Here is a 42,475-nt window from a genome sequence, read left to right as displayed (position 1 = left end):
TCCCTGCCCGGCGCGACCGGCGTCCGCGTGACGGCCCGTGACCCCGGCCGCCCCCATCCGCTGCCCCGCAGGGAGAGAGTCCGTGACCGATCGAGCCCGTTCGGCTGCCCGCTCCTGGGTGGTGCTCGCGGTCGCTCTGGCGGTGGTGGCGGTGGTGGCGCTGGGCGTCGCGCTCACCGGGCAGCAGAGCGCCCCGCAGCCACCCCTGCGCGCGGCGGCCGGGGAGCCCTCCACGTCGTCGACCAACACAACACCCCCCGCCGCGCCCGCCGCCCCGGCGGAGCCGACCACCGCGCCGGTCGAGGTGGCCGAGCCCGTCGCGCTGCGGATCCCCGCGCTGGAGGTCAGCAGCGAGGTGATGCAGCTGGGGCTGCAGCCCGACGGGACGGTGGAGGTCCCGCCCCTGGACCAGGTGGGCACGGCCGGCTGGTACCGCCAGTCCCCGGCGCCCGGCGCGGTCGGCCCGGCCGTGCTGCTGGGGCACGTCGACTCCGCCGAGCACGGCCCCGGCGTCTTCTTCGAACTCGGCGCGCTGACACCGGGTGCGGAGGTGGAGGTCGAGCGCCGGGACGGCACCGTCGCCGTCTTCACCGTCGACCGGGTGGAGCGCTACACCAAGACCGGGTTCCCCACCCTGCAGGTGTACGGCAACACCCCCGACCCCCAGCTGCGGCTGATCACCTGCGGCGGCGAGTTCGACCCCGTCGCCCGCAGCTACGAGGACAACGTCGTCGCCTACGCCACCCTGGCCGGCACCCGACCCGCCTGAGTTCGCCGGCGGTGGCCTCACGCCCGGCTGTCGGTGGGCCTGGGCAGCGACGCCACGAGTTCGAGGTTGATGTCGTCGGGATCCTGGACGGACAGGATCGCGATACCGAGGTGACGCAGCTCGACGACCTCGCCGTGCTCGACCCCGGCCGCGCCCAGCCGATCGGCGGCCTGCCGGAGGGCAGCCGGTGAACCGACCGACAGGCTCACGTGGTCCAGTCCGACCCGCGTCGGGTCGAAACGGTCGCCGGGCAATGCAGTCGGTCGCAGGCCCAGGAGCTGGTCGCCGAGCGCGAAGGTGCAGCCGCCGAAGAACCGCTGTGGGTCCTGACGTGCCGACGGGTCGTCGGACTGGTCGCTGAAGTCGATCGCCGGCTCGACGCCGAGCAGGCTGGTGTAGAAGGCCTTCGAGCGGGCGATGTCCGTCACCGTCAGCCGGACGTGGTGCAGCCCGGTCGGGTGCCCTGGAGCCATGGAGGTCTCTGACATGCGCTCACCCTCGCGCACGGCACGGACGCTCGCGCGGTGCCTTCCTCGCCGACTCGTCCTGAACGATCCCCCGATGCCGCGTCGGTGACTCGCGGGGCAGGGTCTGAGAGCCGCCGGTCACCCCTCCATGGCGGCGTCGTCCCGGCCGCGCCGACATCAGAGTGACTGCTGTGATCGGGCTCACTGACGGTGCGTAGCCGACGTGCCGCCGGAGAACATTTGATGGGCCACCACCGGATGCCGTAGGACCCGATCTCCTTCTACGTTCGCCCTGCTCGCAGCGGGCAAGCCGGAATCTGACGAACCACGGCGCAGCAGGACCGTGCCAGCTCCGGCCGGTGACCTTTCCTCACCCGTTTGCTGCCGCGTCCTGTCCGAGGACCCGCCGTGCGGCGGGGAGGGAGCTCCACATGCCAGGTTCAGTACGAGGTCGATCCGGACCCAGAGTCGCCACCGCGTGCTTCGCGGCCGGTGGCGTGTTCGCCACCTCCGCGGTGATCGGCCTGCTGCCCAACGTCGCGGGGGCGTCCAGCCACCGCGAAGCACCGCTGATCCTCAACGACCCGGCGGTGGACAACACCGACGTGTACGCGTTCTCCAGTCCGGAGAACGAGGACAACGTCACCCTCATCGCGAATTTCCGGCCGTTCCAGGAGCCCCTGCAGGGCCCCAACTTCCACCCGTGGGCCGAGGACGCCGAGTACCTGATCAACATCGACAACAACGGTGACGCGGTCGCCGACCTGATCTACCGGTGGCGGTTCACCACGGAGGACCTCCGGGGTCTCGACACGTTCCTCTACAACAACGGCCCGGTCACCTCGCTCGACGACGAGAACCTGCTCTACCGGCAGTTCTTCACCCTCGACGTGAGCACCGACGGCGGCGCCACCTACGGCGAGCCGATCTCCGAGGGCCAGGCCGCTCCCTCCTACGTCGGCCCGGCGAGCATGGGGTCGGCACGGGACTACGTCGACAACCTCCGGCAGCCGGCGATCGCCGACGTCGGTGGCGGCGGCATGACGCTGGTCACCCAGACCGAGGACCCCTTCTTCCTGGACATCCGGGTCTTCGACCTGATCTACGGCGCTGACCTCTCGGAACGGGGCAACGACACGCTGGCCGGGCACAACGTCAACAGCATCGCGCTCGAGGTGCCCAAGTCCGCGGTGGCCATCAACAACGACGCAGCGGCCAACCCGGTGATCGGTGTCTGGAGCACCGCTACGCGGCCCACGCTGCGCGACGCCGACGGCACCGCAGCGGAGGGGTCGGAGGGCTTCACCCAGGTGTCCAGGCTCGGCCAGCCGCTGGTCAACGAGGTCATCGTCCCCGCTGGGTTGAAGGACGCCTTCAACTCCATCCCGCCGTCCGCGGACGCCGAGGCGGCCGACGGTGCCGTCGTCGCGCGGGTGCTCGACCCCGAGGTGCCTCGGCTGATCGAGCAGATCTACGGGATCCCGGCGCCGCCGACGCCGCGGTGGGACATCTTCGAGGTCTTCCTCACCGGCATCGTCAGCACCGAGGTGCTCGACGTGGACGGGGACCCGGCGACGCAGAACCCGATCGACATCGACCTCAACTCGCAGGCGCTCAACGCCGACGCGGCCGAGTTCCAGCCGTCGGAGATGCTGCGGCTCAACATGTCGATCACCGGCCCGACCAGCCCGGACGGCAAGCCGCTCAAGAAGGCCAGCCCGCTCGGCGTGATCGGTGGGGACATCCAGGGTTTCCCGAACGGCCGCCGGCTCGCCGACGACGTGGTGGACATCGAACTGCTCGCGCTCGAGGGCATCTACGACGTCAGGGACGTGCCGGCTGACCGGCTGCAGGCGTTCCGGGCGTTGAAGCAGGGCGACAAGGTGCCGCGCAACGACGCCGAGTTCGGGCGGAACTTCCCCTACCTCGCGCCGCCGGAGACCGATGCGTCCAACGTGCCGGACAGCAACAAGCAGTACACCACCTGGCCCGGCCGGGACGACGACAAGGACCACGGCGCAGCCGTGGCGTCGTCCGGGGGGACCGGGGCCGGATGGGACGCGCTGCCGGTGGCCACCGGAACGTTGGCGGCGTTGCTGATGGGCGCCGGCGGAGTCTCGCTGCTCCGCAGCCGGTCGGTGACGGCTCGCGCCGCGGTGGGCGCGAAGAGCTGACCGATCCGTCGCCGCGGGGTGGCCGGCGGGCCCCCCCGGCGCCGGGCCCCCCGGCCGGCGGGACCGTCGGGGCCCCCCCCCGGCCCGCGTCAGCTCCTCGCGCGGCGGCGCGGGGGGGGCGCGCCCCCCCCCCCCCCCCCCCCCCCCCCCCACGACCGAGGAGAGTTCACGCCCCATGACAGCGCACCGCATCGGCCACGCGCCTCGTTCGTCGACCGCGCCGGGCCGGTGACGTCGATGACGACCCGTCGCACCGCTCGCAACCTGCTCGCGGCCGGCGTGCTGCTGTTGATCGTCTCCGCCGCGGTCGCCGGTCGGGCGGCCTCGCCCGAGCCCGACCCATCGATCGGCGCCGTGTCCACGGCGGCGCCCGATCCGCTCGCAGTGGCCGTGTCGAACGCTGAGCAACGCTTGGACGACGTCCCCGGCGACTGGCGCACCTGGGCGGAGCTCGGCGCCGTGTACGTCGAGCAGGCGCGAGTCACGGCCGATCCCTCCTACTACGCCAGGGCCGAGGATGCGCTCGACCGCTCGCTCGAGCTGCGTCCGGAGGGCAACGACGGCGCGCTGACCGGCCTCGGTGCGCTCGCCAACGCGCGTCACGACTTCGCCGCGGCGGCCGACCTCGCCGACCGAGCCCTGGCCGTGAATCCGTACAGCGCCACCGCGTGGGGCGTCCTTACCGATGCCCGCACCCAGCTGGGCGACTACGACGGCGCCGGCGCCGCGCTGTCCCGCATGCTCGAGCTGCGGCCGGGCGTCGCCTCGTTCACGCGCGCGTCCTACGACGCGGAGCTCCGCGGGGACACCGGCACCGCGGTCGCGGCGCTGGAGCAGGCGCTCGAGCTGGCGGCCACTCCCGCCGACGAGGCGTTCTGCAGGACGTACCTGGGTGGGCTCGCGTGGGCCGACGGCGACGTGGACGAGGCGTCGCGCCACTACGCGGCCGGCGCCGAGGCCGCGCCGGGGAACCCGCCGCTGCTCCTGGGGCAGGCACGCGTCGCCGCGGCCCGGGGCGAGGTGGAGGAGGCCACCCGGAAGTACCGGCAGGTGGTGCAGGCGCAGCCGTTGCCGGCGCACCTGGTGGAGTTCGGCGAGTTCCTGCTCGCCGTCGGCGAGGAGGACGAAGCCGCCGAGCAGTTCGCCGTGCTGGCGACCGTGTGGAAGCTCTTCGAGGTCAACGGCGTCGCCGACGACCTCGAGGTCGCGCTCTTCGAGGCCGACCACGGTGATCCGGCGGCCGCAGTCGCGGCGGCGGAGGCGGAGTTCGCGCGCCGGCAGAGCATCGACGCCCATGACGCGCTCGGCTGGGCGTTGCACCGGGCGGGGCGGGACGTCGAGGCGCTGGAGCACGCCCGCGCGGCCACCGCGCTGGGTGGTGAGGATGCCCGTTTCCTGTACCACCGTGGGGCGATCGAGGCCGCGCTCGGCCGGGTCGACGAGGCCCGCGCCACGCTGACCGCAGCCCTGGACCGCAACCCGTACTTCTCGCCGCTGCACGCCCCACGGGCCGAGCAATTGCTGACTGCGCTCGGCGGGCGCCCGTGAGGCGTCTGGTCGTCCTCGTCCTCGCGACGACTGCCCTCGCGCTGGCCCCGGTCGGCATCGCGGCGGCGCACCCGCTCGGCAACTTCACCGTCAACCACGCGAACGCGTTGCTGTTCACCCCGGACGGCGTGGAACTCGCCGCGGTGGTGGACCGGGCCGAGATCCCGGCCGCCCAGGCCCTGCTGGACCTGGCGCCCGACGGCACTCCGGGCGCCGGCGTCCTCGCGGCGGCCGCGGACGCACAGTGCGCCGCCCTCGGCGACGACGCCGTGCTGACGGTGGACGGCCGGACGGTGCCCTGGACCGTCGAGCGCACGTCCCTGGAGGTCCTACCGGGCACGGCCGGGCTCCCCACGTTGCGGCTGGAGTGCGACCTCCGGGCGGCGGCCGACCTGACCGCACCCCGTCAGGTCTCCTTCCGGGACGACCACCTCGACGGGGTTCTGGGATGGAGGGAGATCACCGCGGACGGCGACGGCGTCCGGCTGCTCGACCCGTCGGTGCCTGCCGAGAGCCCGACCGACGCCTTGCGCGACTACCCGGAGGAACTGCTCGAGACACCGCTGGACGTGCGCAGCCTCGAGGTGGCGGTCGAACCGGGCCAGAACCGCGGGGCAGGGGCGCCCGCCGCCATGGGGTCGTCCGGTGATCCGTTCGGCTCCGCACTGGCTGCGCTCGACCGCCGGCTCTCGCAGCTGATCGGCGACGACGCGCTCTCGCCGCTGGTCGGTGCCCTCGCCCTCGGGCTGGCGGCCCTGCTCGGGTGCGGGCACGCGCTGCTCCCCGGCCACGGGAAGACCGTCATGGCCGCCTACCTCGCCGGCCGCCGGGGCCGCCCCCGGGACGCCGTCCTCGTCGGGGTGACCGTCACGGCAACCCACACGGTCGGCGTGCTCGCGCTCGGACTGGCGGTCTCCCTCTCGAGCGCGTTCGCCGGCGACCAGGTGCTCCGCTGGCTGGGGGTGATCAGCGGCATCCTCGTCGCCGGCATCGGCGCCTTCATGCTGCGCGGAGCGTTGCGCGACCGCCGGGCCGCGCTCGAGGTCGACGTGGTCCGTCGCCTGCCCGAGCCGGCGCTGGCGGCCGGCGTGCCTGCACTCGCCTCCGTGAGCAGCGTCGGTCCGGTGACCGAGGTGGTCCCGCACCGTCACGGCCACGGTCATGACCACCACCACGATCACGATCACGATCACGATCACGATCACGATCACGACCACCACGATCACGATCACGATCACGATCACGATCACGATCACGATCACGATCACGATCACGACCACGACCACGATCACGACCACCACGGCCACGGCCACGGCCACGACGACCACCACGGTCACGGTCACGACCACGGTCACGGCCACGGTGCACCCGGCGGCTGGTGGGCCGGTGCGCACACGCACGGGCCGGGCACGCACACGCACGGGCCGGGCCGCGGCGGGCTGGTCGGTATGGGCATCGCGGGGGGCCTGGTCCCCAGCCCGTCGGCGCTGCTGGTGCTGCTCGCCTCGGTGGGCCTGGGGAGGACGGTGTTCGGCGTCCTGCTCGTGGTGGCCTACGGGTTCGGCATGGCCGCCACGCTGACGGCCGTCGGCCTGGCACTCGTGCGGCTGCGCAACCGGCTGGCCCGGCGGCTGGCGTCGATCGGGCCGTCCTCGGTGCTCCGAAGGCTGGCGGGCGCGGCTCCGCTGGTGACGGCGCTCCTCGTGGTCACGGTCGGGGTGGCGCTCGTCGTTCGCGGCGCATTGCTCGGTGCCGCCTGACACCGATCGAGCACGCGGTCCCTGCGTTCAGGAGGAACGGCCACCGCCGTCGAACTCGGCGAGCAGGCGCCGGGGCGCACGTGCGCGCCACGCGTCCTCCACCAGTTCGGCGAGCTCCTCGACCGGGATCCGCCCGAGCCGCACCAGGACGACGGCGTACCCGTCGAAGTGCGGGGTGGTGAGGAAGACGTCGGGCGCCGCAGCGATGAGCGAGGCCTTCACACCCTCGTCGGCCACGCGCACCCCCAGCAGCGGCCCGGCCTCGTCCGGCGCCGCGCCGCACAGTGCCGCGCGTTCGGACTCCCGCAGCGGCCGCGCCCACGCGAACGCCTTGCCGCGCACCCGCCACGAGGGGTGCCCGCCGTACGAGGGGTGCTCGTCGGTGTCCGGCAGCCCGGCGACGAGCCGCCGGACGTCCTCCCAGGTGGCCACCCCCGCAGTGTGGTCCCGACGGGGCTCGGGTGGGAGGGTGCTTCGCGGTGGGGCGGCAGCCGCACCGCCGCAGGACACCCGTGGAGAGAGGGACGACCGTGCCGACCGACCCGTACGCCGCCTTCCGGGCGGCCGTCGAGAGCCGCGACGTCGACGCCGCGGTGCGGCTCTTCGCCGACGACTGCGTCTTCCTGTCGCCGATCGTGCACGAGCCCTACCGCGGCACCGGGCCGCTGCGCGCGATCCTCACCGGCGTGATGTCGCTGTTCGAGGACTTCCGCTACACCGCGTCCTACGCGGGCGACGGCGGGCACGTCCTCGCCTTCGACACCCGGGTCGGCGACCGCGCCCTCCAGGGCGTGGACATCCTGCGCAGCCGCGACGGTGTGCTCACCGAGCTGACCGTGATGGTCCGCCCGTACTCGGCCGCGACCGCGCTCCGTGAGCGGATGGCGGCGCTGCTCGCGTGAGCCTGCGAGGCGGAGGACCGGTTCGCCGTAGGGTGCGACACCGCGGTGCGGCCGGCCGGCGGCAGCCAGGAGGGAAGAGGCGATGACGATCGGTCCCGATCGGGAGACGGCTCACGAGGAGGACCGGCCGCCGGTCACGATCTTCGGCCCGGACTTCCCGTTCGCGTTCGACGACTGGATCACCCACCCCGCGGGCCTGGGCGCGATCCCGCCGGAGCGGCACGGCGAGGAGGTGGCCATCGTCGGCGCCGGGATATCCGGCCTGGTCGCGGCCTACGAGCTGATGAAGCTGGGGCTCAAGCCGGTCCTCTACGAGGCCTCGCAGATGGGCGGCCGGCTGCGGTCGGCCCGGTTCGAGGGGGCGCCGGAGGAGATCGTCGCCGAGCTGGGCGGCATGCGGTTCCCCGTGTCGTCGACCGCCTTCTACCGCTACGTCGGCCTGCTCGGCCTGGAGACGAGGCCCTTCCCGAACCCGCTCACGCCGGCGTCGGGGAGCACGGTGATCGACATCGAGGGGGAGACCCACTACGCGGAGACCTCCGAGGCGCTGCCGCCGCTGTTCCGGGAGGTGGCGGCGGCGTGGGCGGACGCCCTGGGGACCGTGCGCTTCGCCGAGATCCAGGACGCGATCCGGGCGCGCGACGTGAAGGCGCTCAAGTCGCTGTGGGACGAGCTGGTGCCGCTGTGGGACGACCGCACCTTCTACGACTTCATCGCGAGCTCCGACGCGTTCTCGCGGCTGTCGTTCCACCACCGCGAGGTCTTCGGGCAGGTGGGGTTCGGCACCGGCGGGTGGGACTCCGACTTCCCGAACTCGATGCTCGAGATCTTCCGCGTCGTGATGACCAACTGCGACGAGGACCAGCGCTTCGTCGTGGGCGGCGTCGAGCAGGTGCCGTGGGGGCTGTGGAACCACGCCCCGGATGCGCCGGCGCACTGGCCGGCCGGGACGACGCTGGCCAAGCTGCACTCCGGCGGGCCGCGGGCCGGGGTCGCCGCCATCGCCCGTGACGCCGACGGGAGCTTCGCCGTCACGGACGCCTGGGGCCACACCGCCCGCTACCCCGCGGTGCTGGTCACCTGCCAGAGCTGGCTGCTGACGACGACGATCGACTGCGACGAGGACCTCTTCGCGCAGAAGATGTGGACGGCGCTGGACCGCACCCGGTACATGCAGTCGTCCAAGACCTTCGTGATGGTCGACCGGCCCTTCTGGAAGGACAAGGACCCGGAGACCGGCCGCGACGTCATGAGCATGACCCTCACCGACCGGCTCACCCGCGGCACCTACCTGTTCGACCACGGGGAGGACAAGCCCGGCGTCATCTGCCTGACGTACTCGTGGATGAGCGACGCGCTGAAGATGCTCCCGTACCCGGTCGACCAGCGGGTGCGCCTCGCGCTCGGCGCACTGGGGAAGATCTACCCCGACCTCGACATCGCGCAGCACATCATCGGCGACCCGATCACCGTCTCCTGGGAGGCCGACGCGCACTTCCTCGGCGCCTTCAAGGGTGCTCTGCCCGGGCACTACCGCTACAACCACCGGATGTACTCGCACTTCGTGCAGGACGACTTCCCGCCCGAGCAGCGGGGGATCTTCCTGGCGGGCGACGACGTCTCGTGGACCCCGGCCTGGGTGGAGGGCGCCGTGCAGACCTCCCTCAACGCGGTGTGGGGCATCATGCGGCACTTCGGCGGCGGCACCCACCCCGAGAACCCCGGCCCCGGTGACGTGTTCGCCGAGCTCGGCCCCGTCGCGCTGCCGGACTAACCCGAGCGGCTCCACTCCGGGCGGCGCAGCGGCAGGCGGTCCTCGCCGCCCGGCCGCACCGCGAGGACCTGGTTCACGCCCACCCGGTGCCGCTCGAAGGCCAGGGCCGAGCCCGCGAGGTAGAGCCGCCACACCCGTGCCCGCCCCGGGGACGACGCCCGCACCGCCTCCTCCCAGTGCTCCTCGAGGTTGCGCACCCACGCCCGGCAGGTGAGCGCGTAGTGGCGGCGCAGCGACTCGACGTCGACGACCTCGAGCCCGGCTTCCTCCAGCACCCCCACGTGGGTGGCCAGGGGCTGCAGCTCGCCGTCGGGGAAGACGTACCGGCTGAGGAACGACCCCGGGTCGGGGCGGTCGGGCCCGGCCGCCGGACCTCGCGCGATCGCGTGGTTGAGCAGCCGGCCACCGGGGGCCAGCAGCGCGTGCAGCCGGGACGCGTAGGCCGGCAGCTGGGCGTGGCCGACGTGCTCGGCCATCCCGACCGACGCGATCGCGTCGAAGGGCCCGTCGGCGACCTCGCGGTAGTCCTGCAGCCGGATCTCGACGCGGTCGGCGAGCCCGGCGTCGGCGATGCGCCGGCGGGCCAGCTCGGCCTGCGCCGCGGAGATGGTCACGCCCACCACCGAGACGTCGTAGCGCGCGGCCGCGTGGAGGGCGAGCGACCCCCAGCCGCAGCCGACGTCGAGCAGCCGCATGCCCGGCTCCAGCCCCAGCTTGCGGCAGACCAGGTCGAGCTTGGCCTCCTGCGCCTCCTCCAGCGTGGCACCGGGCCCGGGGAAGTAGGCGCAGCTGTAGACCAGCGAGGGGCCCAGCAGCAGCCGGTAGAAGTCGTTCCCGACGTCGTAGTGGTGGCTGATCGCGCTGCGGTCGCGGCGCAGCGAGTGGTGCAGCCCGCGCAGGCGGGCCTCCTCCGGGGGCGGCGCCGGCGGTGGTCCGAGGACCCCCAGCCGCAGCAGCGGCCCGGCCAGGTGCACCAGCGTCCGCCGGTCCAGCCGCAGGGCGGGGCGGGACGGCAGGTCGTCGGGGAAGCTCAGCGCCGCGTACAGGTCGCCCTCCACGTCGAGGTCCCCGCTGACGTAGGCGCGGGCGAGCCCGAGCTCCCCGGGGGCGTGCACCAGGCGGCGCAGGGCCCGCCGGTTCCGCACGACCAGGGTGGGGGCGCCGTCGACGACGGATTCCGAGCCGTCCCAGCAGCGCACCGAGAGGGGGAGCGGGGCACCCAGCAGGGTCGTGGCCAGCTCGTCCACCAACCGGCTCGCTCCCTGGTGCGCCATGCACCCGACCCTGGCAGACCGACCGCCGTCCCCGGGAGGGGTTTCGCCGCCGGGATGCGGTCAGAAGGCGTCGAGGAGGAACCGCCCGGCCGTCCAGACGCCCAGTCCGGTCAGCGCAGCCACGAGCAGGAGGAGCAGGACGACCCATGCCACGGCGAGGTGGTCGCGCCACGTCGTCGCGTACGGCGCCGGCGGTGCCGGGTCGGGCAGGGGCCGGGCGAGCCACTGGGCGGCGTGCCCCTGGGAGCAGAAGTCGGCGTCCACGAAGTGGAGCCCGTCGGCCTCGTCCGAGCGGGTGACCTCGAGGTGGACCCAGCCCCGGCCGCCGTCCACGTCGGCCCAGGGCCGGCCGCAGGTCGCGCAGGCGGACACGTCCGCGGGGTCGGGCGGGGGCACGCCCGGCACGCTAGCGGCGGGCCGGTGCCCATCCGGCCAGGCGCACCGACCGGTGCCGAGACCGCTCCCGCGCACCGGCTTGCCCCCGGTGCGCCGCGGGACCACGCTGGGGTGCGGAACACCCCGGCCGAGCGGAGGAGGGAGCATGCGCGCCCAGCGGCGGACGCGTGCGGGCAGCGGCGTGGTCACCACCGGCGCCCGCGCGAGCGGGGTCGCGGTCGCCGCCGCTCTCGCCGTCGGGGGTCTGGCCGCCTGCGGGGACGGCGCGACCGGTGCGACGGCGCAGGAGGTGCAGGGGCTCGCCGACGAGCTCGATGCGCTGCGGGACCGGGTCGCGGAGCTGGAGGAGCGCCCGGTCCCGTCGGCCGCCCCCGCCACGCCCACGGAGGGCCCCTCCGGGACGGGGGACGGGGCGTCACCGCCGGACGACGGTCCGCAGCAGCCGTTCGACGACCCCGCCGGGCTGTTCGAGGACCCCGGGCCCCTCATCGGTCAGGACGTCACGGTGACCGCCGAGGTCGTCGGCCTGGTCTCGGTCTCGGACGTCGGCGCCGCCTTCCGGCTCGGCGACGGGAACGGGACCACCGTCGGCGTGATCACGGTGACGCCGCCCGGTGAGCTGGAGGTCGGCGACGTCCTGCGGGTGACCGGCTCGGTCGAACGGGTCGAGCGGGAGTCCTTCGAGGCGGACTTCGGCATCTCCGCCGGCGTGCTGGCGGAAGACCCCGAGGCGCTGTTCGCCGCCCTCGCCGGGGACGTCGCGGTCGCGGCCCGCGAGATCGAGGTCGTGCAGCAGTCCTCCGACTGAGCCCGGGCTACCGGACGCGCGCGTCCGGCGCCGGTTCCAGCGAGACGGGCTCCGGGACCGCGGGTGCCGGGTCGGGGCGCGCCGGCGGGTTCTCGCGCAGGTGGTCCAGCACCCGGTAGGCGACCGCCACGAGCGGCACGGCCAGCAGCGCGCCGGCCAGGCCCCAGAGCATCGAGCCGGCGGTCACCGCGACGAGGATGACCACCGGGTGCAGCCGCAGCGCCCGGCCGACGATGATCGGCTGCAGGATGTTCCCCTCGACCTGCTGCACCACCAGGACGGCGACCAGCACGATGATCGCGTCGGTCAGCCCGTTGGTCACCAGGGTGACCAGGACGGCCACCGCCCCGCTCACGGTCGCGCCGAACAGGGGGACGAAGGCGCCGAGGAAGATCAGCAGGGTGAGCGAGGGCCACAGCGGCACCCCGAGGACCAGCATCGCCGCGCCGATGCCCACCGCATCGATGAGCGCGACGATGATGACGCCGCGCACGTACAGCGACAGCGTCGTCCACGCCGTCCGGCCGGCGCCGTCGACCTGGTCACGTCGCCGGTCGGGGACCAGCCGCAGGACCCAGGCCCACATCGACGCCCCGTCCTTGAGCAGGAAGAACGTCAGGAAGGCCACCAGGACGATGGCGGCCAGCACGTAGAGCGCCATGCTCGCGGCGGCCGTCGGTTCGGGTGCGAGCCGGAAGATGCGGTCCACGAGGGCGTTGCGGGCCTCGGTCACCTGCTGCGGGTCCAGGCCCAGCGGCCCCTCGATCAGCCACACGCGGATGCGGTCGATGCCTGCGGCCAGCGGGCGGGTGAGGTTGCGCAGCTGGTCCGCGGCGCGGAATCCGACGAGGAAGCCGACGCCGACCAGGGCGCCGAACAGCAGGAGCACCGACAGCAGCGCCGCGAGCGCCCGGGGGAGCCCCTTGGACAGCCACCGGGTGAGCGGCTGGACGATCGCGGTGAGCAGCAGGGCGACGGCGATGGTCACCGTCACGAGCGGCAGCCGCAGCAGGAGGAAGAACAGCAGCCAGCCGATCCCGGCCAGCGCCAGGAGGGCGGTGCTGACCACGAGGGTCCGCACCGCCCAGGCCGGTGCGGCAGGCACCACCGGCACCGGGCGACCGTCGCGCGATGCCGGGACGGTCCTCGGCGCGGGGGCGCCGGCACCGTCCTCCGGTGCGCCCGCTCCCCGCCTCGACCACCAGCTCACCGCCGTCGTCCCGTCCGCACAGTCGCTCCTCCGGTCGTGGTGGTCCCCGTCCGTCCCCGGGCCGCGCCGCGGCCAGGTGTACGTCCGCATCCTCGGCCACTGCGGCGCGACCGGCCGGGCGAGCTGCGCACGGCGGCGGTGGAGCACCGGGAGAACCGGTGCTCCACCACGCATCGCCCGCTGGTGGGTCAGTCGTTCTGACCCTGCTCCTGCAGCACCTCGATGCTGTCGGCGGAGATGGCCACCGAGCCGTCCTCCTCCTGGAACCACGCGTCGGCGTCCTCGAACAGCTCGTCCTCGGCGATGCCGAAGTCCTGCTCGAAGCTGTCCCGCTGCACCTGGACCACGGTGCCCGTGACCTGGACGACGTCGTTGGCGTCGATCTCCGCCGGCGGGGAGGCCGAGACGACGGCGATCGGGTCGCCCGACTCGCCGGCGATCCGGAAGGCGCTGCCGACGTCGGTCGTCGTCACCATCTCCGAGATCTCCGCGCTGACGGTGACTTCCTGGCCGACGTAGGACTGGCTGTCCTCGAAGACCGCGGCGGTGTCGTCGTCGGCACCCAGCGCGTCGCCGGCGCCGGCGTCGGCGTCCGTGCCCAGCCCGTCCTCCAGGACACCGACGCGCTCGTCCAGGCCGGCCAGATCGTCCTCCACCTGCTGCAGGTCCTCGGCGGTGACGCCGCCGGCCTCAGGGCCCGCCGAGTCGTCGCTGCAGGCGGCCAGGCCGCCCATGCCGAGCACGGCGGCGGCCAGGGCGGTCGCGGTGCGACCCGCCCGCTGCCTACCGGTGGACGTGGTGCGTGCGGCGTTCGTGCTCATGCTTCTCCCCCTCTGCGTCGCGGCCGGTCGTGTCGCGGCCGTCGTCGATGTGGACGACGCATCAGGTGCCCGCCGGCGGCGGGGGGAGGCGGCCTGTGCCCGCACCGACATACAGCCGACACCGTTCCGCCACATGGTCACGGAACGGTCTCGGCCGACTGCCTGCCCGCTCTGTTGCGGTCGTCTTGCAGATCCGTGTCAGCACGGCGGGCGCCGCGCCGACCGCCGTGCGGGCGGGCACATCCGGTGGAGCGGCCGGCGTCGCCGTGGCCGCCCACGTCCAGCCCCACCCGGAGGTCGTCATGTCCCAGCCCGTCCTGTCCCGTCCGGCCGGGGCCGAGCCGCTGCCCCGGAACCTCGCCGCCGTCGACGACGACCTCCGGTCCTGCCGCCGCATCCGCCGGGACGCGGAACGAGAGCTCGCCGAGGTCCGGCGGCGCCAGGAGGAGCTCGCCGACCTGGAGGCCGCCCTGCTGGTGACCATCGACTGCCGGTCGCGCATGGTCGACCACCTCCTCGACGAGCGCTTGCGGGTCCGTGCGGCGCCGGTGCGCCGCGACGGGTGGACGCCTGCGCCGTGACGGCGCCGCGCGTTTCGCGGCGGCCTGGCTGGACACCGGACCCTGGACGGACGTGGGAGGAGAACCCGTGGCAACCGGATCCGTGGTGCAGCAGGGCCAGGGGACGTCGTCGTCCCAGGAGCGGCCGTCCCCCCGGCGGGCGCTGGAGGCGCTCGTCGGGGTGCCGTTCACCGAGGGCAACCGGCTCCAGCTGCTGCGGAACGGGGAGGAGACGTTCCCGGCGCTGCTCGACGCCATCGCGGTCGCCGAGCGGAGCGTCGACCTGGTGTGGTTCTCCTGGCGGGGCGGGGAGATCTCCCACCGGCTGGCCCGGGCCCTCGCCGACCGGGCACGGGACGGCGCCCGGGTGCGCATCCTGCTCGACGGCTACGGGGCCAGGCAGATCGACCGCGACGACCTGCGGACCATGCGGCAGGCCGGGTGCACGGTGTTCTTCTACCGGCCGCTGCACACCCTGCGCGTCGGGGTCTGGAACCTGCGCACCCACCGGCGGGTCCTGCTCTGCGACGAGGCGGTGGGCTTCACCGGCGGCACCGGGGTGGACACCACGTGGACCGGCGACGGCCGGCACCTCGGCAGCTGGCGGGACACGGCCGTCCGCGTCGAGGGGCCCGCGGTCGCCGGCCTGCGGTCGGCGTTCGAGCAGGCCTGGATGCAGGCCCAGGTCCGCCTCACCGGAGAGGTGGTGGCCGACCAGGACCGGTTCCCCGAGCTCACCCCGGTCGGGCGGACGGCGGTCCAGGTCCTGCGGCCGCCGTCCCAGCCGGGCTGGAGCGAGGCGGCGATCGCGCTGGCCGCCCTCCTGCACTCCGCACGGGAGGAGGTGCGGATCACCACGCCCTACGTGCGGCTGCCGCGCTGGCTGCGCCGGGCGGTCGCGACGACGGCGCAGCGGGGGGTGCGCGTCCGGCTGCTGGTGGCCGGCCCGCACGTGGAACGGCCGGCGGTCCACCTGCAGGGGGAACTGGACTTCCAGGAGCTGCTCGACGCCGGGGTGGAGATCTGGCGCTACCAGCCATCGCTCCTGCATGCAAAGGTCGTCACCGTCGACGGCGCTCTGGCGATGATCGGCACCGCGAACCTGGACACCCGGTCGCTGGCGCTCAACGAGCAGGTGTGCCTGCTGGCCGACGACCGCACCGTCGCCGGGGCGCTGGACGCGGACTTCGACGAGGACCTGGTCCGGAGCGTGCGGGTGGACCCGGAGCAGTGGCGTGCGCGGGGCCTCTGCCGCCGCACCCTCGAGGTCGCCTCCGACGTCGTCGGCCGGCCGCTGCGCGGCTGGGGGGCCGTCGGGCTGGCCGGCCGTCGTCCCTGACTCCCGCATGACGATCCGGGGACGAACCCGGGACGGCGGTGTGCCGTCCGCGCGCGCGGGTCATGGGTCCGACGTGGCGGAGACAAAGCATGGAGCAGGTGGACGGACGGGGCGGGCCCACCCGCTGGGCCGGGGGAGCGCGGCGCTGGCCGGGGTCGCCGCGGTGGTCGCCGCGCTCGGGCTGGCCGAGCTCGTCGCCGGCCTGATCCCCGCGGCGCCCTCCCTCGTCGTGGCCGTGGGGGACACGGTCATCGACAGCGTGCCCGGCTGGCTGGAGCAGTGGGCGATCGCGACGCTGGGCACCGCGGACAAGCCGGTCCTGATCGGGGGCGTCCTGGTCGTCTCCGTGCTGATCGGCGCCGGGCTGGGGGTGCTCGCCCGGCGCTACGTCATCCTGGCCGCCGGCGGCATCGCCCTCTTCGCGACGCTCGGTGTCGTCGCCGCGCTGGCCGACGACCGCAACCCCGTCTTCCTGACCGTGCTGGTGGGCCTGCTCGGAGCCGTCACCGGCATCGCCGTGCTGGGTCTCCTCGTCGTGGGCCTGCCACGCCGGGCGGTGCCGGCGGACGCGGGCCGCCCGGCCCCCGCCGACCCCGCCGATCCCGGGACGGTGCCCGCGCTGAGCCCGCTGGACCGGCGGCGGTTCCTGGCCGTGACCGGCGGGGCCACCGTGCTCGGCGTGCTCGCCGGGATCGGTGGGTCGCTGCTCTCCGGGCGGGAGCGCCTCGACCAGCTGCGGGCCGCCATCCGGCTGCCGGTGCCCGCGCGGCAGGCGGCGCCCGTGCCGGCCGGCGCGGACCTCGAGATCCCGGGGCTGACGCCGCTGTTCACGCCGAATGCGGAGTTCTACCGGATCGACACGGCGCTGCGCGTGCCCACCGTCGACCCCGATGGCTGGCAGCTCGAGGTGCGGGGGATGGTCGACGAGCCGTTCACCCTCACCTACGCCGAGCTGATGGAGCTGCCGCACATCGAGGCCGACGTGACGCTCGCCTGCGTGTCCAACGAGGTGGGCGGCGACCTGGTCGGCAACGCCCGGTGGCAGGGCGTCCCGCTGCGCGCGCTGCTGGACCGCGCCGGCCTGCAGGAGGGCGCCACCCAGCTCATCGGCCGCTCCGTCGACGGGTTCACCGCCGGCTTCCCGGTGCTCACCGCGCTGGACGTCGAGGAGGCGATGGTCGCCGTCGCCATGAACGGCGAGCCGCTGCCGGCCGAGCACGGCTTCCCGGCCCGCCTCGTGGTGCCGGGCCTCTACGGCTACGTTTCGGCGACCAAGTGGCTCTCGGCCATCGAGCTCACCGGCTGGGACGTCGACGGCTACTGGATCCCCCGCGGCTGGGCCAAGGAGGGGCCGATCAAGACGCAGGCACGCATCGACGTGCCCGGCGGGGCGGTGGCCGCGGGACGGCGGCCCATCGCCGGGGTCGCCTGGGCGCCGACCCGGGGCATCGAGCGGGTCGAGGTGCGCATCGACGACGGCCCGTGGCAGGAGGCCGAGCTCGCCGAGCCGCTCGACGTCGACTGCTGGCGGCAGTGGTACCTGCCCTGGGAGGCGACGCCCGGCCGGCACCGCATCGCCGCCCGGGCGACCGACGGCCGCGGCGAGGTGCAGACCGACGAGCGGACCCCGGTGGCGCCCGACGGGGCGTCGGGCTACCCCGTCATCGAGGTCGTCGTCTCCTGAGCGACGTGGCCGCCGCCGGTCAGGCGGCGGCCTCCTCCTCGCGGGCGACCCGGGCGACCCAGCGGGCGACCTGCTCCACCACCACGTCGGGGGCGGTCAGCGGCAGCATGTGACCGGCTCCGGGCACCTGCACCAGCTCCCCGTCGGGCAGCGCGGCCATGAGCCGGTGGATCTCCGCGTTCGGCACCTCCGGGTCGCGGTCGCCGTGCACGAGCAGCGTGGGGACGGCGAGGGCGTGCGCGCGCGCGACGCCGTCATCGGACAGGCCGGCCAGGGCGGTACCGGCCATGGCCAGCGGCCGGGTGGTGAGGAAGTCGTCCCGCATCCGCGCCACGGCCTCCTGCGGCTCGCCGGGGGCGAAGGCGAAGTACCGGATGCCGCGGTCGGAGACCGCGCGCAGCGGCCGGAGCCGCCGCCCCCACCGGGCGCCGGTGCGCAGCAGGGCGAACCAGACCGAGCTCAGCCGGACCCGTGCCCAGGGCGGCAGGTGGCGCCCCGGGAACCCCGGCGCCGTCACCCCGGCGCCACCGGAGCCGACGAAGACCGCGCCCGTGATGCGGTCGTCGGCGCCGCCGTCGACGTGCCGGAGCAGGACCGCCCCACCGAGGCTGTGGCCCACCACGACCGCGGACCCGCGCCGGGGGACGACGGCGCCCAGCACGGCCGCCAGGTCGGCGGCGTGCGCGGCCAGCCCGTAGCCGCCGGAGCGGGCGTCCCCGGACTGGGCGTGCCCGCGCAGGTCGTAGGCGACCACCCGGTGCCCCTCGGCGAGCCGCCGCGGGACCTCGCCCCAGGAATCTGCGGACATCCCCAGCCCGTGCACGAGGACGACGAGCGGGGCGTCGTCGGCCCCCCACGAGTAGAGGGCCAGGCGGGTGCCGTCGAAGGAGGTCACGTCGGTCATGCCAGGCCCCTACCCAGCCGCCCGGCCGCTGCTGCGTCGATGTGGTGACGGTCGCACCGCTCCGCGCGCGGGCACCGCCTGCCGGGGGCGTGCCGTTGCCGGGTGGCGGAGCGCGGCGACCCCCGGCAGCAGGTACCGGGCGCAGACCAGGACCCACACGGTGCCCAGGACCGCTCCGGCGAGGACGTCGGTCGGGTAGTGCGCCGCGGTGTAGATGCGGGACAGGGCCGCCGCCGGGACGACCAGGACGGGTACGGCGAGGACCGCCCACCGCCACCGGCTCCGGGCCAGGGTGAGGACGAGCGCGGCCAGGGCGCCGTAGAGGGCGGCGGCCGCCGCGACGTGACCCGACGGCCAGCTCGCGGCCGTGGGCAGGCCCGAGGTGAGGTCCGCGATCGTCGGCCGGGCGCGGTCGACGGTGCGCGAGACGACGAAGTAGATGCCGAGCTCACCGGCGACGGTGACCAGCACGAAGACCACCGGCCGCCAGCTCCCGGTGATCGCCAGGGCCAGCACCGCGAGGGTCAGCGGCAGCGCGATGACCATCGCGGTGCCCGAGAGCCGCTCCACGGCGGCGGTGACGTCGGTGAGCGCCGGGGTGCGCGCCTCGACGAACGCGTCGACGACGGCCCGGTCGAAGCGGCCGAGCGCGGTGCCGCCCAGCACGCCGGTGACCAGCAGCCCCAGCGCGATCAGCACGACCGACAGCGCGGCGGCGGCGACCAGCAGCCGGGCCGCGGTGCGGCGCCCGTCGGGCAGCGCGGGCTGCTCCCTCGGCGCGGCGTGGGTCATGAGGTCCGGCTCGACCTCGAGCGGGTCCAGCGGCTCGTCGGGCCGGTGGTGGTGGGCGTGCTGCCAGGCCCGGAACGCCGCCGTCGTCACGGCGAGGATCCCGGCGCCGAGGGCGTAGCCGGCGAGCACATCGGTGACGAAGTGGACGCCGAGCGCCAGCCGGGTGAACCCGACGGCCAGGGCGAGGAGCAGGGCCGCGGCGACCACCCAGGGCCGCAGCCCGCGGCGCACCGCCGGGAGCACCAGCAGCGCCAGCGTCCCGAAGGTGACCAGGGAGACGGTGGCGTGCCCGCTGGGGAAGCTCGCGTTCGACGGGAGCTCGGAGACCGGATCGGCCACCACCGGGCGGGCGCGGTCGACGAGCGCCTTGGTGAGCGGGACCAGCACGGGCAGCGAGAGGCCGGTGACGGCGGCGAACGCGGCCAGCCGGCGCTGCCCCCGGATCAGCAGGAACACCGTGGTCAGCGTGAAGACCAGGATCGAGGCGGGCGCGCCGCCCAGGTCGGTGACGGCGCGCAGGACGCGGACCGTCGTGGGGGAGCCGGCCACCGCCGTGTTGAGCCCCGCCGCCACCTCGCCGTCCAGCGCGGCCAGCGGTGACCACTCCACCTGGACCAGCAGGAGGAGCAGCAGGAAGGGAACCGCCCCGGCGAGCAGGGCGACCAGGCCCAGGACGGCCCGCAGCCCGAAGCGGCCCAGCCCGGTGGTGCTGCGGCCGCCCTGGACGTGGGTGTGCTCCTCGACCCGGCTCATGCCCGTTCCGGGTACCCGCGCGGCGGCGGGCACACCGGGCGGCAGCTGACGATCCGGTGACGGCTGCCCCGGGCTCAGCGGCCGGCCGCGTCGTCCGGCGTCACCGTGGCGATCCGGCGGACGTCGGCGAGCAGGTGCTGCACCCGGGTGTCGCGCAGGCAGCCCCGGAGCTCGCGCCGGTCGAACTCGTCGAGCCCGGGCCGCACCCGGAAGGCGAACACCCCCGCCTCGACCTGCCGGAAGGAGTCCTCCACCACGCCGGCGTTCACCAGCAGCCGGCAGGTGCTCACCAGCCCCCGCGTCATCTCCTCCCGCACGGACGGGTCCTCCCGCACCTGCACCGCGATGACCACGTCGGTGTAGGAGCCCTCCGGCTGCGGGATGTCGACGGTCATGAGCTCCGAGCGCAGCAGCAGGAGCCCGGCGACGACGACCGCGGCGCCGGCGACCCAGGCCAGCACCCGCCTCACGGCGACGTCCCGGTGGCGGCCGGCCCGAGCAGCACCCGCAGCGCGGGATCGTCCCCGAACTCCTCGTCGCCGGCGAGGAGCTCGGCCTCGGTGGGCACCAGCGAGGTCGCCGGGAAGGCGATCTCCTCCAGCTCGGTGGCCACCTCCTGCTCCACCCCCTCCCGGGCAGAGCTGCCCGCGACCCGCTCGATCAGCCAGGCGATCCCGGAGACGACGAAGCCACCGCCGAGCAGCACCGGGATGAAGATGTGCGTCCGGTCGGGATCCACTGGCCTGAGCCAGGGAAACGGCTTGCTCTCCACGGGTGCCGCGCGCAGCCGGTCCAGCGCTCCGGGCGGCCGCGGCGCCGCGGCGGTCGCCCGCACGGTGTCGCCCACCGCGTTGAGCCGGCGCACGACCAGGCCGGTGCACAGCCCCACCAGCGTGGCGAGGAAGAGGACGCCGACCAGCAGGGCGCGGTGCCACTCCCACCGGTAGATGTAGACGAACAGGTAGGCGCCGGATCCGAGGAGCGCGACGACCCCCACCAGCCAGCTCAGCTTCTTCACGAGCCCTCCTCCTCCACGGTGCCGCTGTCCCCGTCGACCCGGACGGTGGTGCCGGGGGCGAACTCCTCCAGCGCTCCGGCGAGGCCCACGACCGTGGGCACCCCCGACTCGCGGGCGAGGATCGCCAGGTGCGCGAGCACGCTCCCGGTCTCGGCGACCAGGCCGGCCAGCCGCGGCAGCACCGGCGCCAGCGAGGGATCGAGGGTGCGCACCACCAGCACCGCCCCCTCGGGCGGGTCGTCCCCGTGGTGGACGGGCCCGGCGCCCGAACCCCCGCCGGCGCCGGTGCCGCCGGCCGCACCGGCGACCGGCACGGGGCGGCCGGTGTCGCTCATCCGGAACCGCGCGGGGAGCGGCTCACCGGGCTCCTCCTCTTCCGGCCGCAGCACCACGGCGGGGTCGTGGACGGCGGCGGCCAGGTCGGCCAGCCGCAACCCGCGGACCTCCTCCGGGCCGCCGAGCCGGCCGGCCGCGGTGAGCCGTTCGCCGAGGGCCCAGGCGGCCCGGGCGGTCACCTCCTGGAGCCACCGCACCCGCAGCCGCAGCGCCTCACGCAGCAGCCCGGCGTCGGTCTCCTCGACCGGCGGGGCGCTGTCGGGCGGCTCGACGTCGGGCGGCAGCTGCGGGGTCCGGCAGATCTGCGGAGCGGCGAGTGCGAGCACGACCGGGTTGGCGGCGACGATCTCGGCGTCGGCCAGCCCGGCCTGCCGTGACCGCCCCAGCACGCGCAGCGCCGCGCTGACCCCGGTGAGCCGGGGGGCGTCGGGGTCGACGAGCATCCCCATGAGGACCTCGTGCGCGTGCACCGAGCGCAGCGCCGGGCCGACGCGGTGCAGCAGGGCGACCAGCTGCCGGTCGGTCAGCTCGCCCAGCGGCGGTACGCCCCCGAGGGCGTGGTCGGTCGCCCCGATCACGTCCTGGGCGAGGGCCGGCAGGGCCGAGCGCAGCCGCCCCACCCGCCAGGAGACCCGCAGCCGCCGCAGCCGGGGTCGCGGGTCGAGCCGGTCGCGCAGCCGGGGGGCCTCCGGCCGGGGCTCGAGCAGGTCGAGGTCGAGGGCGACCCAGCCGCCCAGGACGCTGACCAGGGGGGAGTCGTCCACGGCGGTCCGGTCGGCGGTGCCGGCCAGCAGCAGGGCGTGCCGCAGCGCGTCGCGCAGCGGAGGGATCCACAGGTCGGCCTCCAGCGGCTGCAGGGGCTCGGGGAAGGTCTCTGCGACCGGGCCCGGCCCGAGCACCGGTCCGTGCGGACGGCCGCGTGCCTCCGCCGTGACCGGCCGGCTCTGCAGCAGCCGCAGGTGGTTGCCCTCGTCGAAGGCCCACTCCACGTCCTGGGGACCGCCGAACACCTGCGCGGTCCGGCGCGCCAGCTCGGCCAGCGCCCGCAGCTGGGCCTTGCGCAGCCGCACCCCGCCGTCGCCGCGGGTGACGTCCGTGCGGCGACCGGAGCGGTCGAGCTCGTAGCGGTCGCCGTCCACCTCCCCGCTCACCAGGCGGTCCGGCCCCCCGGTCACCGCGGCGACGACGAGGCGGTCCTCGCGTCCGGACACCGGGTCGATGCCGAAGAGCACGCCGCCGCTGCGGGCGTCGAGCAGGGGCTGGACCAGGACGGCCAGCGGTTCGCGGCCGGTGAGCGTGTCCGACCCGGTCGCGGCGGTCTCGCGGCTGGCCACGACCGTGGCGACGGCGCGCTCGAACGCCTCGGGGCCGCGCACCCCGACCACCGACTCGAACCGGCCGGCCATCGACGAGTCGCCGAGGTCCTCCACCGTCGAGCTGCTGCGCACCACCAGGGCGTGCCGTCCCTCCGCGGAGAGCTCCCGCCAGGCAGCGCGCACGTCGTCAGGCAGGGGCGAGCCGCCGGCGAGCTGCTCCACGGCCCCGGTCGTCACGACGAAGCCGGGCACGATCGGCAGGCCGCCCCGGTGCGCCCGCGCGAGCGCGGCCGCCTTGGCCCCCGTGATCCGGTCATCGGCGGCCGCCTCGTCGTCGAGGCGCACCACGGCGGGGCCGTCGGCGACGGGCGGGCGGCCCGAGCTGTCGTCGGTCGAGGTGGCTGGCATGCCGGGAGAGTTGCCGCCCGGGGCGCCGCCAACCGCGACCGGCTCCCGACCGGCGGTTTCGTCGGGAAAACGTAACGGGCTCGATCGTGCGCGGCGGGGTAGGGGAGGCCCGTGGACCTCCTCCTCGCGTTCGCGGTGCTGCTCTTCGCCGGCGTGCTCTTCTCCGGACTGGCCCACCGCACGGTGCTGTCCACCGCAGTGCTCTTCCTGCTGGCCGGCTTCGTGCTCGGCGACGGCGTCACCGGCGTCCTCACCCTGCGGCCGGGCGACGAGATCGTCGTCGGGCTCGCCGAGCTCGCCCTCTTCTCGGTGCTCTACACCGACGGCATGCGGGTGGGCTTCGCCGACCTCCGCCGCGCCTGGCGGCTGCCGGGCCGCGCCCTGGTCCTCGGCATGCCCCTCACGTTCGGCGTCACCGCGGTGCTGGCGCACTACGTGGCCGGCCTGTCCTGGACCCAGGCGATGCTCGTCGGGGCGGTGCTCGCCCCCACCGATCCGGTCTTCGCCTCCGCCATCGTCGGCCGCCCGGAGGTGCCCGGCCGGCTGCGGTCGCTTCTCAACGTGGAGAGCGGGCTCAACGACGGCCTCGCCCTGCCGGTCGTCCTGGTGCTGCTGTCGGTGCTGTCGCAGGACGCGGTGGACTACGGCTCGCTGGCCGGCGAGCTCGCCCTGGGGATCGCGCTCGGCTTCGCCGTCCCGGCCGTGGCGGTGCTGCTCCTCCGCAGCCGGTTCACCTCCGCCACCCCGCTCTACGCATCGCTGGGCGGGCTGTCCATCGGCCTGATGGTGCTGGGGCTGGCCGAGCTCACGCACGCCAACCTGTTCCTGGCCGCCTTCACCGCCGGCATCACGATCGCGAGCTTCGCGCCCGAGGTGGAGGAATCCTTCGCCGACTTCGGGGAGCTGGTCACCGAGCTGCTCAAGCTCGCCGCGATCCTGGTGTTCGGGGCGCTCATCTCCCCGGCGTTCCTGGGCGAGATCCCGCTCAGCGGTTACCTGTTCGCCGTGCTGGCGCTGGTGCTCGCCCGCCCGGTGGCGATCGGGGTGGCGCTGGTGCGCAGCGGGCTGCCCGGCCCGCAGAAGGCGGCCGCGGCGTGGTTCGGGCCCAAGGGCTTCGCCTCGGTGGTCTACGGCCTGCTGATCCTCGACGCCGGGGTGCCCGGAGCGGACGCCATGTTCCACCTGGTGGCGCTGGTCATCGCCGCTTCGATCCTGGCGCACTCGTCGACCGACGTGCCGATCGCGCACGCCTTCGCCCGCGCCGAGGGCCGGCCGGAGCCGGACGTCCCCGGCCCGGGTGAGGACGAGCCGCCCGGCAGGACGACTGCGGCCCGGACCGGCCGCACCGAGGGGGGCGCGGGGGGATCCGGACCCGCACCGTGGAGCTGACCAAGGGCCTGGGCCGGGCCTTCGCGGGCTCGCTGCTGTTCGCGCTGCCCCTGCTCATGACGATGGAGTTCTGGCAGCTGGCGCACAGCGTGGAGCGGTACCGGCTCGCCCTGCTGGTCGTGGCGGCGGTGCTGCTGGTGATCGGGCTGTCCCGGGCCTTCGGCGCGGGGCCCGGTGGGGTCGGGGTGGGCGGGTACCTGGCCGATGCGGGGGTCGCCGTCCTGGCCGCCGTCGTCGCCGCGACGGTCGTCCTGGGGGCGCTCGGGGTGGTGGATCCGCTCATGGACTGGCGCGCCGCGGTCTCGGTGGTGGCGATCGAGACGCTGCCGGCCGCCGTCGGGGCCTCCTACGCGCGGAGCCAGCTCGGGCAGGGCAGCCGACGGCCCCGGATGTCGGGGTACGGCCACGAGGTGTTCCTGATGGCCGCCGGGGCGGTCGTCTTCGCGGCGAACATCGCGCCCACCCAGGAGATCGTGCTGCTCGCCGCCGAGGCGGGCGCGGTCAACATCGTGCTGCTCGCCGTGCTCAGCCTCCTGCTCATGCACGGCTTCGTGTACTCGCTGGGCTTCGGCGGGCAGGAGAGGTCCACCGACGGGTTCGTGCGGTCGTTCCTCACCCTGACCGTCGTGGGGTACGTCGCCGCACTCGCCATCTCGGCCTACCTGCTCTGGACCTTCGGCCGGTTCGACGGGACCGGCTTCGCCATGGTGGTCAACGAGACCGTCGTGCTCGCGCTCCCCGCGAGCATCGGCGCGGCGGCAGCCCGGCTCATCCTGTGACGGAGGACCACGTGGACGACGACCAGCACACCGACGAGCCGCAGGGTGCGCAGGAGCAGGACGGTGCCCAGGAGAGGACCACACCCGGTGAGTACGCGCTGGGCGCACTCGGGGGTCTCCTCGTCCTCCTGCTCCTCGGCTTCCTGACCTACCAGGCCGTGGCCGTCCGGGAGTCCGACCCGGCGCTCTCGGTCAGCATCGGCTCGGTCGAAGCGGCCGGGGACGGCTACGCGGTCCACTTCGAGGTCAGGAACAGCGGTGGCCGGACGGCCGAGCAGGTGCAGATCTCCGGCACGCTCACCCGCGGCGGCAGCGAGGTCGAGCAGGCCTCGACGTCCGTTCCCTACCTGCCCCCGAACAGCCGGCACAGCGGTGCCCTCCTGTTCTCCGAGGACCCGCGCGACGGCCGGCTGCAGGTCCGGCCGTCGGGCTACATCGCGCCGTGAGCCGCCGGTCCACGCCGCGGCTCGCCGACGTCGCCGACGAGCTCTACGGCGTGCCGCCCGAGGACTTCGTCGAGGTGCGGCAGACCCGGCGCAAGGAAGCCCGTGCGGCCGGCGACCGCGAGCTGGCCGGCGCGATCGGCAAGCTCCGCAAGCCCACGACCGCGGCCTGGGTGGTGAACACCCTGGTCCGCCAGGAGTCCGCGGAGCTCGCCCAGCTGGTGGAGCTCGGGGCGGGGTTGCGCGAGGCCCAGGGCGACCTGGACGGGGACGAGCTCCGGGAGCTCTCCCAGCAGCGCCGCCGCGTGGTGGTGGCGTTGACCCGGCAGGCGCGAGCGCTGGCCCAGGACCTCGGCCACCCGGTGAGCGACGCCGTCGCCGGTCAGGTGCAGGACACCCTGCGGGCGGCGATCGCCGACGAGGCCGCCGGGCAGGCGGTGCTCTCCGGCCGCCTCCTGACAGCCCTGTCGCACCGCGGCCTGGCCCGGGTCGGGGTCGAGGGCGCGGTCGCCGACGTCGGCGACGGCGGGGGCCCGCGGCCGGCGGCGTCGGGGGCCCGGACGGAGCGGCCGGCACGTCGGCGGGCGCGGCCGGACGCGCTGGAGAAGGCGCGCCGCGACCTCGAGGAGGCCGAGACGGCGGCGGCCGAGGCGGAGGAGGAGGCGCGCGCCGACCGGGAACGGGTCGAGCAGGCAGGCGCCCGCCGCGAGCGCGCCCGCGCCCGGGTCGACGAGCTGGCCGAGCTGCTCCGCGAGGCGGAGCGGGAGGCCGCGTCCTCGGGCGACGAGCTCCGCGGGGCGCAGCGGCGCCGGGACGCCGGCGAGCGACGGGCGCGACGGGCCGGCGAGGTGCGGGACCGTGCCCGCGCGCGGGTGGACCGGCTGGCCGCGGAGCTCGGCGACGACGCCCAGGCCGGCGGGAGCGCCGGACGGGGGTGACGGACGCGGGTCCGGGGGTACGCCTGCCGGAGCAGTCGGGAGGAGGAGCCGTGGCACGAGCCATCTGGACCGGCGCCCTGGCGTTCGGGCTGGTCAACGTCCCCGTGGGCCTGTACTCGGCGACCGAGGACAAGTCGGTGCACTTCAACCAGTTCGAGCGGGGCACCTCGTCGCGCATCCGCTACAAGCGGATCAACGAGGACACCGGCGAGGAGGTCGACTACGAGGACATCGTCAAGGGGGAGGACATCGGCGACGGCCGGTACGTCATCGTCACCCCGGAGGAGCTCGAGGAGATCGAACCCGGGCGGTCGCGGGTCATCGACATCTCGGACTTCGTCGACGTCTCCGAGATCGACCCGATCTACTACGACCGGACCTACTACCTCGCCCCGCAGGACGAGCAGGCGCAGCGGGCGTACGCGCTGCTGCTCCAGGCGATGGAACGGGCCGGGCGGGTCGCCGTCGCCACCTTCGTGATGCGCTCCAAGCAGTACCTGGCGGCCGTCCGCCCGCAGGGCGACGTGCTGACGCTGGAGACCATGTACTTCGCCGACGAGGTGCGGGACCCGCTGGAGGAGATCGAGCAGCTCCCCGTGCGGCACTCCTTCCCGTCGCGCGACCTGGACATGGCGGTCTCGCTGATCGACTCGATGACCACCGAGTGGGACCCGACCAACTACCGCGACACCTACCGCGACCGGGTCGAGGAGCTGGTCGAGGCCAAGCGCCGCGGTGAGGAGGTGGTCACCCAGGGGGTGCCCGAGACCGCCTCGAACGTCGTCGACCTGATGTCGGCGCTGCGCGCCAGCGTGGAAGCCGCGGGGAAGCACCGGCCCGGCAACTCCGGGGACGACGCCGGGCTGCGGACGCGGAAGGCGCACCGCCGGGGCGGGCGCGCGTCGGGGGAGGACCTGGAGGGCAGGTCGAAGAAGGAGCTGGACGACATGGCACAGGACCTCGACGTCTCCGGCCGGTCGAAGATGACCCGCGACGAGCTCGCGCGCGCCGTGGCCGACGCCCGCCAGGGGGCGAGCAAGGCCTCCTGAGCCGGGCCGCCGCCGGGTCGTGGCCCCAGGATCACGACCCGGCGGGTGCGGTCAGGCGTCCTCGCGGTCCGGGCTCTCCAGCCGGAAGAAGGTGCTCTGGTTCCCGTCCTTGCGCTCCTCCTGGTAGAGGAAGTTCAGCTTGCGGAGGTCGAAGGTGGCGAACCACTCGTCCCAGCTGACGTGGCGCAGGTTCTCGTTCTCGCCCCCGAAGTCGAAGCGCAGCACGCCGAGGTGGTCACCGTGCTCGGTGCCCTCCACGGTGGCCGGCACGCCGCCGCGCTCCTCGGCCCAGCGGCGGATCACCTCGTGGCTGGAGGTGGCGAGGCTGCGCCCCGGTCGCTGCGGGTCCTCCTCCAGTGAGGTGACCTCCTGGGAGTACTGCAGGGAGCGCGACGTCTGGTCGCCGGTGCGCAGGTGGCCGTCGTCGGGCCCGCGGTCGCCGGGGGCACCGGCCTCCCCGCCGCCCTCGTCCCCGTCGGTGGCCTCGCGGCCCTGCTTGTAGGCGTCGGAGATCGCGTCGACGAGCTCCTCCTTCTTCATCGACGACGTGCCGTCGATGCCGTCCTCCCTGGCGCGCTCGCGGAGCTCGTCGACCTTCATGTCGCGGAGCTCGGTCTCGCTCAGGCCAGGGGTGTTCGGCGTCTCGTTCGTCATCCGTCCGTCCTCCTCCGGGTCGGTGCAGGCTTCGGCACCGGCCCTACCCGCGAGTGCCCGCGGCACGCGCGGCAACCGGCCGCAGCGTGGATGCAGCAGACAGTGTGCGCAAAGGGCCAGTTCCGCGGTCTCGAACTGGCCCTTTGCGCACATCGTCGCGACCTCTGCGAGCCGGATCCTCATCCGCCGACCTCAGCGCTGGGCGAGGTAGGCCGCGGCGGTCTGCCGCAGCCGGTCGTGGACGCCGTCGGCGGCGACGACGCCCTCGCGGCCCAGGTAGGCCTTCGCCAGCTTGGCCACCATCGTGTAGTTCGTGTCCACGACGTTGCCGGCCGGGGCGAGGCCGGCCTGGCTGACCAGCTGGTAGGCGTCGAGGGTGTCCCAGCCGGTGAGCTCGGCGGCCCAGGTGACCAGGTCGTGCTGGCTCACCCGGTAGGCGTCCTCCAGCGGCCGGGCCGAGCCGGTCGACATGAGGAAGTCGTCGGTCTCCAGCCGCGGCCACGGGGTGCCGGCCCCCTTGACCAGGTCGACGACGACGACGGTGCGCATGGCTGCCTCCACGGCGGTGCCGCACACCTCGCCCTCGCCCTGGCGGCAGTGCCCGTCACCGATCGCCAGCTGGGCGCCGGGCACGTTGACGCCGAAGTACGCCGTCGTTCCGGCGCGCAGCTCCGGGGTGTCCATGTTCCCGCCGTGCGCGCCCGGCGTGATGGTCGCGAACGCCTCCCCACCGGCAGGCGCCACCCCCACGGTGCCGTGCATCGGGTCGAGCGGGAGCTCCACCTCCGGCCCGCCGCGGCGCGGGCGGAACAGGCAGGTGCCCCGCTCGCGGTCGACCTCGTACACCCACACCACCTCCTCGAGGGGGTCGTGCAGCATCGCCGTGCTGTGCGTCGCCGTCAGCGCCCCGAAGTGCGGAAACGTCGTGGAGACGGCCCAGTCGCGGGCCGGGGCGATCTCCACGAGGTGGACGGCGAGGGTGTCGCCGGGCTCGGCGCCCTCCACGTGGATCGGCCCGGTCACCGGGTTGAGCTTCGAGAAGTCGCAGACCCGGCTGGGCAGGTCGTCGGTGCTGGTCACCCGGCCGCCGAAGCAGTCCTCGGTGGTGAGCTCGACGACGGTGCCCGGCCGCACCCGCACCAGCGGCTCGGGTGCGCCGCCGAAGACGTACCGGTACTGGTCGGGCGTGGGCGTGAGCGGGACGACGTCGAAGGTCACAGGGTCTCCTCTGCGGCGGGTACCGGCCGTGGGCCGGCGGCGGCGTGCACCAGGATGGTCGAGGTTGGCCGCCGGGCGCTCCGCGAGCCGGCGCCCCGAGCGCTGACCGGGCACCCCTGCGGGGGAACCGGGGTCCGCGCGCACGTGCGGGCGTGCGAGGGTTCCCGGGAGACCCGATGGAGGAGTTGGCATGACCTGGCCCCGGCCGGTCCCGGTGATCGGTGACCAGACCCACGCCGCCGAGCGGGCCGCCGACCCCGCGGGCTGGGCCTTCGACGCCGCCACGGTCGAGGCGCTGCACGCGGTCGTCGGGGCGCGCCGCGACATCCGCCGCTACCGCCCCGACCCGGTGCCGTCGGAGCTGCTGCGGTCGGTGCTGGAGGCCGGCCACCGGGCGCCGTCGGTGGGCCACTCGCAGCCGTGGCGCTTCGTCGTCGTCACCGAGCAGGCCACCCGCGACCGCGCCGCCGTGCTGGCCGACCGCGAGCGGCTGCGCCAGGCCGAGCTGCTCACCCCCGACCGCCGCGCCCGGCTGCTGGACCTGCAGCTCGAGGGCATCCGAGAGGCGCCGCTGGGCGTCGTCGTCGCCTGCGACCGCCGCACCCACGCCACCGGGGTGCTGGGCCGGGCGACCTTCCCCGACGCCGACCTCTGGAGCTGCGCCTGCGCGATCCAAAACATGTGGCTGGCCGCCCGCGCGGCCGGTCTGGGCATGGGCTGGGTGACCCTCTTCCAGCCGGCCGACCTCGCCGCGCTGCTGCACCTGCCCGAGGGGGTGCAGACCCTCGGCTGGCTCTGCCTGGGCTGGCCCGACGAGCGCCCGCCGGAGCCCGGGCTGGTGCGCCAGGGCTGGTCGAACCGGGCCGCCCTGGACGAGGTCGTGCTGCGCGAGCGGTGGCCGGCCGACGACAGCCCCGCCGCCCCGGTCAGCCACCTCGCCGGCCCGCGGCCCGAGGCGGTGGTCGCCGCGCGCGACACCGGTGACGACCTGCTCGCCGTGCCCGGGTCCCTCGGGGTGCTCGACCGCGCCGTCGACCGCGTGCTGGCCCTGCCCGGAGGGGTGCCCGACGCCGGAACGCTGGTGGTCGTCGCCGGCGACCACCCCGTCGCCCGCGCGCACGCCGTCTCCGCGTACCCGGCGTCGGTCACCGCCGACGTGCTGGCCGCGACCCGCACCGGGGAGTCCCTCGGGGCGTCGACCGCCCGCCAGGCCGGGCTGCGGGTGCACGCCCACCACGCGGTCTCCCCGGACGCGCAGGGCGACCTGCTCACCGCCGACGCCCTGACCGCGGGGGCCGCTGCCACCCTGCTGGCGGAGGGCCGGGAGCTCGGGCGGGAGCTCGCCGCCACCGGGCTGGTGTGCCTGGGCGAGGTCGGCATCGGCAACACCACGGTGGCCGCCGCGCTCGCCTGCGGGCTGCTCGGGCTCGACCCCGACGACGCCGTCGGGCTGGGCGCGGGCTCCGACGCGGCGATGCTGGACCGCAAGCGCACCGTCGTCCGCGGCGCCGTCGGCCGGGTCAGGGAGGCGCACGGCTCCGCCGACCCGATGACCCTCCTCGCCGCACTCGGCGGGCCGGAGGTCGCGGTGCTCACCGGCATCACGCTCGGGGCCGCCGCGGCCGGCGCGCCGGTGGTCCTCGACGGCCTGGTCACCTCGGTGGCCGCCGCCGTCGCGGTGCGCCTGGAGCCGGCCGCGCAGACCGCGCTGGTCGCCGGCCAGCGCAGCCGCGAGCGCGGGCACGCCGCCGTCCTCACCGAACTCGGGCTCGAGCCGCTGCTCGACCTCCGCCTGCGCGCGGGGGAGGGCGTCGGCGCCGCGCTCGCCGCGCAGCTGCTGCTCACCGCGGTGCGCGCCCGGCGCACCGCCGGGCGGGTGCGGTGATCGGCCGCCCGCCCCACCGGGCACTGGTGCTCGGGGGTGCGCGCTCGGGGAAGTCCCGGTACGCCGAGCAGCTGCTGGCCCGCGCCCGGCGGGTCGAGTACGTCGCCTGCGGCCTGCCCGCCGACGGAGGTGACCCCGAGTGGGCCGACCGCGTGGCGCTGCACCGCGACCGCCGCCCGGCGTCCTGGCGCACGGTCGAGACCGTCGACCTGGTCGGCGTGCTCGGGCGGCCGGGCCCGCCGCTGCTGGTGGACTGCCTCTCCACCTGGCTGGCCCGGGTGATGGACAACTCCGGCGTCTGGACCGGGGCCGAGGGCGCCGACGCGTGCCTCTCCGCCGCCGTCGACGACGTCGTCGCCGCCTGGGCGGGCACCCGCCGCCGGGTGATCGCGGTGAGCAACGAGGTCGGCTCCGGCGTCGTGCCGGCGACCGCCTCCGGCCGCCGCTACCGCGACGAACTGGGCATCCTCAACGCGCGCGTCGCCGCCGCCTCGCAGCGCGTCTGGCTGCTCACCGCCGGCCTCCCGCAGCGGCTCCGGTGACGGGCGGGGGCCCGCTCGCCGCGCTCGGCGTGTTCAGCGTGCTGCCGGTCCCGGCGTCCGCGCGCGTCCCCGGCCCCGGTGTGCTGCGCTGGCTGCCGCTGGTGGGCGCGCTGATCGGTGCGCTGGCGTCCGTGCCGGCGCTGGCGGTGTGGCGGGGGAGCGGCGAGGGGGCGCCGCTGCTGGCCGCCGCGCTCGTGATCGGCTCCCTCGCCCTGCTGACCCGCGGGCTGCACCTCGACGGCACCGCGGACCTCGCCGACGGCCTGGGCAGCGGCCGGCCGGCCGAGCAGGCGCTGGCCCTCATGCGGCGCCCGGACGTCGGCGCGTTCGGGGTCGCCGCGCTGGTCTGCGTGCTGCTGGTGCAGGTGGCGGCCCTGTCGGTGGTGCTGGAGGACTCCTCGCGGGCCGCCGGCCCGGTGGGCGTCGTCCTGGCGACGACGGCCGGCCGGGTGGCGGTGCTGCACGCGGCTGCGCGGCCGGCGGCGGCCGGCTCGGCGCTGGGCGTGCTGGTGGCCGGCGCCGGCTCGCCGGCGGTGCGGTGGACGGCGACGCTGCTGCTGCTCGCCGCCGCGGCCGGGCTGCGGCTGCTGGCGGGCGGCTCCGCGGCCGACGCGGCCTGGGCCGTCGCCGCGGTGCTGGTCGCGCTGGCGGCCGGCGCGGGGCTCACCGCGCACGCGGCCCGCCGGCTGGGCGGGGTCACCGGCGACGTCTTCGGCGCGGTCGTCGAGACCGGGACGACCGCGGCCCTGGTCGTGCTCGCCGCCGGCACGGTGTGGGCCTGACCGGGCCGGCTCACTCCCGGGCGGCGGTGCGCGCCCAGCGCCGCGGGCTGGCGCCCGTCCAGCGCCGGAAGGCGTGCACGAAGGCGGAGGCCTCGGAGTAGCCGATGCGCTCGGCGACCTCCTCGACGCTGAGCCCCACGGTCACCAGCAGCTCCTCGGCCAGGTGCCGGCGGGTCTGGTCCACGACCGCGCGGAAGCTCGTCCCCTCCTCGCCGAGGCGGCGGCGGAGGGTGCGCACGCTCATGTGCAGCTCGGCGGCGACCGCCTCCTGGCCGGGCATCTGCTGCGGGTGGCGGAGCAGCAGGTCGCGCACCTGGCCGCTCAGGCCCCGGCGGGACACCCGCCGCTCGAGCAGCTCGCGGCACTGCGCCTCGCACAGGGCGGCGGTCAGCGGCGCCGCCTGGGGGAGCGGCTGGTCGAGCAGCGCGGCGTCGAAGACCACGGTCGACCGCGGCGCCCCGAACCCCGGCGGCACGCCGAACGCCGCCGCGAAGGGCGCGGGGTCGACCGGCGCGGGCAGCCGCAGCTCCACCCGCCGGGGCACGACCGGCCGGCCGAGGGACTCCCGCCAGAGCTGCAGCGCCGCCGTGGCGTCGCGCAGGAGGACGAACCGCCGCACGGGCTCGGGTAGGTCGAGGTCGTCGAAGAAGAGGTGGAGCTCGCCGTCGTCCTCGACGGCGCTGACCCGGGTGAGCGCGTAGGTCAGGTCGAGGAAGCGCATCGCGACCTCGTGCCCGGCGCGGAGGGTGCGGCTGGAGAGCAGGGCGAAGCCCCAGATCCCGTAGGTGGCCAGCCGGTAGCGGCCCCCGGCGGCCAGGCCGCCGTCCTCGGGCAGCTCCGCGGCGAGCGCGGCCACCAGCCGGACCTCCTGCTCGGCGCTGATCTCCGCTCCCGGATCGGCCAGCTGCGCCTCGGTGATGCCGGCCCCGGCGAGCAGCCGACCCCGCGGGAGGCCGTGCTCCTCGCCGAGCGCGCACAGCAGCGCCGCGCTGCCCGTGCCCCGGGCCGCGGCGTGGGCGGAGTTGGCCGAATTCATCAAGGTGCGGCCGATTGTGCCATGGCTCACACCGAGCCCCCGAGGCTACGTTCGCGCCAGTGAGCCAGATCACTGAGCGAGGGGAGCAGTCATGACCGCGACGCTGGAGCAGCCAGTCGTCTCACCCACGACCGAGCACGTCGACGTGCTCGTCGTCGGCGCCGGCATCTCCGGCATCGGGGCGGCGCACCACCTGAAGGAGCGCTTCCCCGACCGGTCCTTCGCGATCCTCGACGCCCTCGATGACCGGGGCGGCACCTGGTGGACCCACCGCTACCCGGGGGTCCGGTCCGACAGCGACCTGTTCACCTTCGGCTACCGGTTCAAGCCGTGGCGCGGCGCCTCGATCGCCACCTCGGCGGAGATCCTCTCCTACCTCGACGAGGTCATCGCCGAGGACGACCTCGCCGGGCGCATCCGCTACCGGCACCGGGTGACGACCGCGAGCTGGTCGTCGGCCGAGCGGCGGTGGACCGTGCAGGTCGCCCGGGAGGACACCGGCGAGGAGCTCACCCTCACCACCGACTTCCTGTGGATGTGCCAGGGCTACTACGACCACGGGCAGCCCTACCGGCCGGAGTGGCCCGGGCTGGACCGCTTCCGCGGGGTGGTCGTGCATCCGCAGCAGTGGCCCGACGACCTCGACCACGCCGGCAAGCGCGTCGTCGTCATCGGCTCCGGCGCCACCGCGGCGACGATCGTCCCGGCCATGGCCGAGACGGCCGCGCACGTGACGATGCTGCAGCGGTCCCCGACCTTCTTCTTCGCCCGCCCCCGCACGCACGAGCTGGCCGAGACGCTGCGCGCGCTCGACGTGCCCGACGACTGGACCCACGAGATCCTCCGCCGGGCCTACATTGCCGAGGGCGACGAGATCACCCGGCTGTCGTTCGAGTCGCCCGACGAGCTGCGCGAGATGCTCATCGAGGCGATGCGTCCCCTCCTGCCCGAGGACTTCGACATCGCGAAGCACTTCAGCCCGACCTACCGGCCCTGGCAGCAGCGCCTCGCCCTGCTGCCCGACGGCGACATGTTCGCCGCGATCCGGGAAGGCAAGGCGTCGGTCGTCACCGACACGATCGAGACCTTCACCGAGACGGGGATCCGCACCTCCTCGGGCGAGGAGCTGGCGGCCGACGTCGTCGTGACCGCGACCGGGTTCGACCTGTGCCTCTTCGGCGGTGTCGCCTTCACCGTGGACGGCGAGCCGGTCGACTTCACTTCCCGGGTCACCTGGCGCGGCACGATGATCAGCGGCGTGCCCAACATGGCCTACGTGTTCGGGTACTTCCGCGCCAGCTGGACCCTGCGCGCCGACCTGGTCAGCGAGCTCGTCTGCCGGCTGCTGGCGCACATGGACGAACGCGGCGCCACCACGGTCGTGCCGACGCTGCGCCCCGAGGACGCGGACATGCCGCTGCGGCCGTGGGCCGATCCGGAGAACTTCAACTCCGGCTACGTCATGCGCTCGGTGGACCGCATGTTCAAGCAGGGGGACCGCGAGCCCTGGACCCACCTGCTGGAGTACGCGGAGGAACGGACGGCGCTGCCCGCCGTCGACCTCGACGACAAGTCCCTCGCCTACCGCTGACCGCCCACTTCCGACAGATCAGGAGCCCACGTGCCCGTCGACCAGAACATCGCCGCGATGCTGACCATGATGGAGCAGGCCGGCCTGCCGCCGATGTACGAAGGCACCCCCGCGGCCGGGCGGGCGCTGTACCTGGCGCTGACCCACGGCGCCCGCACCCCCGAGCAGCTGGTGCCGGTGGGGTCCACCGAGGACCGCACCGTGCCCGGCGCCGTGGGGGACCTGAAGGCCCGCGTCTACCGCCCGGAGGGCGAGGGACCCTTCCCGACCGTCGTCTTCTTCCACGGCGGCGGCTGGGTGATCGGTGACCTCGACACCCACGACAACATGGCCCGCAACGTCTGCCGGGGCAGCGGCGCCGTCGTCGTCGCCGTCGACTACCGGCTGGCCCCGGAGCACCCCTTCCCGGCGGCTGCGGACGATGCCGTGGCGGCGGCGCGCTGGATCGCCGCGCACCTCGACGAGTTCGGCGGCGACCAGCGGCTCGGCGTCGCCGGGGACAGCGCCGGCGGCAACCTCTCCGCCGTGGTCGCCCAGGCCCTGCACGCCGACGGCACGTCGCTGGCGGCGCAGTTCCTGATCTACCCGGCGGTCGACGCCGAGGGGGAGTACCCGTCCCGGATCGAGAACGCCAAGGGCTACTTCCTCGAGAAGGACACCATGGACTGGTTCTACGGGCACTACGCCGAGGGCTGGGACGACGCGCTGGACCCGCGCCTGTCGCCGCTGCACGGTGCCGACCTCGCCGGTCTGCCGCCCGCGGTGGTGGTCACGGCCGAGTACGACCCGCTGCGCGACGAGGGGGAGGCCTACGGCGAGGCGCTGCGTGCCGCGGGCGTGACCGTCGACGTCCGGCGCTACGACGGCATGATCCACGGCTTCTTCGACATGGGCACCATCTCGCCGGCCGCGCAGCAGGCCATCGAGGAGACCAGCGCCCGCTTCGGCGAACTGCTGCGCGGCTGAGCCACCCGACCGGTCGCGGGTCCCGTGCCCCCGGACCCGCCCGGTCGGTCGGTCATCCCTCCGGGAAGAGCGCCCGCAGCCCGAACCGGTCGGGCCGCCGGAAGGGCCGCCAGGCGCCCCGGGGCTGGGCCAGCCGGTCTGCGACGACCCACAGCACGGCCGGGTCCACCCCCATGCCCAGGTGGCTCGCGTGCACGGCGACGTTCTCGCTGGTCGACCCCTCCTGCTGCAGGCAGCTGCGCCAGTCGACGACGCCGTCCCACCGCGAGTAGACCGAGGTGCTCGGCACCGGCAGCGCGGGGGCGGGGCGCACGTCCTCCACCGCCCGCAGCCGCCGGTACTCGCCGACCATGCCGGCGCCGGAGGCGGCGCGGCGGGGCCGGGCGGGCGCCGCGGCGAAGGGGGAGCCGAGGGAGACGACCTGGCGCACCAGCCGCGGGGAGCGCTCGGCCAGCCGGCGGGCGAAGATGCCGCCCAGGCTCTGCCCGACGACGCTCACCGGCCCGCCGTGCTCGTCGGCGAGCCGCCGCACCAGGTCGCGGACGCCGTCCACCACCTCGGGCCGGGGGCCGTGGTTGCGCCCGAGGTCCCAGCCCACCACCGGGTAGCCGAGGCGGCGCAGCCAGCCGCGCAGCGTCCGGGTGGAGACGTCGGAGGCGAGCCAGCCGGGCAGGACGACGACCGGGTGCGGCTCGCCCCGCGGTGCCCGGCGCAGCAGCGGGGCGCCGACGGCGAGCGCGCCCGCGCTGACCAGCGCGCGGGCCGGTTCGGTCAGCGCCAGCAGGTCGTCGGTGCGGGCGGGGCGGGGGCGCCCGGACGAGGTGCTCACCCGGGCTGCATGCCCGCGCGGGGGCGCGTTCAGTCGGCCGGCGGCAGCACCCGCGGGACGAACACCTCGTCGACCGGTCGCGGGCCCACGTACTGGCGGCAGGTGCAGGGCACCCAGCTGTGCCCCGACCAGCGCCCGCGCTTGTCGTAGGTGTCGCGGCGCAGCTCGGCGTAGCAGGTGTTGGTCGCCGTGTCGTGCTGGCTGAGCGTGTGGCCGCAGCCGCACAGCGGCGTCACCGGCGGGGGTGGGGCGCCGGCCCGGTTCCGGCCGAGGCGCCCGGCCAGGAAGCCGGCGCCGAGCAGCCCCGCACCCACCAGCAGGCTGATCGGATCCATCTGCGTGCACCTCCCGCGCGAGCCTCCGACGGTAGCGCGGGGACGCGGTCCCCCGGAGGTGTGGCGGTCGGCGCCGGCGCCCCGGGTGGGGCGGTGACGCAGGGTGGCGAGGGTGCGTCCGACCCGGAGCCGCATTCGCCCGATCGAGGGGGATTGAGCTCCGGTGATCCGGGGCACGTGTGACCCGTGGACACGTACGCCGTGGGATTCGCCCGTCCCGACCGTTGGTCGGGCGGGCAGCGGACCGAGCAGAGCTACCCGTGGCACGCCGTGGAGGCGCACCGCCCGCCGGCCGAGCTGGACGGCGAGGTCGAGCTGGCCGTCTGCGGGGCCATCGTCCAGATCTGGGGCACGCAGAAGTGGGCGCGCGTCGGCGTCGGCCGCACCGGCTGCCCCGAGTGCGCGCGCCTCACCGCCGTCGACAGCCGGCTGACCACCGCCCGCTGACCCCCGGGCACCGCGCCCGGGCCGGCCGGCCGCAGCCGGCCGGTCCGCTCAGCGCGTGTCGGGCTTGCGCCCGCTGATCGCCGACAGCCCGGTGACCGCACGGCCCACGATCAGCGCCTGCACCGAGTCGGTGCCCTCGAAGGTGAAGATCGCCTCCATGTCGGCGTGGTGCCGGGCGATGTGGTGGTCCAGCAGGATCCCGTCCCCGCCGAGGATGTCCCGCGCGTCGGCGACGATCGCCCGGGCCTTCGCCGCGTGGTTCATCTTCGCCAGCGACGCCATCGCCGCGGTCATCCGGCCGGCGTCGGCGAGCGTGGACAGCCGCCAGCACATCAGCTGCATCGAGGTGATCTCGGCGAGCATCCGGGCGAGCTTGTCCTGCACCAGCTGGAAGCCGGCGATCGGCTGGCCGAACTGCTCGCGGCGCAGCGCGTGGGCCAGCGCCAGCTCGTAGGACGCCGTCGCCAGCCCCAGCGCCCGCCAGGCGACGGTGTAGCGCGTGCGGTCCAGCATCTGCGAGACGTCCTTGAACGAGTGGCAGTTGGCCAGCTTGTTCTCCGCGGGCACCCGGACGTCGGTCAGCGTGATCTCCGCCTGCCACACCGCCCGCAGCGCCGTCTTGCCGGTCATGACCGTGGCCTCGTAGCCGGGGCTGCCTTTCTCGACGACATAGCCGCCGACGGCCCCGTCCTCGCCGCGGGCCCAGATGATCACGTAGTCGGCGATCGACCCGTTGCCGATCCACTTCTTCTGCCCGTTGAGCACGTAGGCGTCGCCGTCGCGGCGGGCGGAGGTCTCCAGCGCCACGGCGTCGGAGCCGTGCGCGGGCTCGGTGAGACCGAAGGCGCCGATCTTCTCCAGCCGCGCCATCGCCGGCAGCCAGCGCTCCCGCTGCTCCTCGTCCCCGAGGACCGCGATCGACTGCATCGCGAGGAAGCTGTGCACCCCGTTGAAGGTGCCGATGCTGCCGTCGGCGCGGGCCAGCTCGGCCGCGACCAGGCCTGCGGCGACGTTGCTCATCCCGGGGCAGCCGTAGCCGTCGATGGTGCCGCCGACGATGCCCAGCCCGGCCAGCTGCTTCGCCATCTCGAACGGGAAGTCGGCGCGTTCCCAGTAGTCGTTGATGTGCGGGATGACCTCTGCGTCGCAGAAGGCGCGCACCCGGTCGCGGAGCTCGATCTCGGCGGGCTCGAGGAGGTCCTCGATGGCGTAGAAGTCGGGGGTGTCGGCGGTCACGACCTCGAACGTACGGCGATCTGCGGCATGCTGCCCGGCGTGCACGTCGTCATCGCGCCCGACTCGTTCAAGGGGAGCCTCGCCGCCGACCGCGTCGCCGAGGCGGTCGCCGAGGGCGTGCTGCGGGCCCGCCCGGACGCCGAGGTGGTGCTGCGCCCGGTCGCCGACGGCGGCGAGGGCACGGTGGCCGCCGCGCTCCGCGCCGGGTACCGGCCCCGCACCGCCCGGGTCAGCGGGCCGGACGGCCGGCCGGTCGACGCCGTGTTCGCCGTCGACGGGACGACGGCGGTGCTGGAGCTCGCCTCGGCGGCCGGGCTCGGGCTGCTGGAGCGCCCGGCGCCGCTCACCGCGACCACGTACGGCGTGGGCGAGCTCGTCCGTGCGGCGCTGGACGCGGGGGCCCGGCGGGTGGTGCTCGGGGCCGGCGGCAGCGCGACGACCGACGGCGGCGCGGGGCTGCTGCAGGCGCTCGGCGTCCGGCTGCTCGACGCCGAGGGGAGCGAGGTGCCGCGCGGGGGTGCGGGGCTGGCCCGGCTCGACCGCATCGACGTCGGGGCGCGCGACCCCCGGCTGCACGGGACGGAGCTGGTCGTCGGCGTCGACGTCGACAACCCGCTGACCGGGCCGGAGGGGGCCGCGGCCGTCTTCGGCCCGCAGAAGGGGGCGACGCCCGAGCAGATCGCGGTGCTGGACGGCGCGCTGACCCGGTTCGCCGCCGTCGTGCGGCGTGACCTCGGTGTCGACCTGCTCGGCCGGCCGGCGATGGGTGCGGCCGGGGGCACGGCGGGCGGCCTGGCCGCCACGATCGCCCGGGGCGTCGGTTCCGGTGCCCGCTACGTCTGCGACTTGGTCGGGCTGGACGCCGCGCTCACCGGCGCCGCTCTGGCGATCACCGGCGAGGGGTCGCTCGACGAGCAGACGCTGCGCGGCAAGGCCCCGGCGGAGGTCGCGGCCCGGGCGGCCGCGGCGGGGGTGCCCTGCCTCGCGCTGGCCGGCGCGGTGCGGCTGGCCCCGGAGCGGCTGCGGGCGGCGGGGTTCGTGGCCGGGCACGCGCTGACCGAGGTCGAGCCCGACGTCCGGCGCTGCCTCGCCGAGGCCCCGCGGGTGCTGGCCGAGCTGGCCGCGCGGGTGGTCCGGGCCGTGCTGCCACCGGGCGCGTCGCGGTAGCTTGCGTCGTCCCGGTTCCCGCCCCTGGAGCTCCGTTGCCGTTCTTCGTCCACTTCGCCCGGTTCGTCAAGCTGCGCCTGAGCGGCTGGCGGCTGCCGCTGGCGGTCGCGGTGTTCGTCTTCCTGTCCAGCTGGCTGGCCATGGCGCTGGTGGAGCCCGGTGGCAGCGCGATCACCGCGCCGGGCACCTACTGGTGGTACTTCCTGGTCACCGCCGCGACCGTGGGCTACGGCGACGTCTTCCCGAGCTCGATCCCCGGCCGGCTGGTCGGCGCCTACGTGATCGTGGGCGGCATCGTGACCCTGACCCTGCTGTTCACCCAGCTGTCCGAGGCCCTGCAGTCGCTGCGGGGCCGGCGTCTGAGAGGTGTGGTCCCCCTGGAGCTGTCCGACCACGTGGTGCTGCTGGGCTACTGGCCCGGGCGCACCGAGCGGATCGTCGCGGAGCTGACCGCCGAGGGGCGCACCCAGGTCGCGCTCTGCGCCTGGGAGGACGTCTCGGAGAACCCGATGCCCGACGAACCCGCGGTGCACTTCGTCCGCGGCGACCTCACCCACGAGGACGTCATGCGGCGGGCGTGCGTGCGCCAGGCCCGGACGGTGGTCGTCGACGTCCGCGACGACAACGAGACGCTCGCCGTGGCGGTCGCCGTCGAGCACGCCCACCCGGGTGTGCACCTCGTCGCCGCGCTGCGCGACCTGGAGCGGCGGGACACCCTGCGCTACGTCAGCGCCGGGGTGCAGGCCGTCCAGTGGCACATGCCCTCGCTGCTCACCGAGGAGGCGAACGACCCGGGCATCACGCAGGTCTACAGCGAGCTGATGACCCACGGGGGGCGCAACACGTACTCGCTGACCGTGCCCCCGGGCTTCCCGCACGGCACGTTCGGTGAGTGCCAGCGCCACTTCGGCGCGACCTTCGGCGCCACCGTGCTGGCGGTGCGCGGCCCCGAGGGGCTCGCGGTCAGCCCCCCGTGGGACACCCCGCTGGGCGCGGGGACGACGCTGTACTACGTGGCCGACGGGCGCATCGCCGCACGTCAGCTCACCGGCGGGTCCCGCACCCAGGCCTAGGTGTACCCGGCCAGGACGTTGGTGACGGCGGTCGGGGTTGCACGCAGGAGAACCTCCGAGTGGGGTGTGGCTTGTCTAAGGCCCACATCCGCCCGGAGGTTCTCGTGTCCCACGGTAATGCCCGCACCACGTTCCATGGCCGGAAACTGATCGTCGCGCGGTGGCAGAACGGGTGGACGAAGGCGCACATCGCCGCGGCGATGGGGCTCTCCCGCAAATGCGTGCGAACCTGGATCACCCGCTACCAGGACGAGGGCGAGGCCGGGCTGGTCGACCGGTCGTCCCGCCCGCACACCAGCCCGCGGCGCACGACGGCCGAGACCGAGCAGCGCATCGTCGAACTGCGCGGTGCCGAGCGCCGGGGCCCGGCCTGGATCGGGGCGGAGCTGGGCGTGCCGGCCCGCACGGTGTCCCGTGTGCTGCGTCGCCACGGGCAGCCCCGGCTGGCCGCGCTGGACCCGATGACCGGGGAGGTGATCCGGTTCTCGAAGCAGACGGCGGTCCGCTACGAGCGGGCCCGGCCCGGCGAGCTGGTGCACATGGACGTGAAGAAGCTCGCGCGCATCCCCGACGGCGGCGGCTGGCGGGCCCACGGCCGCGTCGCGGTCACCCCCGACCGCAGCCGCGCCCAACGCTCAGAGAACCGCAGCCCCGGCTATGACTACGTCCACTCCCTGGTCGATGACCACTCCCGGCTGGCCTACTCCGAGATCCTGCCCGATGAGAAGGGCACTACCTGCGCGGCGTTCCTGACCCGGGCCGCGGCCTACTTCACCGCCCACGGCATCACCCGGATCGAGCGGGTGATGACCGACAACGCCTGGGCCTACAAGTACTCCCTACGCGAGGTCTGCGCCGCGCTCGGGGCCCGCCAGAAGTTCATCCGACCGCACTGCCCGTGGCAGAACGGCAAGGTCGAACGCCTCAACCGCACCCTGGTCACCGAGTGGGCCTACCGGCAGCCCTTCACCAGCAACGCCGAACGCGCCGCCGCCCTTGCTCCCTGGCTGGAGCACTACAACACTCGACGCCGCCACAGCGCACTCGGCGGGGAGCCCCCGATCAGCCGACTGGCACCAACCTGATGGCTCGGTACACCTAGG

41 protein-coding genes are annotated in these 42,475 nt (G+C 75.1%); 24 read left to right on the top strand and 17 right to left on the bottom strand.

What is annotated here, in order from left to right:
• Positions 1-82 precede the first annotated feature (82 nt).
• Positions 83-769, top strand: a complete 687-nt coding sequence (locus QOZ88_RS21790) for a class F sortase (protein ID WP_306001788.1) — start codon at positions 83-85, stop codon at positions 767-769.
• Positions 770-786: 17 nt separating this feature from the next.
• On the opposite strand, the gene QOZ88_RS21785 is transcribed toward QOZ88_RS21790, so the two are convergent.
• Positions 787-1,257: a VOC family protein gene (locus tag QOZ88_RS21785; RefSeq protein ID WP_306001787.1), complete on the bottom strand. Its 471-nt coding sequence runs from the start codon at positions 1,255-1,257 to the stop codon at positions 787-789.
• 476 nt (positions 1,258-1,733) lie between these two features.
• Between QOZ88_RS21785 and QOZ88_RS21780 the strand changes: the two genes are divergently transcribed.
• From QOZ88_RS21780 to QOZ88_RS21770, 3 genes are all read left to right on the top strand, one after another.
• The gene (locus QOZ88_RS21780; RefSeq protein ID WP_306001786.1) at positions 1,734-3,410 is read left to right on the top strand and encodes a DUF4331 domain-containing protein; all 1,677 of its coding nucleotides are present in this window, start codon (positions 1,734-1,736) and stop codon (positions 3,408-3,410) included.
• A 237-nt stretch (positions 3,411-3,647) separates the two neighbouring features.
• Positions 3,648-4,958 carry a tetratricopeptide repeat protein gene (locus QOZ88_RS21775; RefSeq protein ID WP_306001785.1) on the top strand — a complete coding sequence of 437 codons (1,311 nt, stop codon included), beginning with the start codon at positions 3,648-3,650 and terminating at the stop codon, positions 4,956-4,958.
• Positions 4,955-6,718 (top strand): hypothetical protein, encoded by a 1,764-nt coding sequence (locus tag QOZ88_RS21770; RefSeq protein ID WP_306001784.1) that lies wholly within the window; start codon positions 4,955-4,957, stop codon positions 6,716-6,718. Before QOZ88_RS21775 ends, QOZ88_RS21770 begins: the two co-directional genes overlap by 4 nt.
• 27 nt (positions 6,719-6,745) lie before the next feature.
• Here the strand turns inward: QOZ88_RS21770 and QOZ88_RS21765 are convergent, their stop codons facing one another.
• Positions 6,746-7,150 (bottom strand): MmcQ/YjbR family DNA-binding protein, encoded by a 405-nt coding sequence (locus QOZ88_RS21765; protein ID WP_306001783.1) that lies wholly within the window; start codon positions 7,148-7,150, stop codon positions 6,746-6,748.
• Positions 7,151-7,248: 98 nt separating this feature from the next.
• Between QOZ88_RS21765 and QOZ88_RS21760 the strand changes: the two genes are divergently transcribed.
• Positions 7,249-7,620, top strand: coding sequence for a nuclear transport factor 2 family protein (locus tag QOZ88_RS21760; RefSeq protein WP_306001782.1), 372 nt, complete (start codon positions 7,249-7,251; stop codon positions 7,618-7,620).
• 82 nt (positions 7,621-7,702) lie between these two features.
• The gene (locus QOZ88_RS21755; protein WP_306001781.1) at positions 7,703-9,394 is read left to right on the top strand and encodes a flavin monoamine oxidase family protein; all 1,692 of its coding nucleotides are present in this window, start codon (positions 7,703-7,705) and stop codon (positions 9,392-9,394) included.
• On the opposite strand, the gene QOZ88_RS21750 is transcribed toward QOZ88_RS21755, so the two are convergent.
• Together QOZ88_RS21750 and QOZ88_RS21745 are read right to left on the bottom strand one after the other, a co-directional pair.
• Positions 9,391-10,668 carry a class I SAM-dependent methyltransferase gene (locus tag QOZ88_RS21750; protein WP_306001780.1) on the bottom strand — a complete coding sequence of 426 codons (1,278 nt, stop codon included), beginning with the start codon at positions 10,666-10,668 and terminating at the stop codon, positions 9,391-9,393. The genes QOZ88_RS21755 and QOZ88_RS21750 overlap by 4 nt on opposite strands.
• A gap of 60 nt (positions 10,669-10,728) precedes the next feature.
• Positions 10,729-11,064 carry a hypothetical protein gene (locus QOZ88_RS21745; protein WP_306001779.1) on the bottom strand — a complete coding sequence of 112 codons (336 nt, stop codon included), beginning with the start codon at positions 11,062-11,064 and terminating at the stop codon, positions 10,729-10,731.
• A 145-nt stretch (positions 11,065-11,209) separates the two neighbouring features.
• On the opposite strand from QOZ88_RS21745, the gene QOZ88_RS21740 reads away from it, so the two are divergent.
• The gene (locus QOZ88_RS21740) at positions 11,210-11,872 is read left to right on the top strand and encodes a hypothetical protein (RefSeq protein ID WP_306001778.1); all 663 of its coding nucleotides are present in this window, start codon (positions 11,210-11,212) and stop codon (positions 11,870-11,872) included.
• Positions 11,873-11,879: 7 nt separating this feature from the next.
• Here QOZ88_RS21740 and QOZ88_RS21735 read toward each other — a convergent pair whose 3' ends face one another.
• Positions 11,880-12,986, bottom strand: coding sequence for an AI-2E family transporter (locus QOZ88_RS21735; protein WP_306001777.1), 1,107 nt, complete (start codon positions 12,984-12,986; stop codon positions 11,880-11,882).
• A 284-nt stretch (positions 12,987-13,270) separates the two neighbouring features.
• On the bottom strand, positions 13,271-13,903 hold the full coding sequence (locus QOZ88_RS21730; RefSeq protein WP_306001776.1) for a hypothetical protein: 633 nt from the start codon (positions 13,901-13,903) through the stop codon (positions 13,271-13,273).
• A 302-nt stretch (positions 13,904-14,205) separates the two neighbouring features.
• On the opposite strand from QOZ88_RS21730, the gene QOZ88_RS21725 reads away from it, so the two are divergent.
• The 3 genes from QOZ88_RS21725 to QOZ88_RS21715 all read left to right on the top strand — a co-directional run bounded on the left by QOZ88_RS21725 (position 14,206) and on the right by QOZ88_RS21715 (position 17,486).
• A complete protein-coding gene (locus tag QOZ88_RS21725; RefSeq protein WP_306001775.1) occupies positions 14,206-14,484 on the top strand; it encodes a hypothetical protein in 279 nt (92 codons plus the stop codon).
• 67 nt (positions 14,485-14,551) lie between these two features.
• Positions 14,552-15,802 carry a phospholipase D-like domain-containing protein gene (locus QOZ88_RS21720; protein ID WP_306001774.1) on the top strand — a complete coding sequence of 417 codons (1,251 nt, stop codon included), beginning with the start codon at positions 14,552-14,554 and terminating at the stop codon, positions 15,800-15,802.
• A gap of 73 nt (positions 15,803-15,875) precedes the next feature.
• Positions 15,876-17,486, top strand: a complete 1,611-nt coding sequence (locus tag QOZ88_RS21715; RefSeq protein WP_306001773.1) for a molybdopterin-dependent oxidoreductase — start codon at positions 15,876-15,878, stop codon at positions 17,484-17,486.
• 19 nt (positions 17,487-17,505) lie between these two features.
• Here the strand turns inward: QOZ88_RS21715 and QOZ88_RS21710 are convergent, their stop codons facing one another.
• The 5 genes from QOZ88_RS21710 to QOZ88_RS21690 form a co-directional block, all read right to left on the bottom strand.
• Complete coding sequence (locus tag QOZ88_RS21710) at positions 17,506-18,390, bottom strand: alpha/beta fold hydrolase (protein ID WP_306001772.1); 885 nt, start codon at positions 18,388-18,390, stop codon at positions 17,506-17,508.
• A 9-nt stretch (positions 18,391-18,399) separates the two neighbouring features.
• Positions 18,400-19,935, bottom strand: coding sequence for a phosphatase PAP2 family protein (locus QOZ88_RS21705; protein ID WP_306001771.1), 1,536 nt, complete (start codon positions 19,933-19,935; stop codon positions 18,400-18,402).
• Positions 19,936-20,009: 74 nt separating this feature from the next.
• Positions 20,010-20,405 (bottom strand): hypothetical protein, encoded by a 396-nt coding sequence (locus tag QOZ88_RS21700; RefSeq protein WP_139206315.1) that lies wholly within the window; start codon positions 20,403-20,405, stop codon positions 20,010-20,012.
• Positions 20,402-20,953 carry a hypothetical protein gene (locus tag QOZ88_RS21695; RefSeq protein ID WP_306001770.1) on the bottom strand — a complete coding sequence of 184 codons (552 nt, stop codon included), beginning with the start codon at positions 20,951-20,953 and terminating at the stop codon, positions 20,402-20,404. The genes QOZ88_RS21700 and QOZ88_RS21695 overlap by 4 nt, the downstream gene beginning before the upstream one ends.
• Positions 20,950-23,013 (bottom strand): PEP/pyruvate-binding domain-containing protein, encoded by a 2,064-nt coding sequence (locus tag QOZ88_RS21690; protein ID WP_306001769.1) that lies wholly within the window; start codon positions 23,011-23,013, stop codon positions 20,950-20,952. The genes QOZ88_RS21695 and QOZ88_RS21690 overlap by 4 nt, the downstream gene beginning before the upstream one ends.
• A gap of 111 nt (positions 23,014-23,124) precedes the next feature.
• Between QOZ88_RS21690 and QOZ88_RS21685 the strand changes: the two genes are divergently transcribed.
• From QOZ88_RS21685 to ku, 5 genes are read left to right on the top strand one after another with little or no spacing between them, the layout of a single operon-like run.
• Positions 23,125-24,402, top strand: coding sequence for a cation:proton antiporter (locus QOZ88_RS21685; RefSeq protein WP_306001768.1), 1,278 nt, complete (start codon positions 23,125-23,127; stop codon positions 24,400-24,402).
• Entirely contained in the window at positions 24,393-25,181 is a 789-nt protein-coding gene (locus tag QOZ88_RS21680) for a TIGR02587 family membrane protein (protein ID WP_306001767.1), read from the top strand. The genes QOZ88_RS21685 and QOZ88_RS21680 overlap by 10 nt, the downstream gene beginning before the upstream one ends.
• 11 nt (positions 25,182-25,192) lie before the next feature.
• On the top strand, positions 25,193-25,627 hold the full coding sequence (locus tag QOZ88_RS21675; RefSeq protein ID WP_306001766.1) for a hypothetical protein: 435 nt from the start codon (positions 25,193-25,195) through the stop codon (positions 25,625-25,627).
• Positions 25,624-26,562 (top strand): hypothetical protein, encoded by a 939-nt coding sequence (locus QOZ88_RS21670; protein ID WP_306001765.1) that lies wholly within the window; start codon positions 25,624-25,626, stop codon positions 26,560-26,562. The genes QOZ88_RS21675 and QOZ88_RS21670 overlap by 4 nt, the downstream gene beginning before the upstream one ends.
• 50 nt (positions 26,563-26,612) lie before the next feature.
• A complete protein-coding gene (gene ku, locus QOZ88_RS21665) occupies positions 26,613-27,611 on the top strand; it encodes a non-homologous end joining protein Ku (RefSeq protein ID WP_306001764.1) in 999 nt (332 codons plus the stop codon).
• 51 nt (positions 27,612-27,662) lie between these two features.
• Here the strand turns inward: ku and QOZ88_RS21660 are convergent, their stop codons facing one another.
• Positions 27,663-28,265, bottom strand: a complete 603-nt coding sequence (locus QOZ88_RS21660; protein ID WP_306001763.1) for a Rho termination factor N-terminal domain-containing protein — start codon at positions 28,263-28,265, stop codon at positions 27,663-27,665.
• A 192-nt stretch (positions 28,266-28,457) separates the two neighbouring features.
• Positions 28,458-29,483, bottom strand: coding sequence for an acetamidase/formamidase family protein (locus tag QOZ88_RS21655; protein ID WP_306001762.1), 1,026 nt, complete (start codon positions 29,481-29,483; stop codon positions 28,458-28,460).
• Between the two features lie 190 nt (positions 29,484-29,673).
• Between QOZ88_RS21655 and bluB the strand changes: the two genes are divergently transcribed.
• The 3 genes from bluB to QOZ88_RS21640 are packed head-to-tail and all read left to right on the top strand — an operon-like array spanning position 29,674 to position 32,692.
• Positions 29,674-31,368, top strand: a complete 1,695-nt coding sequence (gene bluB, locus QOZ88_RS21650) for a 5,6-dimethylbenzimidazole synthase (RefSeq protein WP_306001761.1) — start codon at positions 29,674-29,676, stop codon at positions 31,366-31,368.
• On the top strand, positions 31,365-31,910 hold the full coding sequence (locus tag QOZ88_RS21645) for a bifunctional adenosylcobinamide kinase/adenosylcobinamide-phosphate guanylyltransferase (protein WP_306001760.1): 546 nt from the start codon (positions 31,365-31,367) through the stop codon (positions 31,908-31,910). The genes bluB and QOZ88_RS21645 overlap by 4 nt, the downstream gene beginning before the upstream one ends.
• Complete coding sequence (locus QOZ88_RS21640) at positions 31,907-32,692, top strand: adenosylcobinamide-GDP ribazoletransferase (RefSeq protein ID WP_306001759.1); 786 nt, start codon at positions 31,907-31,909, stop codon at positions 32,690-32,692. Before QOZ88_RS21645 ends, QOZ88_RS21640 begins: the two co-directional genes overlap by 4 nt.
• Before the next feature lie 10 nt (positions 32,693-32,702).
• Here QOZ88_RS21640 and QOZ88_RS21635 read toward each other — a convergent pair whose 3' ends face one another.
• Positions 32,703-33,728 (bottom strand): AraC family transcriptional regulator, encoded by a 1,026-nt coding sequence (locus tag QOZ88_RS21635; protein ID WP_306001758.1) that lies wholly within the window; start codon positions 33,726-33,728, stop codon positions 32,703-32,705.
• Between the two features lie 91 nt (positions 33,729-33,819).
• Between QOZ88_RS21635 and QOZ88_RS21630 the strand changes: the two genes are divergently transcribed.
• Positions 33,820-35,319, top strand: coding sequence for a flavin-containing monooxygenase (locus QOZ88_RS21630; protein WP_306001757.1), 1,500 nt, complete (start codon positions 33,820-33,822; stop codon positions 35,317-35,319).
• Between the two features lie 30 nt (positions 35,320-35,349).
• The gene (locus QOZ88_RS21625; protein ID WP_306001756.1) at positions 35,350-36,285 is read left to right on the top strand and encodes an alpha/beta hydrolase; all 936 of its coding nucleotides are present in this window, start codon (positions 35,350-35,352) and stop codon (positions 36,283-36,285) included.
• Positions 36,286-36,337: 52 nt separating this feature from the next.
• Here QOZ88_RS21625 and QOZ88_RS21620 read toward each other — a convergent pair whose 3' ends face one another.
• Positions 36,338-37,114: an esterase/lipase family protein gene (locus tag QOZ88_RS21620; protein WP_306001755.1), complete on the bottom strand. Its 777-nt coding sequence runs from the start codon at positions 37,112-37,114 to the stop codon at positions 36,338-36,340.
• A 29-nt stretch (positions 37,115-37,143) separates the two neighbouring features.
• Positions 37,144-37,449 (bottom strand): hypothetical protein, encoded by a 306-nt coding sequence (locus QOZ88_RS21615; RefSeq protein WP_306001754.1) that lies wholly within the window; start codon positions 37,447-37,449, stop codon positions 37,144-37,146.
• A 186-nt stretch (positions 37,450-37,635) separates the two neighbouring features.
• Between QOZ88_RS21615 and QOZ88_RS21610 the strand changes: the two genes are divergently transcribed.
• Positions 37,636-37,896 (top strand): hypothetical protein, encoded by a 261-nt coding sequence (locus tag QOZ88_RS21610; RefSeq protein ID WP_306001753.1) that lies wholly within the window; start codon positions 37,636-37,638, stop codon positions 37,894-37,896.
• Positions 37,897-37,944: 48 nt separating this feature from the next.
• On the opposite strand, the gene QOZ88_RS21605 is transcribed toward QOZ88_RS21610, so the two are convergent.
• Entirely contained in the window at positions 37,945-39,132 is a 1,188-nt protein-coding gene (locus QOZ88_RS21605; RefSeq protein WP_306001752.1) for an acyl-CoA dehydrogenase family protein, read from the bottom strand.
• A 39-nt stretch (positions 39,133-39,171) separates the two neighbouring features.
• Between QOZ88_RS21605 and QOZ88_RS21600 the strand changes: the two genes are divergently transcribed.
• From QOZ88_RS21600 to QOZ88_RS21590, 3 genes are all read left to right on the top strand, one after another.
• Positions 39,172-40,299, top strand: a complete 1,128-nt coding sequence (locus QOZ88_RS21600) for a glycerate kinase (RefSeq protein ID WP_306001751.1) — start codon at positions 39,172-39,174, stop codon at positions 40,297-40,299.
• Between the two features lie 35 nt (positions 40,300-40,334).
• Positions 40,335-41,372 (top strand): ion channel, encoded by a 1,038-nt coding sequence (locus tag QOZ88_RS21595; RefSeq protein WP_306001750.1) that lies wholly within the window; start codon positions 40,335-40,337, stop codon positions 41,370-41,372.
• A gap of 104 nt (positions 41,373-41,476) precedes the next feature.
• Positions 41,477-42,457: an IS481 family transposase gene (locus QOZ88_RS21590; RefSeq protein ID WP_306000740.1), complete on the top strand. Its 981-nt coding sequence runs from the start codon at positions 41,477-41,479 to the stop codon at positions 42,455-42,457.
• Positions 42,458-42,475 lie beyond the last annotated feature (18 nt).

It is taken from the genome of Blastococcus carthaginiensis (assembly GCF_030731085.1).
Lineage (GTDB): Bacteria > Actinomycetota > Actinomycetes > Mycobacteriales > Geodermatophilaceae > Blastococcus > Blastococcus carthaginiensis.
Note: the sequence above shows the minus strand (reverse complement) of the source record. Positions and strands in the feature narration are given on the sequence as shown.

Bases quoted from the DNA above. Each gene is read 5' to 3' on its own strand.
- QOZ88_RS21785 (WP_306001787.1), bottom strand. From the start codon at position 1,257: ATGTCAGAGACCTCCATGGCTCCAGGGCACCCGACCGGGCTGCACCAC.
- QOZ88_RS21775 (WP_306001785.1), top strand. From the start codon at position 3,648: ATGACGACCCGTCGCACCGCTCGCAACCTGCTCGCGGCCGGCGTGCTG.
- QOZ88_RS21755 (WP_306001781.1), top strand. From the start codon at position 7,703: ATGACGATCGGTCCCGATCGGGAGACGGCTCACGAGGAGGACCGGCCG.
- QOZ88_RS21750 (WP_306001780.1), bottom strand. From the start codon at position 10,668: ATGGCGCACCAGGGAGCGAGCCGGTTGGTGGACGAGCTGGCCACGACC.
- QOZ88_RS21740 (WP_306001778.1), top strand. From the start codon at position 11,210: ATGCGCGCCCAGCGGCGGACGCGTGCGGGCAGCGGCGTGGTCACCACC.
- QOZ88_RS21730 (WP_306001776.1), bottom strand. From the start codon at position 13,903: ATGAGCACGAACGCCGCACGCACCACGTCCACCGGTAGGCAGCGGGCG.
- QOZ88_RS21725 (WP_306001775.1), top strand. From the start codon at position 14,206: ATGTCCCAGCCCGTCCTGTCCCGTCCGGCCGGGGCCGAGCCGCTGCCC.
- QOZ88_RS21710 (WP_306001772.1), bottom strand. From the start codon at position 18,390: ATGACCGACGTGACCTCCTTCGACGGCACCCGCCTGGCCCTCTACTCG.
- QOZ88_RS21705 (WP_306001771.1), bottom strand. From the start codon at position 19,935: ATGAGCCGGGTCGAGGAGCACACCCACGTCCAGGGCGGCCGCAGCACC.
- QOZ88_RS21690 (WP_306001769.1), bottom strand. From the start codon at position 23,013: ATGCCAGCCACCTCGACCGACGACAGCTCGGGCCGCCCGCCCGTCGCC.
- QOZ88_RS21660 (WP_306001763.1), bottom strand. From the start codon at position 28,265: ATGACGAACGAGACGCCGAACACCCCTGGCCTGAGCGAGACCGAGCTC.
- bluB (WP_306001761.1), top strand. From the start codon at position 29,674: ATGACCTGGCCCCGGCCGGTCCCGGTGATCGGTGACCAGACCCACGCC.
- QOZ88_RS21635 (WP_306001758.1), bottom strand. From the start codon at position 33,728: ATGAATTCGGCCAACTCCGCCCACGCCGCGGCCCGGGGCACGGGCAGC.
- QOZ88_RS21630 (WP_306001757.1), top strand. From the start codon at position 33,820: ATGACCGCGACGCTGGAGCAGCCAGTCGTCTCACCCACGACCGAGCAC.
- QOZ88_RS21615 (WP_306001754.1), bottom strand. From the start codon at position 37,449: ATGGATCCGATCAGCCTGCTGGTGGGTGCGGGGCTGCTCGGCGCCGGC.